The 49,463-nt window shown below is 47.2% G+C and carries 48 protein-coding genes and 1 rRNA gene; 42 read left to right on the forward strand and 7 right to left on the reverse strand.

All coding sequences use genetic code 11. The annotated features are described in order from the left end of the window. From rrf to hisC, 9 genes are all read left to right on the forward strand, one after another. Window positions 1–108 (forward strand): 5S ribosomal RNA (gene rrf, locus FTU55_RS09680); the annotation flags it as partial. A gap of 226 nt (window positions 109–334) precedes the next feature. After that, window positions 335–1,585 carry an esterase-like activity of phytase family protein gene (locus FTU55_RS09685; RefSeq protein ID WP_180046926.1) on the forward strand — a complete coding sequence of 417 codons (1,251 nt, stop codon included), beginning with the start codon at window positions 335–337 and terminating at the stop codon, window positions 1,583–1,585. Between the two features lie 145 nt (window positions 1,586–1,730). Further along, window positions 1,731–3,182: an RNA polymerase factor sigma-54 gene (locus FTU55_RS09690; protein ID WP_104473743.1), complete on the forward strand. Its 1,452-nt coding sequence runs from the start codon at window positions 1,731–1,733 to the stop codon at window positions 3,180–3,182. Window positions 3,183–3,357: 175 nt separating this feature from the next. Continuing rightward, window positions 3,358–3,690 carry a ribosome hibernation-promoting factor, HPF/YfiA family gene (hpf, locus tag FTU55_RS09695; protein ID WP_005179935.1) on the forward strand — a complete coding sequence of 111 codons (333 nt, stop codon included), beginning with the start codon at window positions 3,358–3,360 and terminating at the stop codon, window positions 3,688–3,690. A gap of 136 nt (window positions 3,691–3,826) precedes the next feature. Beyond that, on the forward strand, window positions 3,827–4,078 hold the full coding sequence (ibaG, locus tag FTU55_RS09700) for a BolA family iron metabolism protein IbaG (RefSeq protein WP_005179933.1): 252 nt from the start codon (window positions 3,827–3,829) through the stop codon (window positions 4,076–4,078). Window positions 4,079–4,085: 7 nt separating this feature from the next. Continuing rightward, entirely contained in the window at window positions 4,086–5,342 is a 1,257-nt protein-coding gene (gene murA, locus FTU55_RS09705; RefSeq protein ID WP_180046928.1) for a UDP-N-acetylglucosamine 1-carboxyvinyltransferase, read from the forward strand. Next, on the forward strand, window positions 5,342–6,043 hold the full coding sequence (gene hisG, locus FTU55_RS09710; RefSeq protein WP_005179926.1) for an ATP phosphoribosyltransferase: 702 nt from the start codon (window positions 5,342–5,344) through the stop codon (window positions 6,041–6,043). The genes murA and hisG overlap by 1 nt, the downstream gene beginning before the upstream one ends. A 184-nt stretch (window positions 6,044–6,227) precedes the next feature. Further along, entirely contained in the window at window positions 6,228–7,529 is a 1,302-nt protein-coding gene (hisD, locus tag FTU55_RS09715; protein WP_163170368.1) for a histidinol dehydrogenase, read from the forward strand. A 99-nt stretch (window positions 7,530–7,628) separates the two neighbouring features. Next, on the forward strand, window positions 7,629–8,717 hold the full coding sequence (gene hisC / locus FTU55_RS09720; protein WP_180046930.1) for a histidinol-phosphate transaminase: 1,089 nt from the start codon (window positions 7,629–7,631) through the stop codon (window positions 8,715–8,717). A 121-nt stretch (window positions 8,718–8,838) separates the two neighbouring features. On the opposite strand, the gene FTU55_RS09725 is transcribed toward hisC, so the two are convergent. After that, window positions 8,839–10,176, reverse strand: coding sequence for an anthranilate synthase component I family protein (locus tag FTU55_RS09725; protein ID WP_180046931.1), 1,338 nt, complete (start codon window positions 10,174–10,176; stop codon window positions 8,839–8,841). A 249-nt stretch (window positions 10,177–10,425) separates the two neighbouring features. Between FTU55_RS09725 and FTU55_RS09730 the strand changes: the two genes are divergently transcribed. From FTU55_RS09730 to FTU55_RS09755, 6 genes are all read left to right on the forward strand, one after another. Continuing rightward, window positions 10,426–11,394, forward strand: coding sequence for a DUF6160 family protein (locus FTU55_RS09730; protein ID WP_180046933.1), 969 nt, complete (start codon window positions 10,426–10,428; stop codon window positions 11,392–11,394). A 195-nt stretch (window positions 11,395–11,589) separates the two neighbouring features. Next, window positions 11,590–12,423: a C39 family peptidase gene (locus FTU55_RS09735; protein ID WP_180046935.1), complete on the forward strand. Its 834-nt coding sequence runs from the start codon at window positions 11,590–11,592 to the stop codon at window positions 12,421–12,423. Between the two features lie 48 nt (window positions 12,424–12,471). Beyond that, window positions 12,472–13,641, forward strand: coding sequence for a hypothetical protein (locus FTU55_RS09740; protein ID WP_180046936.1), 1,170 nt, complete (start codon window positions 12,472–12,474; stop codon window positions 13,639–13,641). Window positions 13,642–13,653: 12 nt separating this feature from the next. Then, the gene (locus tag FTU55_RS09745) at window positions 13,654–15,318 is read left to right on the forward strand and encodes an OmpP1/FadL family transporter (RefSeq protein WP_016659496.1); all 1,665 of its coding nucleotides are present in this window, start codon (window positions 13,654–13,656) and stop codon (window positions 15,316–15,318) included. Continuing rightward, window positions 15,312–16,559, forward strand: coding sequence for a putative pilus assembly protein FilE (filE, locus tag FTU55_RS09750; RefSeq protein WP_180046938.1), 1,248 nt, complete (start codon window positions 15,312–15,314; stop codon window positions 16,557–16,559). Before FTU55_RS09745 ends, filE begins: the two co-directional genes overlap by 7 nt. A gap of 18 nt (window positions 16,560–16,577) precedes the next feature. Next, window positions 16,578–18,506 carry a flagellar protein FilF gene (locus FTU55_RS09755; RefSeq protein ID WP_180046940.1) on the forward strand — a complete coding sequence of 643 codons (1,929 nt, stop codon included), beginning with the start codon at window positions 16,578–16,580 and terminating at the stop codon, window positions 18,504–18,506. Between the two features lie 70 nt (window positions 18,507–18,576). Here the strand turns inward: FTU55_RS09755 and FTU55_RS09760 are convergent, their stop codons facing one another. After that, window positions 18,577–19,125, reverse strand: a complete 549-nt coding sequence (locus tag FTU55_RS09760) for an NUDIX hydrolase (protein WP_104470910.1) — start codon at window positions 19,123–19,125, stop codon at window positions 18,577–18,579. 122 nt (window positions 19,126–19,247) lie between these two features. On the opposite strand from FTU55_RS09760, the gene FTU55_RS09765 reads away from it, so the two are divergent. From FTU55_RS09765 to FTU55_RS09805, 9 genes are all read left to right on the forward strand, one after another. Beyond that, a complete protein-coding gene (locus tag FTU55_RS09765; protein WP_005179902.1) occupies window positions 19,248–19,856 on the forward strand; it encodes a CoA pyrophosphatase in 609 nt (202 codons plus the stop codon). Window positions 19,857–19,868: 12 nt separating this feature from the next. Further along, window positions 19,869–20,396 carry a gamma carbonic anhydrase family protein gene (locus FTU55_RS09770; protein WP_163143421.1) on the forward strand — a complete coding sequence of 176 codons (528 nt, stop codon included), beginning with the start codon at window positions 19,869–19,871 and terminating at the stop codon, window positions 20,394–20,396. Between the two features lie 124 nt (window positions 20,397–20,520). Continuing rightward, window positions 20,521–21,186 carry a tRNA (adenosine(37)-N6)-threonylcarbamoyltransferase complex dimerization subunit type 1 TsaB gene (tsaB, locus tag FTU55_RS09775; protein WP_127801888.1) on the forward strand — a complete coding sequence of 222 codons (666 nt, stop codon included), beginning with the start codon at window positions 20,521–20,523 and terminating at the stop codon, window positions 21,184–21,186. A gap of 12 nt (window positions 21,187–21,198) precedes the next feature. Then, window positions 21,199–22,023 carry an undecaprenyl-diphosphate phosphatase gene (locus FTU55_RS09780; protein WP_163141281.1) on the forward strand — a complete coding sequence of 275 codons (825 nt, stop codon included), beginning with the start codon at window positions 21,199–21,201 and terminating at the stop codon, window positions 22,021–22,023. Next, window positions 22,017–22,844 (forward strand): class I SAM-dependent methyltransferase, encoded by an 828-nt coding sequence (locus FTU55_RS09785; protein WP_180046941.1) that lies wholly within the window; start codon window positions 22,017–22,019, stop codon window positions 22,842–22,844. The genes FTU55_RS09780 and FTU55_RS09785 overlap by 7 nt, the downstream gene beginning before the upstream one ends. Window positions 22,845–22,957: 113 nt before the next feature. Beyond that, complete coding sequence (locus FTU55_RS09790) at window positions 22,958–24,364, forward strand: C13 family peptidase (RefSeq protein WP_180006995.1); 1,407 nt, start codon at window positions 22,958–22,960, stop codon at window positions 24,362–24,364. Window positions 24,365–24,378: 14 nt separating this feature from the next. Further along, complete coding sequence (gene fghA, locus FTU55_RS09795) at window positions 24,379–25,215, forward strand: S-formylglutathione hydrolase (protein ID WP_005179891.1); 837 nt, start codon at window positions 24,379–24,381, stop codon at window positions 25,213–25,215. A gap of 119 nt (window positions 25,216–25,334) precedes the next feature. After that, window positions 25,335–26,438 carry a YjgN family protein gene (locus tag FTU55_RS09800; protein WP_180046943.1) on the forward strand — a complete coding sequence of 368 codons (1,104 nt, stop codon included), beginning with the start codon at window positions 25,335–25,337 and terminating at the stop codon, window positions 26,436–26,438. Between the two features lie 11 nt (window positions 26,439–26,449). Then, complete coding sequence (locus FTU55_RS09805; protein ID WP_104503993.1) at window positions 26,450–27,487, forward strand: M48 family metallopeptidase; 1,038 nt, start codon at window positions 26,450–26,452, stop codon at window positions 27,485–27,487. A 16-nt stretch (window positions 27,488–27,503) separates the two neighbouring features. On the opposite strand, the gene FTU55_RS09810 is transcribed toward FTU55_RS09805, so the two are convergent. Then, window positions 27,504–27,788 carry a DUF2218 domain-containing protein gene (locus FTU55_RS09810; RefSeq protein WP_104472524.1) on the reverse strand — a complete coding sequence of 95 codons (285 nt, stop codon included), beginning with the start codon at window positions 27,786–27,788 and terminating at the stop codon, window positions 27,504–27,506. A gap of 178 nt (window positions 27,789–27,966) precedes the next feature. On the opposite strand from FTU55_RS09810, the gene rpe reads away from it, so the two are divergent. The 8 genes from rpe (at window position 27,967) to FTU55_RS09850 (ending at window position 35,610) form a co-directional block, all read left to right on the forward strand. Next, window positions 27,967–28,653: a ribulose-phosphate 3-epimerase gene (gene rpe / locus FTU55_RS09815; RefSeq protein ID WP_075175405.1), complete on the forward strand. Its 687-nt coding sequence runs from the start codon at window positions 27,967–27,969 to the stop codon at window positions 28,651–28,653. A gap of 479 nt (window positions 28,654–29,132) precedes the next feature. Then, a complete protein-coding gene (locus FTU55_RS09820) occupies window positions 29,133–29,528 on the forward strand; it encodes a hypothetical protein (RefSeq protein ID WP_160241790.1) in 396 nt (131 codons plus the stop codon). 41 nt (window positions 29,529–29,569) lie between these two features. Further along, window positions 29,570–31,384 carry a copper resistance system multicopper oxidase gene (locus tag FTU55_RS09825; protein ID WP_180046945.1) on the forward strand — a complete coding sequence of 605 codons (1,815 nt, stop codon included), beginning with the start codon at window positions 29,570–29,572 and terminating at the stop codon, window positions 31,382–31,384. A 247-nt stretch (window positions 31,385–31,631) separates the two neighbouring features. After that, window positions 31,632–32,336: a copper resistance protein B gene (locus FTU55_RS09830; RefSeq protein WP_168384745.1), complete on the forward strand. Its 705-nt coding sequence runs from the start codon at window positions 31,632–31,634 to the stop codon at window positions 32,334–32,336. A 303-nt stretch (window positions 32,337–32,639) separates the two neighbouring features. Next, a complete protein-coding gene (gene sugE / locus FTU55_RS09835) occupies window positions 32,640–32,957 on the forward strand; it encodes a quaternary ammonium compound efflux SMR transporter SugE (RefSeq protein ID WP_005179881.1) in 318 nt (105 codons plus the stop codon). A 33-nt stretch (window positions 32,958–32,990) separates the two neighbouring features. Next, entirely contained in the window at window positions 32,991–33,476 is a 486-nt protein-coding gene (locus FTU55_RS09840) for a methylated-DNA--[protein]-cysteine S-methyltransferase (protein WP_168383797.1), read from the forward strand. Window positions 33,477–33,705: 229 nt separating this feature from the next. Next, window positions 33,706–34,362 carry a nuclease-related domain-containing protein gene (locus FTU55_RS09845; protein WP_180046949.1) on the forward strand — a complete coding sequence of 219 codons (657 nt, stop codon included), beginning with the start codon at window positions 33,706–33,708 and terminating at the stop codon, window positions 34,360–34,362. Window positions 34,363–34,515: 153 nt separating this feature from the next. Beyond that, window positions 34,516–35,610, forward strand: coding sequence for a catalase family protein (locus tag FTU55_RS09850; protein WP_005179873.1), 1,095 nt, complete (start codon window positions 34,516–34,518; stop codon window positions 35,608–35,610). 62 nt (window positions 35,611–35,672) lie between these two features. Here FTU55_RS09850 and FTU55_RS09855 read toward each other — a convergent pair whose 3' ends face one another. Beyond that, window positions 35,673–36,440 (reverse strand): hydroxymethylpyrimidine/phosphomethylpyrimidine kinase, encoded by a 768-nt coding sequence (locus tag FTU55_RS09855; protein ID WP_016659477.1) that lies wholly within the window; start codon window positions 36,438–36,440, stop codon window positions 35,673–35,675. 92 nt (window positions 36,441–36,532) lie between these two features. Between FTU55_RS09855 and FTU55_RS09860 the strand changes: the two genes are divergently transcribed. Then, a complete protein-coding gene (locus FTU55_RS09860) occupies window positions 36,533–37,213 on the forward strand; it encodes an HAD-IA family hydrolase (RefSeq protein WP_045795528.1) in 681 nt (226 codons plus the stop codon). A gap of 99 nt (window positions 37,214–37,312) precedes the next feature. Here the strand turns inward: FTU55_RS09860 and FTU55_RS09865 are convergent, their stop codons facing one another. Beyond that, window positions 37,313–37,780 (reverse strand): Lrp/AsnC ligand binding domain-containing protein, encoded by a 468-nt coding sequence (locus tag FTU55_RS09865; RefSeq protein WP_005179867.1) that lies wholly within the window; start codon window positions 37,778–37,780, stop codon window positions 37,313–37,315. Between the two features lie 139 nt (window positions 37,781–37,919). Here FTU55_RS09865 and FTU55_RS09870 point away from each other — a divergent pair, with 139 nt between their 5' ends. The 4 genes from FTU55_RS09870 (at window position 37,920) to FTU55_RS09885 (ending at window position 42,307) form a co-directional block, all read left to right on the forward strand. Beyond that, window positions 37,920–39,173, forward strand: a complete 1,254-nt coding sequence (locus FTU55_RS09870; RefSeq protein WP_180046951.1) for a D-amino acid dehydrogenase — start codon at window positions 37,920–37,922, stop codon at window positions 39,171–39,173. Between the two features lie 22 nt (window positions 39,174–39,195). Continuing rightward, window positions 39,196–40,308: an alanine racemase gene (gene alr, locus FTU55_RS09875; RefSeq protein WP_180046953.1), complete on the forward strand. Its 1,113-nt coding sequence runs from the start codon at window positions 39,196–39,198 to the stop codon at window positions 40,306–40,308. A 24-nt stretch (window positions 40,309–40,332) separates the two neighbouring features. Continuing rightward, window positions 40,333–40,695: a RidA family protein gene (locus FTU55_RS09880; protein ID WP_005179861.1), complete on the forward strand. Its 363-nt coding sequence runs from the start codon at window positions 40,333–40,335 to the stop codon at window positions 40,693–40,695. Window positions 40,696–40,843: 148 nt separating this feature from the next. Further along, window positions 40,844–42,307: an amino acid permease gene (locus FTU55_RS09885; RefSeq protein ID WP_045795523.1), complete on the forward strand. Its 1,464-nt coding sequence runs from the start codon at window positions 40,844–40,846 to the stop codon at window positions 42,305–42,307. A 55-nt stretch (window positions 42,308–42,362) separates the two neighbouring features. On the opposite strand, the gene FTU55_RS09890 is transcribed toward FTU55_RS09885, so the two are convergent. Beyond that, window positions 42,363–42,815: a CopD family protein gene (locus FTU55_RS09890; protein ID WP_005179856.1), complete on the reverse strand. Its 453-nt coding sequence runs from the start codon at window positions 42,813–42,815 to the stop codon at window positions 42,363–42,365. A gap of 19 nt (window positions 42,816–42,834) precedes the next feature. Beyond that, window positions 42,835–44,064, reverse strand: a complete 1,230-nt coding sequence (locus tag FTU55_RS09895) for a beta-ketoacyl synthase N-terminal-like domain-containing protein (protein WP_005179853.1) — start codon at window positions 44,062–44,064, stop codon at window positions 42,835–42,837. 276 nt (window positions 44,065–44,340) lie between these two features. On the opposite strand from FTU55_RS09895, the gene FTU55_RS09900 reads away from it, so the two are divergent. The 5 genes from FTU55_RS09900 to FTU55_RS09920 form a co-directional block, all read left to right on the forward strand. Beyond that, window positions 44,341–45,789, forward strand: a complete 1,449-nt coding sequence (locus FTU55_RS09900) for an EcsC family protein (protein WP_180046955.1) — start codon at window positions 44,341–44,343, stop codon at window positions 45,787–45,789. Window positions 45,790–45,952: 163 nt separating this feature from the next. Next, window positions 45,953–46,327: a 30S ribosomal protein S12 gene (gene rpsL, locus FTU55_RS09905; RefSeq protein WP_002050319.1), complete on the forward strand. Its 375-nt coding sequence runs from the start codon at window positions 45,953–45,955 to the stop codon at window positions 46,325–46,327. A gap of 179 nt (window positions 46,328–46,506) precedes the next feature. Continuing rightward, entirely contained in the window at window positions 46,507–46,977 is a 471-nt protein-coding gene (rpsG, locus tag FTU55_RS09910) for a 30S ribosomal protein S7 (RefSeq protein ID WP_005179845.1), read from the forward strand. 132 nt (window positions 46,978–47,109) lie between these two features. Further along, window positions 47,110–49,245 (forward strand): elongation factor G, encoded by a 2,136-nt coding sequence (gene fusA / locus FTU55_RS09915; protein WP_104490194.1) that lies wholly within the window; start codon window positions 47,110–47,112, stop codon window positions 49,243–49,245. A gap of 94 nt (window positions 49,246–49,339) precedes the next feature. Beyond that, a partial coding sequence (locus tag FTU55_RS09920; RefSeq protein WP_228151030.1) for a GTP-binding protein occupies window positions 49,340–49,463 on the forward strand: 124 nt, incomplete at its 3' end.

Here is a 49,463-nt window from a genome sequence, read left to right on the forward strand (position 1 = left end):
ACAATAGCAAGAGTGAACCACCTGATCCCTTCCCGAACTCAGAAGTGAAACCTCTTAGCGCTGATGGTAGTGTGGGGTTACCCATGTGAGAGTAAGTCATCGCCAGCTCATTAATTCAAAATCCCCCGAGCTTAAACAGCAGGGGGATTTTTTTATGCTTTTAATAAAGCTAAAGAATTATAAGTCCCAGAAAAGTATCTAAGCATCATGATCAAATAAATAGAAAGACAAGTATTCGGTCGCAAAAACCGGTCTTTAAATTGTCACTGAATCATCCCAACACTGTCATTTTTTCTTGTTTGAATGGTTTTCCCAATTGCTATTTTTAAACTTTATGAAAAAAAGATCTCTTGGCCTTGTTATGGCCGCTGTGTTGGGTTTGAACGGATGTAATGATTCTGATGAAAAGGCGCAGGTGACGCTTACACCCTTGATCAATGAGCCAACTTTGGTGGCTTTTGCAAAACTGGATGTGGCCACCTATGCAGAAGGACCAGATTCCGGTGCATATGTGACCGGTGCAAACGGAATTTTGCCGCCATTTTCTGGGCAGCCTGTGCAAGGTTTTTCGGCTGCTTTAAAAAATAATGATGGGACTTATCTGGTGATGTCTGACAATGGTTTTGGCACGCAAGATAACTCGGCTGACTATCTGCTGCGTTTGCATGTGATTCAACCGACCTTTAGAACAAAAATAGCAACTAACACTGAAGTGAAGCATTTAAGTTATGTGCAGCTGCGTGATCCGAATAAACTCATTCCCTTTTCTATTGTTCATCAAGATACTGCCGAACGTTTGTTAACCGGGGCGGATTTTGACCCGGAATCGATGCAGCGTGCACCGAATGGCAAGATCTGGATTGGGGATGAGTTTGGACCCTATTTACTGCATTTTTCTGCCGACGGTATATTGCTGAGTCCACCAATTCCATTACCGAATCCACTGAATCCGGCGCAAGAGCTGCGTTCACCTCAGAATCAGTTCAATAAAGAACAGCTGAATTTTGTTGAACCACTGGTACAGCGTAGCGGTGGTTTTGAAGGCATGGCGATCTCTCAAGATGGAAAATATCTGTATCCGCTGTTGGAAAAGCCATTACTGAACGATAGTTCTAATCGTTTAATCGTGTCTGAATTTGATTTGGCAAAAAAAGCCTATACAGGCAAATATTATTATTTTCCATTGCATACTAGCGCCACCGCGATTGGTGATTTTCAGCTGTATAGCCCGACTGAAGGAATTATTATTGAACGGGATGATAGTGAAAACGATCTGCTGGGCTATAAAAAGCTGATTAAAGTCACGCTCAGCGCCGCTGGTCAGAATATGCAGAGAGAAGATCTGGTCAATTTGATGGATATTGCCAATCCGGATTTACTTTATGGCACTGCGCGAGCGGGCGATATTGCGACCGGCGAGCGCTTTGGTTTTCCGTTTCAGACCATTGAAGATATTGTCATTGAAGGTCCAGACCTGATTACTGTGCTGAATGATAATAACTTCCCGAGTTCAAGTGGGCGAAATGCCAATCTGGCCGATGATAATGAAATTATTCAGATCCGTTTGCCAAAAGTATTGTTCTAAATTTATCAGCAATTACAGAAGGTCACCTCGGGTGGCCTTTCTTTATGAAAATTTTTTTGTATATTTTTTAATAAAAGCATGCTATAAAAATTAAAACAGGCATAAAAATTGCTTATAAAATGCGGTATTAAAAAAGGTGGGTAGTATGAAGTTATCAGTGGGATTAAAAGTTGCCAACTCCCTGTCATTGACACCCCAGTTGCAACAGGCCATTCGTTTACTTCAATTATCAAGTTTAGAACTTGAGCAAGAAATTCAATTACAGCTCGATAGTAATCCATTATTAGAGAAAGTTGAAGAACAGGCCGATGTTGAGAGTCTGTCAGTGGCAGATACAGATCGTGATCAAAAAGACTTAACCAATGAATTAAATGCCGATCATCTGCCAGATGATTTACCGGTCGATACCGACTGGGATGATGTCTATACCCATCAGCCGACCAGTTTGGGTACGCCAGAATATGAAGAGCGTGAAGATAACCGTCAGGGTGTACTGGGTTTAAAAGAACATATGCTGGAGCAGATTAACCTGCTGCATTTTTCTAAAATTGACCAGCTGATTGCTTACTGCATTATTGATTCTCTGGATGATAAGGGCTTTCTGGAAAGCGATATCAGCGAGATTACTGCTTCAGTCCAGCATCTGCTCGATTCGATGGAGTATGAAGATAACATCGAAGACGATGAAGTGCTGGTGGTATTGAAACATATTCAACGGCTGGAGCCGGTGGGGGTTGGTTCGCGTCATCTGGCGGAATGTCTGTTGATCCAGCTGGAAAGTCTGCCGGCGAATACTCCATGCCGTCAGGATGCCATGCAGCTGATGACCCATTATGAGTTATTAATCAGCAATGAAATTCCAAAACTACTCAAGCAGACCGGTTTAAACACCGATCAGCTGAAATGTGCGGTCGAGTTGCTGAAAACCCTGAAACCACATCCGGGTATGGAATTTGAAGATAAAGAGTCGGATTATCAGATTCCAGATGTGGTGGTGATGAAGAAAAATGACAGCTGGCAGGTACAGCTGAATCCGGATGTTATGCCAAAACTCCGGGTTAACTCGTTTTATGCCAATATGATTCGTCGTGCCGATCAGAGTGATGACAATCAGTATTTACGTAACCAGATGCTGGAAGCCAAAAACTTTATCAAGAGTATTGATGAGCGGCATAAAACCTTACTCAAAGTCGCCACCTGTATTGTTGAACATCAACGTACTTTTCTGGAAATTGGCGCAGAAGGCATGAAACCCTTGGTGCTACGCGATATTGCTGAAGAGGTGGAGCTGCATGAATCTACGGTATCCCGTGTGACCACCAACAAATATATGCTGACCCCACGTGGCCTGTTTGAATTGAAATATTTCTTTTCAAGTCATGTTGGCACTACATCGGGTGGTGAAGCATCGTCAACTGCGATTCGTGCCAAGATCAAAAAACTGATTGCTGAAGAGAACTTACGTAAGCCTTTGTCTGATAACGCAATTGCTAATATTTTAAAAGAAGAGGGGATTGATGTGGCGCGCAGAACGGTGGCAAAATATCGCGAATCTTTACATATTCCATCTTCTTCTGAAAGAAAAGTCTTGATCTAGTTTTGAAAATCTGCCTATTCTAGAGATTCATTATGACAACATAATGAATCTTTTTTTCTATGAGGATGAGTCAAAATGATTGCATGAAGGTATCACTGAGCAGCAGTTCTGGTCCTGTACGTGAATCATTTTGATGATGACTCGTCTAATCCTAACGAAGGTGAGGGATAGAATTATGCAAATAACAATTCGTGGCCATCATTTATCAATTACACCTGCAATTGAAGAAAATATAAAAGCAAAGTTCGCGCAAATGACCAAACATCTGGATCAGGTCAATAGTATGCAGGTGAAGCTCAGTAAAGATCATCAGATCGATAAGCATTCTAAAAAAGGCAGTGCCAACCATATCGCAGAAGCGATTATCCGTTTACCTGGAACGGAGCTGTTTGCCCAGGCCTGTGCTGATGATATGTATACATCGATTAAGAAAATGTCAGAAAAATTAAAACGCCAATTAGACAAGCATCGCAAAATGCAGCTGGTTTATCAGCCTGTCGCGATTTAGCTGAAACAATCGGCAAAAAGAGGTTTTTAAAAAACCTCTTTTTTTATATATATAATGTATGTGACTAATGAATTATTTTTTTCATTTATAGTAAAATGACCGGTTTTACACCGTTGGTCCTATAAGAGGTCTTGTGATGAATAATGAACAGCTCGCTGAAATTTTAAAAGCTGCTTTTCCAGAGGCAGATGTAGTCGTTAGTGGGCAGGGTGGTAAATTTGATCTTCGTATTGTCGATGATCAGTTTGAAGGCAAACGTCTTGTTGCACGCCAACAGGCAGTGTATGCGCCGATTAATGCCTTGATCGCCAGCGGTGAAGTTCATGCGGTAACAATTAAAGCAATGACCAAAGAAGAATGGCGTAAAGCAAGCTTATTCGGAGCTTAATAAATTAATGGATAAATTTTTAATTCAGGGCGGTATTAAGCTCGAAGGTGAAGTGCGCATTTCTGGTGCAAAGAATGCAGCATTGCCATTACTGGCTGCCATGCTTCTGGCCGACTCACCTATTACCCTGACCAATGTGCCTAATCTGAAAGATGTAAACACACTGGTTAAACTCATTGCGGGCCTCGGTATCACCATGTCTTATGAAGGCGATACTGTGGTGGCCGATACCTCAACCCTGAACAACCAGTTTGCACCGTATGAGCTCGTTAAAACCATGCGTGCGTCTATTTTGGTGCTTGGACCGCTATTGGCGCGCTATGGCAGTGCACAAGTATCACTCCCGGGCGGCTGTGCGATTGGTTCGCGTCCGGTCGATCAGCATTTAAAAGCTTTAGAAGCTTTAGGTGCAGAAATCCAGGTCGAAAATGGCTATGTACATGCCAAAGTCGATGGCCGCTTAAAAGGCGGCGAAGTGGTTTTTGATATGGTAACCGTAGGCGGCACTGAAAATATCTTGATGGCTGCCGTGCTGGCGGATGGTGTCACCACCATCCGGAATGCTGCGCGTGAACCGGAAATCACCGATCTGGCACAAATGCTGATTAAGATGGGTGCCAAAATCGAAGGCCTGGATACCGATACTTTGGTGGTAACTGGTGTAGAAAGTCTGCACGGCTGTGAATATGCGGTAGTGGCGGACCGGATTGAAACCGGTTCCTATCTGGCGGCGGCAGCCATTACTGGTGGCAAGATTAAAACCACGCATACCGATCCGGCCCTGCTGGAATCGGTGCTAGACAAATTTGAAGAGATGGGCGCAGAAGTCACCCGTGGGGATGACTGGATTGAACTGGATATGATGGGTAAACGTCCGAAAGCGGTCAGCTTCCGTACTTTGCCACATCCAGATTTCCCGACCGATATGCAGGCCCAGTTGATGGCAGTGAATGCCGTTGGTCGTGGTTTTGCCACCATCTCTGAAACGATTTTTGAAAACCGTTTTATGCATGTTCCTGAATTGGCACGTATGGGCGCCAATATTCAGGTTGAAGGCAATGATGCTGTGGTAACCGGTGTAGAAAAATTATCTGCAGCACCTGTCATGGCTACAGATTTACGTGCTTCGTTCTCTTTAGTGTTAGCAGCTCTGGCGGCTGAAGGGGAAACACTGATTGACCGTATTTATCATATTGATCGCGGTTATGAAAATGTCGAAGCGAAGTTACAAGGTTTAGGTGCCCAAATTAAGCGAGTAAGTTAATGAGCGATATGAGAAACGATGATCCAAACTTTGACGTAATGGGCAATTTTGATCATGGTTTAACTTTAGCATTAAGTAAGGGACGTATTTTAAAAGAGACACTGCCGCTGCTGGAAACAGCGGGCATTAACTTGCTGGAAGATCCTGAAAAATCCCGTAAGTTAATTTTTCCAACCACCCATAAACAGGTGCGTATTCTGATTTTACGTGCTTCTGATGTGCCGACCTATGTGGAAAATGGCGCAGCAGATTTAGGTGTGGCAGGTAAAGATGTCTTGATGGAACATGGCGCACAAAATGTCTATGAACCATTAGATTTAAAAATTGCCAACTGTAAACTGATGACAGCGGGTAAAGTCGGTATGGTTCGTCCAAAAGGCCGCTTAAAAATTGCGACCAAATATGTGAACCTGACCCGTCAATACTATGCCAGCTTGGGTGAACAGGTTGATGTGATCAAGCTTTACGGTTCGATGGAACTGGCACCGCTGGTCGGCCTGGGTGATTACATTGTCGATGTGGTCGATACCGGAAATACGTTACGTGCCAATGGTTTAGAACCACTGGAAGAAATCTGTAAAGTATCTTCCCGTTTAATCGTCAATAAAGCCAGTTTTAAACGTAAACAGGCGTTGTTAAATCCGATTATTGCCCAGCTAGAACAGGCTGTGGCTGATCGTGAACAGGCCAAACAGGCGTAAGTTGTTCAAATAAAAGACCGCTCTTGAGAGCGGTTTTTTATGGCGGTCTATGAGAACAGTCCTGTTAATACTTTTCTTCAATTTGAGCAAAAGTAATTTTCCATAAAAGTCCGTGGCCCAATACGCGATTGATACCCACAAAAGCCTTGAAAACAGGTAAACTAATCTTTTCCATATCAACCTTGTGGGTAAATTGATGCGACGTTTATCGACTCAAGATCAGAACTTCAAGCAGGTGTTTGCTGACTTGTTGGCTTTTGAAACAGTGAGTGATCCAGAACTGTTAAAAACCGTAGACCAAATCATTGCTGATGTCCGTCAGCATGGTGATGCTCATGTTCTTAAATTAACTCAGCAGTTCGATCGACATCCCGCGCATCAATTTTCAGATCTAGAACTGACCCAGGAACAGCTTAAAGCCGCTTTTGATGGATTGAATCGTGAGGTGCGTGAGGCACTGGAGCTGGCTGCAGCACGTATCCGTGAATTCCACCAGGCGCAAAAGCAGGATGGCTGGACCTATGTCGATGCCTTGGGCAATACCTTGGGTCAGAAAGTCACGCCACTGGACCGCGTGGGCATTTACGTGCCGGGTGGTCTGGCGTCTTATCCATCTTCGGTGCTGATGAATGCAGTGCCTGCGCATGTGGCGGGTGTGCCTGAAATTATCATGGTGGTTCCGGCGCCGAATGGTGAGTTGAATCCACTGGTGCTGGCGGCGGCCTATTTAGCGGGCGTGACACGTCTGTTTACCATTGGTGGTGCACAAGCGGTCGCGGCGCTGGCCTATGGAACAGAAACCATTCCATCGGTCGACAAAATTACCGGTCCAGGTAACCGTTTTGTCGCAGCAGCAAAACGTGCGGTATTTGGTCAAGTCGGTATTGATATGATTGCCGGCCCATCGGAAATTTTAGTTTATGCCGAAGGTGAGAATAATGCAGAGTGGCTGGCGATGGATTTATTGTCGCAAGCCGAGCACGACACCGTCGCGCAAGCAGTATTCATTACACCAGATGAAGAATTATTGAATGCTGTTGATGGCTGGATTGAAAAGCACCTAGAAGCATTGCCAAAAGCAGAGATCGCCCGTACCTCGATTGAAAACCGTGGTGCATTGGTATTGGTGAAGGATCGTCAGGAAGCGATTGAGTTAATTAATCAGGTGGCACCTGAACACCTGGAATTATGCATGGATGATCCGCAAGTGATGGCAGAAGATATTCGTCATGCCGGGGCAATCTTTATGGGGCGTTATACCCCTGAAGCGATTGGGGATTACTGTGCCGGTCCAAACCACGTATTGCCAACTTCAGGCACTGCGCGTTTCTCATCACCGCTGGGTGTATATGATTTCCAGAAACGTTCTAGCCTGATCATGTGTTCGCAAGAAGGGGTGAAAACTCTGGCCAAAACTGCGGATGTACTGGCACAGCAAGAGAACCTGGATGCACATGCGAGATCAGCACGTTATCGTTATCAGTAATTAAAGAAATAGAAAACCTCTCCCTAGCCCTCACTTGCGCTTCATTTTAAAGCTGTGCTTTAAAACTTGCTCAGGAGAGAGAACTTTGAGAATTTAAAAATGAATATCACCACCGAACAAATGCGTTTCTGGAGTCCGGCAGTACGTGAATTAGAACCGTACGTACCGGGCGAACAACCGAAAATCCAGAATTTACTTAAACTGAATACCAATGAAAACCCGTATCCGCCATCGCCAAAAGTGGTGGAAGCAGTGCAGAAGGTACTGGCAAACTCGGCGGATGCGTTACGTTTGTATCCAGACCCGGATGCCTCTGAGTTAAAACAGGCCATTGCCAAACAGCAGCAGGTGCCGGTTGAGCAGGTTTTTGTCGGCAATGGTTCTGATGAAGTGCTGGCGCATATTTTTAAAGCCTTCTTTGTTCAGGATCTGCCGCTGTTGTATCCGGATATTACCTATAGTTTCTACCCGGTCTATAGCCAGTTTTTTGGGGTCAATACCCAGGTCATCCCTCTAAATGACAATTTTGAAATTGTGGTGGATGATTATAAGCAGCCAAATGGCGGCATTATTATCACCAATCCGAATGCACCAACCAGTATTGATATGGGCCTGGCTGCCATTGAGGAAGTGCTTCAAGCCAATCCAAACTCAGTTGTGGTGATTGATGAGGCCTATGTAGACTTTGGTGCCGAATCTGCGGTCAGCCTGGTGGAAAAATACGAGAATTTAGTGGTATGTCAAACCACATCTAAATCGCGTTCTTTGGCTGGTTTACGGGTCGGTTTTGCCATCGCCCAGCCGCATTTAATTGCTGCGCTGGAAGCGGTAAAAAACAGTTTTAACTCTTATCCAATAGATCGTTTCGCAATCGCCGCAGCGGTGGCGTCCTTTGAAGATCAGGAATACTTTGAAGCGCAGAACCAGAAAGTGATTGCGAGTCGCGAAACACTGGTAGCTCAGCTGGCTGAGCTGGGTTTTAAGGTATTGCCATCGAGTGCCAACTTTATTTTTGCTTCACTGCCAAGTAAAGACGCGGGTGAATTGGCAGCTGAATTGCGTGAACGTGGCATCATTGTGCGTTATTTTAACAAACCACGGATTAACCAATTCCTTCGGATCACCGTCGGTACCGATGAACAAAACCAGCGTTTAGTGGATACTTTGAAAAACGAGATTTTGGCTTAAGTAAATCCACCCTAACCCTTTTGATAAAGGAGGGAACTCTTCCCTCTAGAAAAGGTGAGAAACAATGGTTCTCAAGGGGGAGGGATTCATAAAAAAGCGACTCAATTGAGTCGCTTTTTATTTATTCAGGTGTGTACCAGGTATTGAGTAAATCCAGCATCGCCGAAACCTTATCAAAACATTCCTGATATTCTGCATCACAATCAGAGGCAATGGTAATACCACCACCGGCCCATAACGAAACTTCGTGTTGATATTTTTGAATCGAGCGAATCAGAATATTCCAGGAACCAGTACCATCAAAATTAAAATAACCCATTGAACCGCAATACGCGCCACGCGGTGCACCTTCCAGCTCTTCAATAATCTGCATGGCACGAATTTTAGGGGCGCCAGTAATCGAGCCGCCCGGAAGTGCAGACAGCAATACATCTAGTGGATTGATCTCTGCTTTTAACGTCGCGGTGATTTCACTCACCATATGATGTACTTGTTTAAATGATTCAATATTGAATAACTTCGGCGTTTTTACTGAACCGGTTTCGGCATAGACACTCAGATCATTACGCAGTAAATCGACGATCATCACATTTTCAGCTTGATCTTTTTCAGAATTTTTTAAGGTCTGTTTAGATTGTTCATCTAATCGTGGATCTGTATAGCGTGGCATGGTGCCTTTAATCGGTTTGGTGAGGAGTTGCCGATGAGGCAGAAAATCAATAAATAATTCAGGTGAACAGCTAAGTAATTCAAAGTCATTTATTTTTAAATAACCAGCATAAGGAGCATGGGTTAGCGCCCAAAAATCTGCAGCGGTATTTAATAATAATCCTTCCGCAGAACCTTTAAATTCCTGGGTTAAATTAATCTGATAACAATCACCTGCAACAATATAATCCTGGACTTGATTAAAGGCCTGTTGATATTCAGTTTTATTCCAGCGTGCGGTACAGGCCTGAGTTAATTTAAATGAATTCTCCTGTTTTTGAGCCAACAAATTTTGAATATAAGTCAATAAAAATTCGGCTTGCTGCTCATCGCTGGTGAAATACCAGTGCCCATTTTCCAGAGTTAGAAAACTGTGAAATTGTCCTAGAAATAAACACGGTTGAGCTTTGCTTTGAGTATGAATGTGCTGTTGGGCGGCATAATCGTAGCTGATAAAACCGATCAGCCCACCTTTAAAATAACTGTCGCCAATACAACCAGTTGCCTGCAAAAAGTCATCTAAAGAAGGCGCTGCTGTTTCTTCAAGATAATGATTAAAACTGTGTTGCTTAAAATACTGCCATTTATTTTGTTGAATAAGGTAGTAATGTTTTGCCGATAAGCCAATAATCGGTTGGCCATTATTTTCTAAATAAACAAGATGTGAGAGTGAACCCAGCGCCTTTAAAATTTCTGCTGGGGTATAGGAGGATTCACAAAGTACTTGTTTGTAGAAAGATGAGGTGGCCATAAATTTGGAGAAAATCAACAATAAATATCTATTTTACCTGATTCTGCGCCAAGAAAATGCTTATGACCGTTTATCGGCAAGCTGAAAAATATGATCAATAGCAGTTGAACAAAAATTGACAGGGGGATAACTTTGTTAGTGCTATCCAGCCGCTCAAGGAAATACGTAGCAGGTTGCTAAAAACAAATAATCAACCCGCTGCACAAGAGTGGTAACAATCAAAAAAATAATACTCTTGGGAGAGTAAATATGAAAACATTTACTAAACTAGCTTTAGTATCTTCAATGGCATTAAGTGCAAATGCATTTGCAATGCAGGCAATGGATGATTCAGCACTTAGCGCAACCACAGGTCAAGATGGTTTATCGATTGGTATCGGTATTTCAAAAATTGAAATTGAAAAGCTCTTTATCCATGATAATGATGGTTTAAATGGTACCATTGATAATGCTGGTGCGATTGTTATTCAAGGGAATGGCATTGCTGGTGATGCGAATGAAAACTTTGGTATCGTCGTTGGTGCTAACTATGATGATGGAGGTGTTTATCTACTTGACTCTCGTAACTTGGCAGATTTAAAAATTGACTCTGATGCCGGTGCAGGTGGTGGTAACACAGCCTTTATTAACATCGCAGCTGATGTGTCTGGTCTGGATATTAAAATTGGTGAGATTGGTGTAACTGCTTCGGGTGTGCAAGGCAGCGCAAGCTCAACCTCAGCACTTCGCCGTGGTGGTGACGACAATAACTACAATGCGATTATTTCAGGTTTATCGCTTAAGACAGGCCCAATGACAGCCAATATCCAGTTAGGTGCTGCGCCACAAGGGGCGATGATTAAACTGAATACTACGATGAAGGGTGGTCTTGAAATTAATAATTTGGGTATTCTGGATAACTCAACGGCAAGTGCTGAGCGTGCAGCAGGTGAGATCTTTATTGAAAGTATTAAAATTGCCGATGCAGATAAGAATGACTTAACCATTACACAAGATGTGCGTGTTATGGGTGCAAGTGTCAGCAACCCGGATGACAAAGGTTATATCCAGATGATTAGCCATGGTGGTGCTAAAGATCACTATGTACAAGGTGTTCATTTAGGTAGCCGAGATGCTGCATCTATCGGTGATGTTGAAATTCAAGGTATGCAAACCTATTTCAGCCCAGCGGCTGGTCAATATCTTCCGGGGGCGGTTATCACTATTCGTGGTCACTAAGTCTTCTATTGAAAAAGCGCGTGTTTTCACGCGCTTTTTTTTACACAAAAACTGTAAAAGTTGGCAAAAATATAAAAAAATACTGTTTTTTTTCTAAAAAAAAGGTATCTTGCTAAATACATGGAAGTAGAGTTCTTACTCTAAAAATAAAAAATGAACTGGCAGAGCTGCCTGGAACTTGAAAAGTAAAAAATTATGTTAGAGATCGCATTAGGCTCGGCATTGATGTATTACGCTGCCACACAAGCCTTCGACTTAAAGGAACAACATCCGGAAACCGTACGCTATACGGAGACACTGGATTCCCGCAATTCTTCTTTTACCCGTATGCATCGTGAGCCTGTACGTATTCAACCTGCTTTACAAGATCAATTCCGGGGCATTGTACGTCAGGCTTATGACTATAGCTGTGGATCGGCCGCTTTAACCACGCTGTTAAATGGTTATGTCGGAACCCGATTGACAGAGCAGCAGACCATGAGTGGTTTGCTACGTTATGGGGAATATGAGCGCATTATTGAACGGCGTAGTTTCTCTTTGCTGGATATGAAACGTTTTGTTGCTGCATTGGGCATGGAAAGTGGCGGCTATCGTGGGGAATTTTCAGATCTGGTCAAGCAGGGCCAGCCCGCAATTGTGCCGATTTCCTATGCCGGTTTTAAGCATTTTGTGGTGTATAAGGCCTATAAGGATGGCCGGGTCTATGTGGCCGACCCGGCACTGGGGAATATCAGTTTTGATGAGCAGCGTTTTAAAGAGGTGTGGGAAAACAATACCTTGTTCCTGATTAATGTGGCGCCTGAATATCGTAAAGACTTCTTGGCTTTACAGGATAGTGATATGCGCCATGTTGAAGATGCCACTGTTAACCATCATGCCTTTGTCAATATTCAATATCCACAATTCTATATGGACAAAATTGCCGATAAAGCCTCGACCATTCGTTTAGAACGAAACATAAATCCTGAGTCAGAGAATTTCGGCGAACATCAGTACAACTTTTTAAGACTCTATTATAAAAGTAAGTAAATATTTACTTTAAAAACGAAAAAAAATTAAAAATTGGAAGGGAAGAAGATGAAATCTAAATGGATGAATAAAACCGTATTGGCCATCAGTATCCAAATGGTCTGGGGCGCAGCTGCTTATGCTGCAGAAGAGCCACAATTAGGACAATATGAAGCAGTAGAAGAGCAGCAGCTTGCGTCAGAAGCCACAGCTCCAGCAGAAAACTCAAGCCCTGAAGAAGTTAGCACTGAAGCAGTTGCTGAGGCCAATATTGAAACAGCAACAGCGACTGCACCGAGTGCTGAGCAGGCTGCATCAACTGCGTTACAGCGGCAGGAAGGGGATGCTACCAAAGAAGCCAATCTGGAAGAAGTCTTTACCTCCAATGAACGCCAATATTCCTTAATCAAAAAAGGCAATATCTCATCTTATTACGATATTGATTATACCTATTATCGTGATACGCAGATTGATATGGAAATGGCGCAAGGCCAAATCTATCAGTTACGTGTTCAGGAAAATGCATCGCATGCATTGACCAATACTTTCACCGTTCAATATGGATTATTGGATAACCTGACCTTAACCGCCTCTTTACCTTTGGTGGCCAAGACCGATCAATTAAAAGATGCGAATACCGCGGGTCTGGGAGATATTTCTTTAGGCGCACGCTGGGAACCTTTCCCTTTAAAAGCCGGCCGTTTGCCACTAATTTTATTCGGAAATCTTTCGACCAAAACCGGTGATAGCCCGTATGAAATTAATAGCACTACCGAACTTGCGACCGGTAAGGGCTATTATTCTGCAGGGATTGGAGCCAGTACGCGTAAATATATCGACCCAGTGGTGTTATTCGCTTCGGTCTCCGCCAATTATGGTTTTAAAGAGTCGGGCTTAAACCAAGTTCGTGGCCCACGTATTATTGAGGAATTTGAGCCGGGCATTAGTGGTGGTTTCGCCTTTGGTTTTGCCTATTCCTTTAACTACGATGTTTCAATGACCATGTCGTATCAGCAGAGTTTTAATACTGGTGCTGAATTTATGTATGATGGAGGAGAGTCTTATTCTCCGGCCGATCAGACCAGTTCTACCCTGGCCATTTCTTTAGGGGTGCGCGTTTCTCCTGAAACGATTGTCAATGGTACTGTTGGTATTGGTTTGACAGAAGATGCACCGGATGTGTCTTTAGGTCTGTCTTTCCCACTCGATATTCTGGGCTTTGGTAAGAAACTTCGCTAAGAGGCTGGTCGTATGAAAATAATTCGACTTCGCCCGTTAGTGTCTGCGCTGATCTTATCGGGCTGTTCGAGTGCTGCTTTTGCACAATTGGGACAAAACCTGTCTGTCGATATCCGTTCCTTGACCATGGGCAACGCGGTCACGGCAGATCCACCGGGCATTAGTGCCATTCATTTTAACCCGGCAGCCTTAACTAAAATTGAAGGCTTGCAAACCGATGTACAAGGGGTGCTGGCGCACTTTGATGTACAGCGTGAGTTTTCTGCGCCAGCCGACTATAACGTATTTGGTTATTCCGATGATCCACTGGTCTGTCATGATGGACCGGAAATTCTGGCTGACTTTTGTACCGACTTTAAAGGTGAAGTATCGGGTGATGTGGAATATGCATCGCTGTATGTGCCGGTACTGAAAAAGTTTGTTGATCTGGGTGAAGGCATGCCACTGGCCGCACCAACAGCAGGGATTGCCTACAATCCGCCGGGGTCTAAAACCACCTTTGCTACTGCGATGTATGCGCCGTTAATTGCCGGTTTTGGTGCTGAAGATGGCAACCCAGGTAACTTCATGGGGCAGCAGGTGGCACTGGAACGGATTACCTATCTATCACCGTCAATTGCCTATCAGGTCAATGATGAGCTATCGGTCGGGGCATCGGTGGGGATGTCCTACCAGGCCATTGCCATGAATACCGACTTGCGTTTCCCGAATGACCTGATCGGGATGCTGCGGATGATTGATGAAGTCGTCTGTACCCCGTTTAAAGAAAACTCCGATATTATTACCGATATTCTGTTGCTGGGGATTTGTAACGCACAGGAAGGCATGAATCCGTTTGGTCGTTTTGGACAAATGGATCTGGCCGTCGAGCAAAGTCTGAGCCCAAGCTATAACCTCGGGGTGTTATGGGAGCCACGTGAAGATTTCAGCTTTGGTATGGTCTATCAAAGCTCCGCCAAAATGCGGCTCAAAGGTAAATATCATATTGATAATGCCAAGGCGCCGAGTGAGCTGATTAAAGGCTTGATGTCTTCCCCAACCGGGCAAATTTTGGCGGCAATTTTAGGCTTCCCGAACTATATTCCGGCCAGTGAGTCAGGGCTGGTGGCGATGGATTTTGAATATCCAGCGCATTTCCAGGCCGGGATTAAATACAAGGTAATGCCAGATTTACAGGTGAACTTTGATGTCGGCTGGACCGATTATGCTGCTTGGGACAAGTTCAAGTTTGAATTTGACCGCCAGATTTCTGCCCTGAAAATTGCCAAATTATTGTCTGAACATGTCTCTGACAGCTCGCTGGCCTTGCCGATGGGCTTCCAGTCACCATGGAGTTGGGGCATCGGGATTGAATATTCTGCTACCGACCGTTTAAAGCTGCGTGCCGGTTATGAACCACGAACCAGTGCGATTCCAGATGACAAGCGTAATACCATGGTACCCATTAATAATGCACGTCTGTTTGGTTTAGGTGTGGGCTATCGTTTTGATGCCGATACTGACCTGGATTTATCGATCGGCTTTCTGCAAAGCCGGGACAAAATTCCAGCCAATACCAGTAGCCTAGCCAACAAAGAAGGGGTGAATAACTTATTACTCAACCCGTATGCGGGACTGAATGTCAAAACCGCTAGCAACATTACAATTTTAGGTCTGAGCTATAGAACACGATGGTAAAAGTGACAAAGCGTTTATCTGGCTTGATTTGCCTGTCTTCACTCTTGGCGCTGTCTTTGGGCTCGGCCAGTGTAAGTTATGCCAATGAGTTTTATACCATTATTGGCCCGGATGGCCGGCCGATGGTGGTACAGCGTAAGGCCGAAACCCGGCCGGCCGCGAAAAAAGAAGCTGTGCCGGTAAACAAAACGCAGGCACAAAGTAGAGCATCGTCTGCTTTGAATCCGGCGCAGCCGCAAGCGCAAATTCCCGTTTCTGAACCTGTCAGAGCTCCTGCTGTTGCAGTCGTACCCACAGTTAGTACTGTACCGACTCAACCAGTCACTACGGTAAAACTCACAGAAAGTATCCCACAAAAAACACCAGATACAGCAGTTGTGGAACAGCCTGTCGTCACACCAGTTGTATCGGCAACCACAAAACCGGTATCAGCTTCATCATCTCCAACGATTACATCTGTCATCCCGCAAACTGAATCTCAGAAAGTATTGAAGACTGTGCAAGCTGATCAACCAGACCGTACTTCATCTTCCGGTTTTACCGAAATGGAAGGGGAGCAGTACGTCAATAATGAATACCTGGAACACAGTGAATTTAACCTGGAGGGGAAAAAGCGTTTTTATATGATGCCGGAAGGCGTAGTTGACAGTAAATTGGGCGGTGGTGCGACCCGGGTGCAGGTGGTAGAACGTGAAAAAGGAGTCGGACAATCGGTGCTGGATCGCCTGTTCAAGAAACGCCAGCCAGAAAGTGTCAAGCCAATGGTGCTGTCATCGACTTATTATCGTATTGCACAGGCCGATGCCATCAGCAGTTTAGGCCAGTCCTGTTTTAACAATAAAAAAATTAAACATGCCAAGACCCTGGCCGTACAGAAAGACGTCAATCTCTGGCCACGTGCACCATTAACAGATGAATTTGATTATGAGGTGGTGAAGCTGGAGGGAGATTTACGCCATCTTCAGGTGAATTCATACGCTTCTAAAACCCGGCAACCTACATTTTACTGGCCTTTTGCCGTTTTTCTGGATGCGCAAGGCTGTGTGATTGAAGGTGCAGGCGGCTACAAGAGCCAGGATACTCAATCCACCTTATTGCAACATGAGCAGGTGGAAGGGGTGATTCAATTGCCGGCTCAAACCCGTTATCTTCTTTTAACCCCGCTGGCATCGGCAATCGATATGGAAAACCGCCAGTTAAGTAATCAGGGCCAATTGAAAATTATTGCCTTAGATCAATAAAAAACATGAGACATCAGGATGAAGAAATCAAATATTTTAGCCTTGGGCAGTACCGCCTTGATGATGGCATTCAGTGGCTGTGGTGGTGAAAGTGCCAATGTCATTCCAGAGCCGAATATTGTGTCGGAAATTAATGGCAGTTGTGTTAGCGGGCAAAACTGTGTGGAGTTTGCCCTGGATTATCCGGTGGATGGCCTGAATTTCACCTGTAGCAGTGATCCAAGCAAAACCTATATTACCCTGATTGCGCCAACCACCAATGCCGCCACAGGTAAATGTAGTGCCGGTGATAAAGTCCATTTCTTTATTCAGGAAAAAACAGAAAAATCAATTAATCTGGGGACAGTAAGCCTAGCTGATATTGGTCTGGCCAATTCGGTCAGTGCCAGCTTGCCGCGTTTAACCCTGCTGGATATTGCCCGTGGCTTAACCGGACAGGCCGCAACCGAACTGACCCCATCGGATTCAACTGTTCAAGTGGCACAGGCAATTACACGTATTTTACAGGCTTTATCAATTGAAAGTTCCAAGAACCAGGAGCGGCCAACCATTGCCGGTGATGTGCAGCCACTTTATATTTCTGCGCTAAAAAAAGAACAGCTGGATGATATTTTGGGTTCGGTGACGCTGGAGGATTACCGTTCCGGTGCCTATGTCAGCAAGTTAAGTCCTTGGGTTGACTTGAGCACCGTCAGTGATGCGCAGGCCTTTGACGCGCTGAAAACCCTGGTTTATATGACCAACTCTGCCTCTTATCAGGCCAATTATCCGGTACTGGCTGTGGAGGGTTCGACCTTACCACAAGGTTTATATGGCTGTAATCAGGATGATTGCAAACAGAACTCGAATACCTTAAGACACCTGATTGGCCAGTTCCAGTTGATGACCGATCGCTCGGGTTATACTTTTGGTTATGGTATGCAGTGGCGCGGAACCATGTCGACCAGCAATGAAAACCCGTTATTGACCATTACGGCCGATTTCTTAAAACGTGTCCGCCCGGAACTGATGACCGCAGCGGCGCAAAATAACTGGATTAATCCACTGAATGAAACGATCCAGGGGCCTTATCGTTTTAGCATCAACAGTAACCGGACTGAAGATTTTACCGTGACCCAAGGGAAACTGTATAACGATTATATGATTGCCGGCACCGAAGGTATTTATAAAACCCTGACCAAGTTCCCGACAGGAAAACCGGAAGAATATGGCCGCTGGACCCAGACCATTGGTACGGATCAGTTCAAGGGCTCACTGGATATCTATAAATATTTCCAGGTGAACTTCCTGGATAACCGGATCTTTACTTCGGCGAAAAATGTGGCCTTGGGTGAGCGTTATATTTTCCCGTTATATGCCACCCTGAATTTCAATTTTGCCAATAATGCCGCGCCAGCAATGAAACTCGGGATTGTGCTGGATGAGCAGGGCAATATCCGTACCGATATTAGCCCAAATCCGACCGCAACCGATCTGTCGGGAAGCTGTGCAGTCGCTACAGATAGCAGTACGCCAGAGATTGTGGATAGTAATAATGTCACGCAATATCGTATTGGTGTGCTGGGAGCAACTGATCTGAGCAATCAGGCGATTACCCTGCGGATGATTCTGGCGAATCCGGTTTTTAATCAGCTGAATGGTGCGGTAATTGGCCTGAATACCCGGGTTGACAATACCCAGGGCGAGCAGGCCATGGTGGTGGGTGGTGCGCGACTGAATATGGGCAATCTGGTCAATCATACCTCGACCCGGATTAGCCTGAGTGACTTCTCCGGCAACAACACGGTGTCATGGAGTAACCTGTATACCTTGCAGCTCAAGACTTTTACCAATCAGGATAGCAACAATGCTACGGATGCCGATAAAGAACTGGCTAAACTCACCGGTGGAACCGTGAGCATCGAAGTGGCGGACTGTTATAACCCGGAACAGGTGCGTATCCAGTAACAGCAATATATTCATTAAAATACAAAAGCCCATCTACGGATGGGCTTTTTCTTGGCGGGGATATTTATTGTTAACCAGTATGATCCAAACGCGTACCCAAGGTTTCCAGATGAGTCGGGAAATGCTGGTTTTTGCGATCTTCAAAATAATGTCTTAAGGTGTGTTCCACGCTTGGGAAGGCCAGTTCTGCCCATGGAATTTCATCTTCGCTAAACAGGCGCGATTCAATGGTTTCTTCACCCGCCCCAAATTGACCTTCAATCAGCTGCGCTTTAAACAGCACATAAATCTGGCCAATCCGTGGAATGTTGTACATACAGTACAGCTGCTCAATTTCGATTTCCGCTTCTGCTTCTTCACGGGTTTCACGTGCCGCGCCTTGTTCCATGGTTTCAAACAGTTCCATATAACCGGCAGGTAGGGTCCAGAGTCCATAACGCGGTTCAATGGCACGGCGGCATAATAACACCTGATCTTCCCACAGCACCAAAGCACCGCAAATCACTTTCGGATTCACATAATGAATACTACCACAATGGCTGCAAACACGGCGTAACTGATGATCGCCTAAAGGAATTTTTTCCGTTGTTTTATGTCCACACGTTCCGCAAAAGTTCATATTCAGCATCAACGATAAAGTTGCTGATCAGCATAACTGAAAAAATGAACTTTGGCATCATTTCTATCCTTTTGCCCAGAATTTCAGCTATGATGAAAGTCAGGCAATCAGGATAATAAAAGATGGTAGAGCATTCATTGACACAGGAATTGCAACAGCGCTTACGCTTCTCGCGAAGTATGCGTGAGGCGCATGCGGCCGTGTTGATTGCCATTACCGATGAAGCTCAGCCGAAAGTCCTGCTGACCCGCCGCTCGGCCTATTTAAACAGCCATGCCGGTGAGGTGTCTTTCCCGGGCGGCAAGCGCGATCCGCAGGATACCAGTAATATTGTGGTGGCACTGCGCGAAGCACAGGAAGAAACCGCGCTGAATCCTTTTGATGTGGAACTGATTGGCGATTTGCCAATGCAAAAATCGCGTAATGGCATGCTGGTCAAACCCATTGTCGGCCTGATTCCACCGGAGGTGCAGCTGTCAGCGCAACCGACCGAAATTGACCGTATTTTTTTCGCCTCTTTAAAAAATCTGATGGAAGCGCCGCCGGTGCCATATGAGGTGCGCTATGCCCATCAGTCCTTATATTTTCCCAGCATGCGCGTTGAAAATGAGATTGTCTGGGGATTAACTGCACGGATGCTGGTGGCTTTATTTCAGTATGGGCTGGATTATCAAAAAGAATGGCCATTTTTACTGAATTCACCGACGTTTCGATTTAAATCATCTAAATAGGGAATTTTAATGTTGTATAAATTTCAGGGCATTGCCCCAAAAGCATTACATCAACCATGGGATGGTTGGGTCGCCGAAACCGCAACGGTCATTGGTCAGGTCGAGCTGGGCCGGCAGGTGAGTATCTGGTTTGGCGCGGTGGTGCGTGGCGATAACAGCCTGATTCGTCTTGGAGATTTTAGTAATGTCCAGGAAAATGCGGTGCTGCATACCGATGCGGGTATTGAGATGCAGATTGGTAACTATGTCACTATCGGTCATCAGGCCATGTTGCATGGCTGTACCATCGGCGATAACAGCCTGATTGGTATTAACGCGGTGGTGCTGAATCATGCCGTGATTGGGAAAAACTGTATTATTGGCGCCAATGCGCTGATTCCGGAAGGCAAAGTCATCCCGGATAATTCGGTGGTGATGGGTTCTCCCGGCAAGATTGTAAAAACCCTGGATGAAGCAGGGGCAGCCCGCCTGAAACTGAGTGCCTTACATTATGCCGAGCACTTCAAGCATTTCCAGCAACTGGAAAAAGTCGAACTTTAAGATACCTAAAGGCCAGTTTGAAACTGGCTTTTTTTCTGTGTGAAAGCCGGTGAAGTTCTCGCCTAGTGTCTAGGAGTGGAGTATGATAGCGGCCAGTTTTTAAAATTTAATTTTAAGGTTGTGCATGAAGTTACTGGCATTGGAAACTGCCAATGAGCAGTGTTCCGTTTCGATTGTAAATGACACGCAGGAACTGTTTTTTCAGTTGGATGAGCGCGCCAAGGCACAAACCCAAACCATTCTCCCGATGATTGAGCAAGGTTTTGCTCAGACCGAAACGGCCACTGCCGATTTAACCGCAGTGGCCTTTAGCCGTGGCCCGGGCTCGTTCAGTGGCGTGCGGATTAATGCCGCGGTGGCACAGGCACTGGCCTGGTCACATGATCTTCCGGTCATTCCGGTATCGACCTTGCAGGCACTGGCACAAGCGGCTTATCGGCTAGCAGGTTTAAGCGCGGTAACAGCAGTGCTGGATGCGCGGATGAATGAAGTCTATATCGCCAGTTTCCAGTTAGATGCAGAAGGCATTATGCAGCCGGTGAGCGAAGAACAGTTATTGGGCTATAGTAATGCGGCGGCCGTAGCGCAGTACCCATTGGTAGGCTCAGGTTCAACCTTATTGCAACAAGAACAAACACAATACAAAGACTTAAGTGCAACGGCGCAAGATATTGCTACCATTGCACGCGTATTGGCCCAACGTGAAGCATGGGTCAGTGCGGAATACGCATTACCGGTGTATTTGCGGGATAATGCTTGGAAAAAAATTCCAGAACAAGGCAAATCATAACTAGGATTTTCTATGGATTTTTTACTGCTGCTGAAAGCGGCAATTATGGGAATTGTTGAAGGAATCACAGAATTCTTACCAATTTCCAGTACCGGCCATTTAATTTTGGCTTCAGAACTGATGAACTTCTGGACCAAAGAAAAAAGTGATGTTTTTGTAATTGCCATTCAAATGGGGGCAATTGCAGCAGTGATTTATGAATACTGGACCCGGCTTTGGGGCGCAGCCACCGGCATGTTCACCGGCGAAGAAACCGGACGCCGTCTGGGCTTTGGCCTGATTCTGGCCTCGCTGCCGATTATTCTGATTGGTTTGGCTTTCGGGCAAACCGTGAAAGCGATGTTGTTTAATGATATCGCCGTGGCCATTGGTCTGATTATTGGTGGTCTGATCATTATCTGGATTGAGAAGCATCCACCTCAAGTACGGGCACAGGAAGTTGAAGACCTGACCTATAAAGATGCAATCTGGATTGGTCTGATTCAGGTACTGTCTTTAATTCCGGGCACTTCACGTTCGGGTGCGACCATTATTGGGGCGATGTTCCTGGGCGTATCACGTAAAGCGGCGACAGAATTCTCGTTCTTTCTGGGAATTCCGGTGATTATTGGCGCAGGCTTGCTGGATTTATATCAAAGTTATGATGTCTTCCAGACCACGCAGGACTGGACCGTACTGAGCGTCGGGATTATTGTTTCCTTTATCTCCGCATTAATCTTAATTCGCGCGCTGGTGGCGTATGTGGCCAAACGCGACTTTATGATTTTTGCCTGGTATCGTATTGTGTCAGGCCTTCTGATTTTACTCTTTGCATATACAGGCTGGACCTTATGGTAAGCGAACTTCGCTGCTATACCGAACCCGCATTTTTTGAGAAAGCACAGCACTATCAGGCTGTGCTTTCTTCACGTGGGGTTACCCTTCAAATTGATGTCATCGACAAACTGAATGCACGTTTTTTAAGACTGCATCCAGACATGGCGCTGTGCGTTGATGCCGATGGCCTGTGGCTATGTGCGCTGGGCATGAAAATGCAGCCAGACTGGCAGGCTGAAATTCCGCGTTTAAAACGCGCGTCATTAAAGTCAGAAATGCTGGCCCGTGCCTGTAACCTGGCGGAAAAACCGCAGCTGATTGATGCAACTGCAGGTCTGGGCCATGACAGTTTGCTGATGGCGCATCTGGGTGCTGAGGTGACGCTGGTGGAACGGCATCCGATTCTGTTTAGTTTATTGGAAGATAGCTACCAGCGCGCCCTACAGGACCCGTTTTTAAGCAAGGTTGCCGCACGCATCCAGCTGGTTTTTTCCGATTCGGCTGATTACTTAAAAGCGCAGGCAGAAGCAGGGCAGGCTGTTGATGTGGTGTATCTGGACCCGATGTTTCCACAGCGTGACCAGAACCAGCAGGCGGTAAAAAAACAGGCGCAGGTCAAAAAGCAGATGCAGCTGCTGCATTTGTTATTGCCGGAACATGGCGAAATGGATTTGGGCGATGCCTTGCTACCGCTGGCGCAAAAAATCGCCAAACGTGTGGTGGTCAAGCGACCACGTCTGGCGGTGTATCTGGCCGGGCAAACACCGGATCATCAATGGACCGGAGATGCCTGCCGCTTCGATGCCTACTTCCAGCAGGACGCGACCAAAGTAAACAGGTAATCGCTTCAAAACTGGGCAAAGATTTGTTATATAGTTAAAAAAGAGCATTGATAATTATGACATCAGGCATAAACTAAGTCTGCACAAAGCGAGCCACTGCTAACGACAATCTTATGATCGACTTTAAACCCTCCATCAATTTTTGGCATGATTTTAAAAGCAACCAAACAGCGGGGATGTGGTTATTTTTTGGTTCGCGCCGATCTTTACAGATTGTCCGTCCTTCCATTCTGCAACTGATTTTCTGGGGCATTTTAGGTGGTCTGGCCAATACTTTATTTAGCTGGCTCAGCGCCGGTGAAACCGGTGATTTTAACCCGCAAGGTCTGGTCAGTTATGCCTTGTGGCCGTTTATTGCCTTAATTGTCGGGATTTTCCTGTCCCAGCGCGTTAATAATCCACGCCTCATGCTGGTACCGGCTTTACTGTGGCTGGTGTTAGACACCCACATCGCCTTATTGCAAAGCCTGATCCAATATCTGGGCATGATTGATGTGTTGCCTTATGTGTTCTATGACTATCTGCCACTGATTTTCATGGTGCTGTTTGTCTGGCAGAGTCTGGCGGTGGTCTGGGTATTTTCCCGTGAGCTGAAATGGCCGTGGTGGGAACGTGCGCTGATTGTTCTGGCCACGCTGTTTACCCTAGTGGTGTGGCAGATGTCGGTCAAGAGCCAGCCAATCTGGAAAGTGGAAGAGGTCCCGCCGACGTTTAGTGAAGAAGCCTTTTATGCACAAAGCAAGGTACTGAATCAGGCGCTGGAGAAGATTCAGTATGGTGAATTTGCGCAATCACACTGGTATTTTCTGGGGGTGGCCGGAGCCAGTTATCAGGATGTGTTTATGTCCGAAGTCGAGCGGATTCGGGAACAGTTCGATACCCGCTTTGGCACTTTTGGCCGCTCGATGATTCTGGTCAATAACCCGATGACGCGCAATGTCACCCCGATTGCCTCACGCACCAGTATGGAACTGGCGCTACGCCGTATAGGTAAGCAGATGAATCCGGAAAGCGATGTGCTGTTTTTATACATGACTTCACATGGCTTGCCGAACCAGTTTGAAATGGAAAATGCCCCGCTGGAACTGCAACAGGTTGATCCAAAATGGCTGCGCGATGCGCTGGATAAATCCGGTATCCGCTGGCGCGTAATTGTGATCTCGGCCTGTTATTCGGGCAGTTTTGTTTCGGCCCTGCAAAATGACAATACTTTGGTAATTACCGCATCGGCCGCAGATCGCGCTTCATTCGGCTGTTCCAACGAAGCCGATTATACCTATTTTGGCCGGGCTTTCTTTGATCAGGCCATGCGTGAAAATAACAGCTTTGCCGAGGCTTTTGCACAGGCCAAGCTGACCGTGGCAAAATGGGAGCAGGCACAAGGTTTTGAACCATCTGAACCGCAATGGTCGATGGGCAAGAACATGCAGCTGATGTTGCCGCAACTGGAGCAGCGTTTATTCCCACAAGCCGTGGTCGCGCAGCCAAATGAAATGCCTTTAACTTTAGACAGCCCTTAAAACAGGATAAGACGATGGAATTAATACAGAACAATCGATGCTTTGATGGCGAACAGCGAATTTACCGTTTTAATTCCAGCAGCTTAAACGGGGAAAGCCGTTTTGGTATTTTTCTGCCGGCACAAGCCTTGGCCGGTCAGGACTGTCCGGCGCTTTTTTACCTGGCGGGTTTAACCTGTACCGAAGAAACTTTTGCAATTAAAGCGCATGCCCAGCGTCTGGCGGCACAGTTGGGCTTTATCCTGATTAGCCCGGACACTTCACCTCGCGGTGAGCAGGTGGCGCAGGGCGATCACTGGGATATCGGGCAGGGTGCAGGTTTTTATATTAATGCAACCCAGGCACCCTGGGCAGCGCATTACCAGATGGAACAGTTTGTTGCAGAAGAGCTGTATAAGCTGGTGTGTGAACAGTTTGCGGTGCAAACCGACAGCATTGGTATTTTTGGCCACAGTATGGGCGGCCATGGTGCGTTAACGCTAGCTTTTAAATATCCGGAAAAATTTAAATCAGTTTCTGCCTTTGCGCCGATTTGTGCGCCAAGCCAATGCCCGTGGGGCGAGAAAGCCTTTAGTGCCTATTTAGGTGAGGATCGTCAAGGCTGGCAAGCACATGATGCCACCGCACTGGTCCAGCAAAAAGGCAAGCAATTTGCCGATATTTTAATTGATCAGGGCTTGCAGGATCAGTTCTATAGCCAGTTGAATCCGGCGCTGTTCCAGGCCGCTTGTGCGCAGGCCGGACAGCCGCTGAGCTTACGTGAACATGCCGGCTATGATCATGGTTATTACTTTATTCAAAGTTTTATCGATGATCATCTGCAATTTCATGCAGTCCAATTACAATCCTAATATAATCCATCACGCAGAACACCGCTTTTGACCTGTTGCAGGGTGAAGGCGGTCTGTGATTTTTTGTTTTTTAATTTTTAACCGTGTCTTTATTTTAAAAAATAATTATAAGGCCTGATATGCAAAACCAAGATATACATCCGACTTTTACCGCAGAGGAACAGACCCAGCTGCCGCCAGCGCTTGTCGTTGATTCACCTGAACCGCAGCTGCTTGGACAGCGCCACCCTTTTCATTTTTATGGCACTGCCATGGAATATTTCGGCATCTGGATTGTCAATATTCTATTGATTATTGTCACGCTGGGACTGTATGCGCCGTGGGCCAAAGTACGCCGCTTGCGCTATTTTTATGGCAATACCGAATTTATCCAGCGCCGTTTTGACTTTACCGGTGTGCCGAGCAAGATTTTAATCGGGCGGCTGATTGCGATTGGCCTCTATCTGGCCATTTCGCTGTTATCCAACTACTCGGTGCGTGCTACCCTGATTGGGGTGCTGATTCTGTATCTGGCGGTACCCTGGCTGATTCGGGCTACCATCCGCTTTAATGCACGTAACAGTAAATTTGGTAACAGCCGCTTTTTCTTTTCTGGCACCAGCAAAAAAGCCTATATCGAATTTTTGAAAGGGATTCTGGTGTATATCTTGACCCTGGGCATATTTTTCCCGGTGCTGATCTGGCTGTATAAGCGTTATTGCCTCGATCATCTTTATGCGGGACAGCTACAGTTTAAATTACAGGCCGACTGGCCGGCCTATATGCGCGCCATGTATGTGCCGCTGTTTCTGTTTATCGGCATGTTGGGAGCGGCAGCACTAGTACTGGCCTTGCTGGCCGATTTTTCCAGTCTGAGTGCGGTGCAGTATGTCTGGATTTTTATGGGCATCTATTTGCTGGCGGCTTTATTCATCTGGCCATTAATGCTGGCGCGGATTTTTATGACCAGCTGGAACAATACCACCATCAGTCGTAGCCAGTTTCAGACCAGTTGCAACCAGTGGCGCTATGCCTGGATTGTGCTCAGCAACTGGATGGTGAAAATTTTAACCCTCGGCCTTATGACGCCGTGGGCGGCAATCCGTTTATATCGCTATCAGGTGGAGTCTTTAAGCCTGCATTTAAACAATGATCCGGACCTGCTGATGAACCAGTTACAGGGTGATCCAAGCGCGATTGCGGAAGAAATTAGCGATATCTTTGATATTGATGTGTCTTTATAAGGAAAGCACTGATGCAACAGATGACGGTTGAAGCCGTGTTTTATGATGGTCAGAGTGCCAAGCCTTATACTGCTCAGGTGTTGGCAGCCGATGCAGACAGTATCTGGGTTCAGTATGGTGAAAACTTTGCCTTGCAGCGCCGTTATCGTTATCAGGACATGCTGCTGATAGGCGCATTGGGCCGTATCCAGCCGGTAATTGAACTCCAGGATGATGCACGTCTGGAGTTTCAGCAGCCTTTACCGGACTGGTTTCAGCTGCAGCAAAAGAATATTTATCAGTCGATCTGGAAGCTGGAGCGTACCCCCAGCCTGATTCTGTTTAGCACCATTTTTATTGTGGCGCTGGCCTTTGCCACGGTGAAGTGGGGCATTCCGTGGGCCTCGCATGTGGTGGCCAATCAGTTACCGGAAACCACCCTGAACAGTGTCGGCAATGAAGCAGAACACTATGTGCTGGAGATGACGGGTCCAAGCCGTTTAAGTGCGGCGCGCCAGCAGGCAATTTTACAGCAGTATCAGGCATTGGTGGCAGAAGACCGGCCGGCGAAACTGCTGTTTCGAGAAGGGAATCGGTTGGGTGCCAATGCGGTGGCGATTCCCAACAATACTATTATTCTGACCGATGAACTGGTTGAGCTGGCACAGGATGACCGGGAAATTCTGGGGGTGCTGGCACATGAGCAGGGTCATCTGGTCGAGCGGCATAGTCTGCAACAGGCGCTGGCCAGTTTAGGTTTTGGGGTCATCCTGATTGCGATTACCGGTGATGGCTCCGATTTAATGACCAGCCTGCCTCTGGCTTTGGTGGGTGCCAGTTATTCGCGTAATTTTGAAGCCGAAGCCGATCATTATGCCTTAACCACCATGCAGCACAAGCAGGTGCCAACCATCCATTATGCCAACCTGTTACAACGGCTGGCAGATGAAAGCGGCGAAAGCGAGCAGGGTAAGTCGGTCTGGGATTTTCTGCAAAGCCATCCGGCCACGCAGGAGCGTATTGAAGCAGTCAAGGCCTTTGAAGCCAAGCAATCTGCCGAAGTAAAATGAGCAGATCTAAGTAGGTTTAATCGGCCTGCTGCCAGTCAGCACTTAACTGTTCCTGTCCCATGCGTTGCAGATGATCCAGCACCACCTGTTCCAGCCGGTTCAGGTCGGTGTGTTCATCTAAAGCAATAATTTCGGTATAGAGCGCATCAGATTGTGGCTGTAACACAATGGTCGCGCTTGGCATCAAAATACGCAGTTCCTGTGCTGTTTCCTGTACTTCAAATTTGTGTTTCCAGTGGTTACCCAGGCGTTTGGCCAGACGGGCCGCTTGTGTGGTGGCAATATGACTATAACGTTTCATGAAAAATCCTGTTCAGTAAGCCTTAAGCCTAAGAGAAAAGAGCGCCCAGACAAAGCCGCGTGTTGCAACACAGCGTTGTAGATTTGCAATCTTGCCGCAGGTGGCCATCTGCCGCCCCAGAGCCGGGGACAATTTGTTATAATGGCGCAGTCACTCAAATACTTAGCCAGGGTCTCCCATGTCCAAGCCATATTTAATTGCGCCTTCTATTCTTTCTGCAGACTTTGCCCGTTTAGGGGAAGAGGTAGAAAAAGTGCTTGAAGCCGGTGCTGATGTTGTCCACTTTGATGTCATGGACAATCACTATGTACCCAACCTCACCTTTGGTGCAGGCGTATGTAAGGCCCTGAAAAATTATGGGATTCAGGCGCCAATTGATGTGCATTTAATGGTCTCTCCGGTGGATCGCATGATTGGCGACTTCTTGGAAGCCGGTGCCGATATTATTACCTTCCACCCGGAAGCTTCGGACCATATTGACCGTTCGCTGCAACTGATCAAATCGGGCGGTGCCAAGGCGGGTCTAGTTTTTAACCCGGCAACGCCGCTGCATTATCTGGATTATGTGCTGGATAAAGTCGACCAGATTTTATTGATGAGTGTGAACCCGGGCTTTGGTGGCCAGAAATTTATTCCTATGACCCTGGAAAAATTACGTCAGGCGCGTCAGATCATTGATGCCTCAGGCCGTGATATTCGCCTTGAGGTTGATGGTGGTGTTGGCCCGGCCAATATCCGTGAAATTGCCGAAGCCGGTGCCGATATGTTTGTGGCTGGTTCAGCGATTTTTGGCAAACCGGATTATAAAGCTGTGATTGATGAGATGCGTGCCGAGCTGGCCAAAGTCGGTGCAGTGAATACCTAATAAAACTGGATAAGTTATCTGCATCCTGTGGATAACTTTGTGATTAACTCTATGGATATCTATGTTGATAACAGTATGGATAACCGGATTAATTTATAAACAGTTGTGCATCAATCGTTTGCCAATTAGACATAAAATGTATAAAAAGTACTCAAATGAGTCCTTTTTATTTGAGCAAAAGCCCTAAAATTCCTGCCTTTTTATTCAGCTCTGCTTAAGAGTTATACTGCACAATAAATAACTTTATTATTTTATTGATATGCAAAACAATCTTCCCGGCAGCAGCAATTTAAAATTTAAAGTATTGTGTATAACTGTGAATTTCTCTATGCTGGTTTGCACAGGCGTTCAGCTGTTTTAAGCAGCTTCAACGCTGGGGTTTGGTCTTATGGGGGGAGGAAATCCTGTTGCATACACAGTGCAGACAACCGGTGTGGTTCAGCTATCTGATGGCATTTGTCATGGGATGGAGCAGTCTTGTGCTAGCGGTTGTACAACCAGCGCATGCGGCCATGCAACTGTCTAACTCTGCCGCGATCACCAGTGCGAAATCATCCCTTTCATCACCTACACCTTGTCATGCTGAAAAGGCAGATTCTCCTGTAGAACAACATCACCCAAGCCATCATAGCACCAGTCCATCTGCACAGTTACCCGACTGCGAGCAGGTACATCATCCAGAGCAGCATTTAAACTGTCAGGATTGTCCACCCCTACATTGCCAGCCGGGTCTGAGCTATCTCAAGATTGCGCTCCCTGTGCTGGAACAGGCAAGCCCGACCTTTGAGTCTGAGCCGCACTTTCATCTCTATCATGCCCAGCATTTACCCGGCTACTGGCAGGAAATCCTGCGTCCACCGAAAACCTTATCCTGACTTTAAAAACTTTTCTTTTTTTATTGTTTTAAGGATAAATCATGTCAATTCAATTGCGTCAGGCCATCGTGCTTGGCTTATGTCTGTGCGCATCGTCCTGGGCGATGGCCGCAGTCCGGGAATATCATCTGTATATTGATGAGCAGCCGGTCAAGCTGACCGGAAAAACTGTCAAAAAAATAAGTGTGAATGGCCAATTCACAGCCCCCTTGCTTGAATTTGAGGAAGGTGATGAAGCGGTGATTCATGTGCATAACCAGCTTCAAAATCGCGATTCTTCCATTCACTGGCATGGTCTGTTATTGCCGGGTGTAATGGATGGCGTGCCGGGCTTTAACGGCTTTCAGGGCATTGCGCCGAAGGGACATTTTACTTATCGCTTTCAGCTACGGCAGCAGGGCACCTACTGGTATCACGCGCATTCCAAAGGTCAGGAACAGGATGGGCTGTATGGCCCGCTAGTCATTTACCCCAAAGGCAAACAGCCTGTGGCTGCGCATGAGCAGGCCGAGCGGGATTATGTGGTGATGCTGTCCGATTTTCACGCATCTTCCAGCGACACGATTTTAAATAATCTGAAAAAGTCGGCCGAGTATTATCAGAACCAGCGTGAAACCCTGGCCGATGTGTTGCAGCAGGTGAAACAGCAGGGCCTGAAACAGACCTGGCAGCAACGTTCCATGTGGAACCAGATGCGTATGCTTAGAACCGATTTGTCGGATGTCACCGGTTATCAGTTTTTAATCAATGGCAAAACACCGGAACAGGCCTGGACCGGGCTGTTCCGACCGAATGAAAAAGTGCGTTTACGTTTTATTAATGCCTCGGCCATGTCGTTTTTTGATGTACGCATTCCGCAGCTCAAAATGACCGTCATCAGCGCTGATGGCCAGCCGGTCCAGCCGGTGCCTGTAGATGAGTTCCGAATCGGGACGGCTGAAACCTATGATGTACTGGTGGAACCAAAAGCCGGCCATTACCAGATTGAAGCAGAATCAATTGACCGTTCAGGCTTTGCCATTGGTAGTTTATTGCAACAGGGCATGCAACCACCGCCACTGCACATGCCAACCGCACGACCACGTGCGGTATTGACCATGGAAGATATGGGACATGCTGCTCATGGTGCAGAAAGTACTGCGCCACATGCGGTACATAGTGCGTCATCCACATCTTCGACCCTGCAGCATCCATCGATGACGCATGCTGCCATTAAAGAGACTGAATTTTTAACGGTAGCCGAAGATCATCCTGCAGTGCATTCATCGCATGCAACGCAGGCGCAGTCAAAATCTTCGGCCAGTTCGGTCCCTCAAGGTTGGGCCAATGCCTCAACACCCGCCGGACATAAAGCACTTCGCTATGCGGACTTAAAAGCCTTAAAGCCGCAGCCGGATACGCGCGCGCCGGTGCAAGAGCTGGTGATTCGTTTGGGCGGCACGATGGAACGTTATATCTGGACCATCAATGGCAAGAAATTTAGCGAGGCTGAACCGTTGCAGGTGGCCTATGGCGAACGGATTCGGCTGAAATTTATCAATGACAGCATGATGGCGCATCCGATGCATTTGCATGGCATGTTTATGCAGCTGGAAAATGGCCAGGCCGCTGCCGACCTGCCAAATAAACATACCCTGATTGTACCGCCTGGAAAAACCGTGAGCGCGTTATTGACCGCCGATGAGCTGGGGGAATGGGCAATCCATTGTCATCTGCTGTATCACATGAGTTCGGGCATGATGAATAAGTTAGTGGTGGCACAGGTGATGCCAGAGCAGACGGCTTCATTACCCGCAGCTCCATCTGCGCTGCCAGCTGCTGTTCAGTCTTCGGGAGATGCACATGCACATCACTAATTTTGCCCGTTTCAATTTGTTGGGAGCCATGCTGTTTGCGACACCGATGTTATCGGCGCAGACACAGCACCCATCTTCTCACGCTGCAGAACATGAAGTTGTACCGCAGACGTCAGTAAAATCTGTCGATATGCATGCACAACACGAGCAGATGATGCAGGCTGAACATCAGCAACATCAGCAACATCAGCAACATCAGCAACATCAGCAACATCAGCAACATCAGCAACATCAGCAACATCAGCCCATGAACATGCTTCATCCGGTGGAGAAGGCTGCAACGGCAACAACGCATGATCACCGGCAGGAGCATGGCGGGCAGTGGTATCAGTCCAGTATGCTGGAATCGAAATGGATGCAGCATGCGGGTGGACGCGGAGTATGGCAGTCCGAGCTGGAAAGCCGGATCGGAACTGATGAGAACAAGCTGTTTTTCAAACTGCATACCGAGCAGGCCGAGTCGCAACAAGCTGAATATGAGGCACAGGTTTTATATAGCCGGATGATTTCTGATTTTTGGGATATCCAGGCTGGTGTAGCCTACCAGCAGGAGGATCAGACTTCGGCACAGCAATGGCGTGGTGTGGTTGGCCTGCATGGGCTGGCGCCGTATTTCTTTGAAACCGAGGCCTATCTGTCCCTTGCCGAAGATCAGCAGGTGCAGCTGAGTCTGGATACTGAGCGGGATTTTTTGCTGACCCAGAAACTGATTCTGGCGCCTTATTTGCAGGCCAAGCTGGTACTTTCAGATGAATCGGAACAGGCGCAGAAAACTGGTTTAAACCAGCTGCAGACCGGGCTTCAGATGCGTTATGAAATCAGCAAAAAAGTCATGCCGTTTGTAGATGTGGCCTATGGCTATCATAAAGGGCTGGCCCAGACAGCTGAGCGGGATGCGACGGAGTCGGAACAGGGCTGGCAATATGGTGCCGGATTACGGTTGAAGTTTTAAAGCATTTATCCATACACTGGATGGGCTTTGGTTCATCCTTTTGCTTGCTGGAGAAACGACCTATGCTCCAGTAAGCAATTTATTCACTCAAGTGAATAAGTTTGAATCGCCTTATCTGGGTTGTGATTTTCAGTCCCTCTTGAGCTGAAGCTTATTCCCCTCCAACGGTGTTCTACTGGCAGGCGGTGGATTTTTGCTATACTGATACCGTAATTCTGGAGGAACGACCTCCCTTAAAGACGTTGTCTTTAAGAAAAATCGTCAGGACGGCCTGACTCTATCTGAATAATGGAGGAGGGCGTGATGGCCTGGATCGTATTAATTTTTGCCGGTATTTTTGAAATTGTCTGGGCTTATTTTATGAAGCTTTCAGATGGTTTTACCAAACTTACCCCGAGCATTCTGACCATTTTCTTTATGGTGCTCAGTTTTGGCCTGCTGGCCTATGCCATGCGCAGTCTGCCGCTGGGCACGGCCTATACCATCTGGACCGGGATTGGCGCGGTCGGTTCTTTTCTGGTGGGTATTTTTGTACTGGGCGAGCCGGCATCGGCCATGCGTATGCTGGCGGCAGTGTTAATTATTTCTGGTCTTGTGCTGATGAAACTTTCATCGGCATAATCAAGCTAGACTAAAACTGAACAGGAGAAGGAGATGAAACTTGCATTTATGTATATGCCTTCTCCGGTCGGGCGTTTAAAACTGGTGGCTACAGACAGCGCGCTGGTCGCCGTGATCTGGGACAATGAAAATCCCAAACGGGTCCGGCAGGCCGAGCTGGTAGAGCAACTGGATCATCCGATTTTGCTGGATGCGCAACAACAGCTGAATGAATATTTTCAAGGCCAGCGTCAAAGCTTTGAACTGCCTTTAGATTTTGAAGGCACAGAGTTTCAGAAAAAAGTCTGGCAGGCACTGCTGAATATTCCTTTTGGCGAAACCCGCAGTTATCGGCAAATTGCTGAGCAGGTCGGCAGTCCCAAAGCGGTACGGGCTGTCGGTGCGGCCAATGGCCAAAATCCAATTTCAATTATTGCACCCTGTCATCGGGTGATTGGCAGCGGCGGTAAACTGGTTGGTTTTGCCGGTGGACTAGACAATAAAGAGATTCTGTTAAAACTGGAACAACAGCAAAAATAAATACGGATAATCTGTGGTGTTGCATCGCCCACAGCAGGCCAATAAACAGCTTAAATCAGTAAGCATCCGTTGATTAAAAAATAGATCACCAGATTGAACATCTTCAGGTAGATAGAATCTTTCTGTATCCACCTGATAACGAAAATTAAACCAGCATTATCATTCCTGAATGAAACACCGTTTTATGCTAGAGTCGGGTCAAGATCATCACCATTAAAATAAAACCGCAATGCATGATGTAAATATTTTGCGTATGTTGATTTCACAGCTGTGGTGGCTGTTGCTGGTTCTGCTGGGCTTGAGCCTGCTGCGGGTGTTCCTGCCGGACTTAAAAGGCAAAATCGGGGAGTGGGCTGTTCAGCGACAGGCCAAGCAACATCTGGATGAGCGTTATATTTTACTTAATGATTTGACCTTGCCCGATCAGGATGGTGGCACCACACAAATTGATCATGTGCTATTAAGTCCTTTTGGCGTCTTTGTGATAGAAAGCAAAAACTATAAGGGCTGGATTTTTGGCAGTGCGCGGCAAAAAATGTGGACCCAGAAAATTTATAAAAAGAGTTATAAATTCCAGAATCCCTTGCATCAGAATTACAAACATACTCAGGTGTTGAGTCATCTGCTGGCTGATCTGCTGGAGCCGGAGCATTTACATTCGCTAGTGGTATTTATGCCGGGCTGCGAATTTAAAACAGAGATGCCAAAGCAGGTATTTCAAGGGGCAGGCTGGGTAAATTACGTACAGGAGTTCCAGACCGAAGTCATCTCCGCCATGCGCTTAAAACGTTTGCAATTACGACTGGAAAAAGAAGTACTGGACCCGTCCTGGCAAACCCGGCGCGCGCATGTGGCGCAGCTTAAATCCAGACATCATCAAGACTGAACCCAAGTATCATGTTGAGCTGAGTCGTCTACGCTTACCAAACTCTCCTGAACTGTTGAATAAGCACTATATTTTTCTGGCTCTGAGCTTGCTAGATTGGTGGATATTAGCCAATTTTTGCCAGATGTTCAGGCCGGAACAGGAGCGTTCACGATGTCAGAGCCGTATCTACTGTATACCCCGCAGGTTGAACAGGAACAGCCGAATGAAAGCCGCTTGATTGAAGATATTATCGAGCATATGGCTCAAGCCCGACAACAGGTGTTTGACAAGCATCGCCATGCAGTCCGCGATGCGCATGCCAAATCACATGCATTTCTGAAAGGTATTTTGACCGTGCCGGTGTTGCCGCCGCATTTGGCGCAGGGAATTTTTGCCGAGCCAGGACATTATGATGTGATGGTGCGTTTATCGGCTGCGCCGGGAGATTTACGCAGTGACCAGGTGCCAGTACCGCATGGCTTTGCCTTAAAAATCCTGAATGTGCCGGGCGCACGCTTACTGGCCGATGATCCGAGTGATGGTAAAAACCAGGATATTCTGATGGTGAATATTCCGGTGCTGGCCTTTGGCACGCTGCGTAAATACCAGCAGATGCTGCCCCTGGTGACACGCGCGGAACAGGCGCCCGATCCGATGTTAAAAGGCATGCGCAGTATGGCGCGCAGTTTAAATGCACTGGTAGATAAAGCCGGTTTAGAAGTGCCGGTGACTTTAAAAGGCTGGGCGCGCAGTCAGAACCATATTCTGGGCGAGACCTATCACACCATGGCCGCGCTGCGTTATGGCGACTATATGGCAAAACTCAGTGTGGCGCCGGAATCGACCTCGGTACGCCAGCTGACCAATATTCCAATGCAGATTAGCCATGACTCCAGCATCCGCGATCTGGTCCGCGATTTCTTTAAGCACCATAGCGCCGATTATGTATTGCGTGCGCAATTGTGTACCAGCCTGGAGCGTATGCCCATTGAAGATGCCTCGGTGTTATGGCCGGAAGAAGAATCTGCGCATCAGACCATTGGTACCTTACATTTTCCCAAACAGGACAGCTATAGTCCGGAGCGGCGGGTTTATGCCGATGATGTGTTGTCGTTTAACCCATGGCATGGCGTGCAGGCGCATCAACCTTTGGGTTCAATTATGCGGGTACGTAAACAGGCTTATGAACGTTCCGCCTCGTTCCGGCACCGGATGAATACCCAGCCGCGAGCCGAACCGCAGCAGCTGGATGATATGCCGGATTAAAGGGCTTCAGATTCAGGTCGAAAAAATACCTGCCATGGGGCAGGTGTTTTTTATATTAAGGATTAAAAGCGTTTTGGAATCTTCTGACCATTCGGTACCGGACTTTCTGCCTGTTTTAGTACCCCAAACAGCCAGGTTTCAGCATAATTCACAGCGGCTTGCAGTTCATCACCTAGTGCTAAACGGCCGGCAATAAAGCTGGCCAGCGAGCAGCCCGAACCGTGGTATTCGCCTTCTAAACGCGGGCAACGGGTTTCTGAAATCAGTTCACCATCTATATATAAAGCATTGCGGATGTGATCTGGGGTATCTTCATGGCCGCCTTTAACCAAAACCGCCTTGGCACCCATCGCAAACAGTTTCTGGGTGGCCAGTTCCAGATCATCTTCACCGGTCAGGGCACGCAGTTCTACCGTATTCGGGGTCAGTAAGGTTGCCAGTGGAATCAGCTCGACAAAGGCCTTGACCAAAGTCGCCTGATCACCCAGAGAGCCACCGCTGTTGGCGACCAGAACCGGGTCCAGCACATAGTAATAGTCCGGATGTTCTCTCAAGAAATCTGCCAGCGCTGCAATATTGTCGGTGGTGCCGAGCATTCCCGATTTAACACAGCGAATTGGCAGATCGTTCACCACGGCATTGGCCTGGGCCAGTAGCAATGCTTTGGAAGTGGCTTCAAAGCCAAACACCTGCTGCGAGTTTTGCACCGTGAGGGCGGTACAGGCAATGGCCGCATGTGCGCCACTTTGACCAATCGCTTCAATATCAGCCTGTAAGCCCGCGCCCCCAGAGGGATCTAAACCAGAAAAGCAAAGTACCGTTGGACGCACATCCATATCCTTCAATCATGAATTTACGTTAGTATAGGCAACTTTGAATCAAGTCTCGAGTGTATTTCACGGTCGAAGGGGGAGAAAAATTCATGATTAAACATCTGCTGATTGATTTGGATGGCACCCTGACCGATCCAAAAGTGGGTATTACCACCTCGGCGCGTTATGGACTGGCAAAAATTGGTCATCCACTACCAGAATCTGAAAATATTGACTGGATTATTGGTCCGCCACTGAAAGCTTCACTGGCAAAAATTTTACAGGTCGAACCGAATGATGTGCTGGCGGAACAGGCGCTGATGGGTTATCGCGAGCGTTTTGCCGTGACCGGTTTATATGAAAACAAGGTTTATCCAACTGTGGCGGAAACCTTGCAAACCTTGAAACTCCAGGGCTATCAGCTATTTTTGGCGACTGCTAAACCGACTATTTATGCACGGCAGATTCTGGAGCATTTTGAGCTGGAACAGTATTTTACCGGCATTTATGGCAGCGAGCTGAATGGTGATCGGACCCATAAAGATGAATTAATTGCCTATATTCTGGAGCAGGAACAGCTGCAGGCCAGCCAATGTCTTATGGTCGGCGACCGGGAATATGATGTGCTGGGGGCGCGACATAACGGGATTGAAGCGGTCGCGGTCGAATATGGTTATGGCACGATGCAAGAGCTGGATCATGCTGCACCAAAAGCCCGTATTCAGCAGTTTTCCCAGTTGCCGAATGTGGTGGCTGACTTAAATAGTGCATTGGCATCCTGTCAGGCTTAACATAAAAAATCCATTCGGCTGATGCTGTATTCATCAGTCGGTGGATGAATTTCCCGTGTGCCTGATCACATCGATGGGTTCGGGTAATTCACGAAAACATCAGCCTTCAATATTTAAATACAGGCTTTCTTTGACTTCTTCCATCACCACATAACTGTGCGAAGAGGCTGAGGCTGGCAGTTTTTTCAGTAAATCGCCAAGTAAACGCCGGTAGGCGCTCATTTCTTTGAGCCGTGCTTTAACCAGATAATCAAACTCGCCGGAAATCAGATGACACTCGAGCACTTCCGGAATATCCACCAGATCTCGCGCCACCTGATCAAACACATCGCCCGATTTGGCCGACAGTTTAATCTCCAGAAATACCAGCAGTTTCTTGTCCACCAGTTCAGGATTCAGGCGGGCATAATAGCCCATAATAATGCCATCGCGTTCCAGCCGTTTAACCCGTTCCGAGCAGGGCGTGGTGGATAAATTGACCTTGGCCGCCAGCTCACTAATCGCAATCCGGCCATTGTTTTGCAGGATGTCCAAAATCATGCGATCAATCCGGTCTAATTTACGCATCTAAAAATTCCTTTATTCCAAAAAATATCCTGAAAAAATGGGCGGATTATCTGAAAATACCCACTAAAAATAGCAAAATTCACTATTGATTCGAAAATATACTAGTTAAATAAACTGGAATGTATTTGAGGTCAAGTCTATGCGTGTAATTGTGTTGGGAAGCGGTGTCATTGGGGTGACCAGCGCATATTATCTGGCGCAGCAGGGTGCAAGTGTGACGGTGCTTGATCGTCAAACCGGGCCGGCGGAAGAAACCAGCTTCGGGAATGCCGGACAGGTTTCACCGGGCTATTCAACGCCGTGGGCAGCGCCGGGGATTCCATTTAAAGCCGTGAAGTGGATGTTCCAGCATCATGCACCTTTGGCCGTGAATTTGGATGGCAGTATGTGGCAGTTACAGTGGATGGCGCAAATGCTGAAAAACTGTAATGCGCAGCACTATGCTATTAATAAAGAGCGGATGGTGCGGGTAGCCGAATATAGCCGCGATTGCCTGAGAGAGTTACGCCAAGACACCGGAATCAGCTATGAAAACCGCTCTAAAGGCACGCTGCAGCTGTTCCGTAAAGATGCCCAGCTCGATGCCGTACAGCGTGACATTGAAGTATTAAAAGAAAGCGGTGTGGAATATGAGCTGTTAGACCGTGATGGTCTGGCCCGGGTTGAACCGGCTTTGGCTGCGGCCAAAGATAAACTGGTTGGTGGCTTGCACTTGCCTAATGATGAAACCGGTGATTGCTATCTGTTTACCAATGCGCTGGCCAAACTGGCACAGGAGATGGGTGTCGATTTCCAGTTTAACCAGAATGTAGAAAAACTGCTGGTTGAAGGCGACGAGATTAAAGGCGTGCTGGTCAATGGCAAAGTGCTGACCGCAGACCGTTATGTATTAGCCTTTGGCAGTTATTCACGTGAATTCCTGAAACCGCTGCATCTGGACCTGCCGGTCTATCCGGTGAAAGGTTACTCGCTGACTGTGCCAATTGTCGATCCAGCCATGGCGCCACAATCAACAGTTCTGGATGAAACTTACAAGATTGCGATTACCCGTTTTGACCAGCGGATTCGTGTCGGTGGTATGGCTGAATTAAGCGGCTTTAACCTCGGTCTGAATCAGGATCGTCGTGCCACGCTGGAAATGGTCACCAAAGATTTATTCCCGGGTGGTGATTTACCGCAGGCCAGCTTCTGGACCGGTTTACGTCCAATGACGCCAGACAGCACCCCGATTATTGGTGGCACCCGCTATAAAAACCTGTTCCTGAATACCGGTCACGGGACTTTAGGCTGGACCATGGCCTGTGGTTCGGGCAAGTTAATCAGTGATCTGGTGATGCAGCAGCAACCGGAAATTAGCACTGAAGGCTTGTCGTTACAACGTTACGCTGCTTAAGGTATTGATTCAAGGGAGAACGATGTCCAGACCAATTCAGGCGGTGGTGCATCTCGATGCACTGCGCCATAACCTGCAGATTGCCCGGCAGTATGCTGGGGATAGTCAAGTTTATGCCGTGGTCAAGGCTAATGCCTATGGTCATGGCATCGAGCGGGTCTATCCGGCTTTTCAGTCCGCCGATGGCTTTGCCTTGCTGGATCTGGCCGAGGCACTGAGATTACGCCAGCTGGGCTGGCAGGGTGATATTCTGTTGCTAGAAGGCATTTTTTGTCTGGAAGATTTATCAGTCTGTCAGCAACATCACTTAAGCTTTAGCATTCACAGTGCCCATCAAATTGACTGGTTACAGCAGTTCCAGCGTCAGCAGCCAGAGGCTCGTTTTCATGTCTATCTGAAAATGAACAGTGGCATGAACCGTCTGGGTTTTGCCCCCGCCGCTTACCGGGACGCCTTTGCCCAGTTACAGGCATTGGAAATTGTCGCCTCTATTACCCACATGATGCATTTCTCCGATGCCGACGGCGAACGTTTTGGCGCGCCGGGCATTGACTATCAGCAGCAGTGTTTTGAACAGACCATTGCCGGCCTGCCTGGCAAGCGTTCGCTCTGTAATAGCGCGGCGCTGCTGCGTCATGCGCCGGCCCTGCATAGTGATGTGATGCGTAGCGGCATCATGTTGTATGGCAGTTCGCCCGATTTTCCACAGCATACGATTCAGGACTGGAACCTGAAACCGAGCATGAGCCTGCGCAGTGAAATTATTGCTGTCCAGCAGCTGAAGGCTGGAGAAAGTATTGGCTATGGCTCCAGCTTTGTTGCCGAACAAGCCATGCGGATTGGCGTAGTGGCTTGTGGCTATGCCGATGGCTATCAGCGAATTTCTCCAAGCGGTACGCCAGTGCTGGTCAATTCGCAGTGCAGCCAGACGCTGGGCCGGGTCAGTATGGATATGCTGGCGGTCGATCTCAGTCATCTTCCTGACGCCGATATTGGCGCTGAAGTGGTGCTATGGGGCTATTCCAGCAGTGGCGCCATTTTGCCAGTCGATGAGGTCAGTCAGGTAGCCGGTACCGTCGGCTATGAGCTGATGTGCGCCATCACCGCCCGGGTGCCGTTTGTGGTGCAGGCATAAAATTTTATTCAACAGGATCACAACATGAGTTCTCAAGATATTCAACGTATTCACAGCACTGAAGTGATGAGTGCGGCAACGGTATTTAATCAGGTGGTCTATCTGTCGGGTCAGATTCCGAAAACCACTGCCGGGCAGGACATCACTGCGCAAACGCAAGAAGTGCTGCAGACCATTGATACGCTGCTGGCCGAAACCAATAGCGATAAAAGCCGGATTTTATCTGCGCAACTCTTTTTAAAGAATCTGTCCGATTTCCAGACCGTGAATGCGCTCTGGATTGAATGGTTGCAGGGCCATGCCACACCGGCACGCGCCACCATTCAGGCGGAACTGGTCAACCCGGACTGGCTGATTGAAATTGCAGTGACCGCTGCACAGAAATAAGCCATCTGGTTTGGTTTTCTCTCCCAGCCACTGACGCTGCGTACAGCCCAAGATAGGATTTGTTGGGATGTACAGGACCATCATTGCAGGATGACGTATGCACAGCCTGCGCTGATGGCAGGGTCAGGGCACAATAAGGATATTGAACATGACTTCCTCTCGTCACGATGACGTTCATTCGTCGCCACATGAATTACAACGCAAACTCTCCAACCGGCATCTGCAGTTAATTGCCATTGGTGGCGCCATCGGCACCGGACTGTTTATGGGCTCCGGCAAAACCATTGCCTTGGCCGGCCCGTCCATCCTGTTTATTTATATGATTATTGGCCTGATGTTTTTCTTCCTGATGCGTGCATTGGGGGAAATCCTGCTGTCCAATCTGCACTATAAATCCTTTATTGATATGGCGCATGACCTGATCGGGCCGGGTGCGGGCTACTATATTGGCTGGTCCTACTGGCTGGGCTGGATTCTGGTTGGAATTGCCGATCTGGCAGCCATCATCAATTATCTCGGTTTCTGGCTGCCACCAGATACCACGTTTACTCCCATGGGGCAGGCGCTGATCAGTGTTGGTTGTGTGCTGTTTGTACTGGGACTGAATTTACTGACGGTCAAGCTGTTTGGTGAAATCGAGTTCTGGTTTGCCCTGATCAAGATTCTGGCCATCTTAGGCCTGATTGGTATTGGTGGCTATATGGTCTTTAACCAGTTTGCCGCGCCAGATGGCACCACTGCCAGTTTTCAGCATGTCTGGTCACATGGTGGTATGTTTCCACAAGGCGGTAACGGTTTTCTGGCCGGTTTCCAGATTGCGCTGTTTGCCTTTGTCGGGGTGGAGCTGCTGGGCACCATGGCGGCTGAAACCAAAGATCCGGAAAAGAATTTACCCAAAGCAGTCAATGCAATTCCGACCCGGATTATCCTGTTTTATGTGCTGTCTTTATTTGTGGTGATGTCGGTGACGCCGTGGAACCAGATTCCGGCAGACCGTAGTCCGTTTGTGTCGTTGTTTTTACATGCCGGTATTCCCACCTCTGCGATTATTATGAATCTGGTGGTGTTATCTTCGGTGATGTCTTCCATGAACAGCGGTGTGTTTTCGACCAGCCGCATGCTGTTTGGCCTGGCGCGTGGCCGGCAGGCGCCACAGGCGTTGGCGACCTTGTCAAAACGGGCAGTACCGGCCAAAGGTCTGCTGTTCTCCTGTCTGTTTATTATGGCCGGTGCAGCCTTGCAGTATTTTGTGCCGAATACCGTTGAAGCCTTTACCTTGGCCAGCTCGCTGTGCGTGATTCTGTTTATTAGCATCTGGGGCATTATTATGGTGTGTTACCTGCGCTATCGTAAACTGCAGCCGCAGTTACACGCTGCTTCACGCTTTAAAATGCCGGGCGGGGTGCTGATGAGCTATGTGGTGTTGGCCTTCCTGCTGTTTGCACTGGTGATTCTCAGTCTGGAGCCGGATACGCTGAAAGCACTGCTGGTCAGTCCGTTGTGGCTGGTGATTTTAACCGTGACTTACTATGGTCTATATAAACCGCGGCTGCGTAAATACCAGCAATATGCCCAGACCGAGCAATATGCCAAGTCAGAAACCCTTCGCTAGCCCACAAAAAAGCCTCGTATCAAACGAGGCTTTTTTTATCTGTTCTTCGATGGAGCTAGAACACAGGTTTCACCACCACCAGAATCACAATTGCAAATAACAGCACTGTCGGCATTTCATTGAAAAAGCGCCAGAACTTGTGTGACTTGTAATGGGCATTGCCAATCAGTTTCAGACGGTAATAACCGCAAACCAGATGGTAAATCACCAATAATCCGACCAGTGCCACTTTCAGGTAAAACCACAAGGCATCGTGGTAGTTCCGGGTGGCATCACCCCAATCTACCAGAAAGTGGGCGGTAATTAGGGTGGCAATCATGGAAGGCCACATAATTCCACGGTACAACTTGCGTTCCATGACTTCAAAACGCTGATGACTGACCGCATCTTCACTCATGGCATGGTAAACATATAACCGTGGCAGATAGAACAGTGCAGCGAACCAGCACACCACGGCAATAATATGTAATGCTTTTACCCATAAAAAAGCATCAGAAGGTGCATCCATCGAAAATCCTATTTAGGGATTATGCATCCCATTTCTTGAAAATCAGACAAGCGTTTACGCCGCCAAAACCAAAACTGTTACTCATCACAGTATTCAATTTTGCGTCACGTTTTTCAAGTACGATATCAAAGCCTTTCGCGCCTTCATCCAGCTCGGTCACGTTGATGTTTGGCGCAATAAAGTCGTTTTGCATCATCAGGACAGAGTAGATCGCTTCCTGTACACCGGCAGCACCCAGGCTGTGACCGGTCATAGATTTGGTCGAGCTCAGGGCTGGTACCTGGCCTTCACCAAAGGCACGTTCCATGGCTTTCAGTTCAGTCACGTCACCTGCAGGGGTAGATGTACCGTGTGTGTTCACATAGTCAATCGATTCAACACCATGCTGTTTGGCTTCATCCAGCGCCATCAGGATACAGCGTGTTGCACCTTCACCGCTTGGCGCAACCATGTCAGCACCATCCGAGTTGGCTGCATACGCGACCACTTCTGCCAGAATGTTGGCACCACGTGCTTGTGCATGTTCCAGCGATTCCAGTACCAGGAAGCCACCGCCGCCGGCAATCACGAAACCATCACGGTCTGCTGAATATGGACGAGAAGCAGTTTCTGGGGTGTCATTGTATTTGGCACACAGCGCACCCATCGCATCAAACAGCAGGCTTTGTGACCAGTGATCTTCTTCACCACCGCCAGCCAGCATAAGATCCTGTTTACCCAGTTGAATCAGGTTGTAGGCATAACCAATCGCATCGGCAGAAGTTGCACATGCGCTGGTAATCGAGTGCGCAACGCCTTGCAGTTTAAAGGCAACGCCCAGGTTGGCCGTAATGGTGTTTGACATGTTACGTGGTACAAAGAATGGGCCAATTTTACGCGCGCCTTTTTCTTCCAGTAATTCCACCATTTCAACCACAGATGCAGTCGAGTTGCCGCCTGAACCACCGGCAATACCGTAACGCGGGTTACCAGCTAAATCTTCAACTTTCAGGCCGGCATGTTCAATGGCTGCTGCCGCTGCGTTATAGGCATACATTGCACACACGCCCATGAAGCGTTTTAAACGACGGTCGATATTGTCAAAATTCTGTTCTGCAGCTGCACTGACATGGCTCTTAAAATTCAGTTCAGCATAAGTCTGGTTAAAACGTGTGCCTGAAATACCATTTTGCAAAGAGTGGGTTACATCTTCTAATGTATTACCAATGCACGAATTAATGCCCATGCCAGTGATTACAACACGTTTCATCTACAGTTCCCTTATGGTGATATTATCGGGTCCAACCCTGGAGACTGTCGGCGCAAATGCCGGTGTCCAGTGCATTTCCCAAGTTTTTCAATTGGATTCATAATAACAGAAAGAATTTTGAATTCTTATGGCAAATCCTATGCCTCTTTGGGAATGACCAGATTTGGGGAGCAGACTACGTGAACATAACCAAAAGAAACACAATAAGGTTGAGATAAACGCAGACTATACCTAGTATTTAGCAATAAATCTTAAGAAAGAAAATGAGGAGCAAGAATGACAGATTCTAATAATAAGCAATCAGGCGGATTCCTCTCGAGTGCGTTTGGAGTGGCTAAAAAGCTCAGTCATACCGGCATTGACCTGGTTCAGCATGTGGCGCCCGGTTCGACCAGTAAAGAAGAGGCGGGTAGCAGTCAGGGGCGGGTGGTGGAAGGCAGTGCCAGCCCGGTATTCGGCCGCCATTCATCGCGTTATGACAATCCGCAGCAGGTACTGAAGGCACATTTGCCGCAGGTCTCACGTCAATTGCTAGGTCGTCATTATAATAAGGTCAATAATCTTGCCCATTTTGTGGCGCCTCAGTTTTCTGACAAGGTGTCGGATTACTTCTTTCACCAGCTAAATACCTTCACCTCCAATATCAGTTCGGTCGATGCAGTTTTAGATGAAGCCGGAGTACGTGACTTAGAGGAACTGACCCAGGATGTGAACCGTTCCAAACGCATCAGCCAGGCGCTGGCAGAGCAGAATAAATGGCTGGCCTCGATTCAGGGCGCGATCACCGGGGCTACCGGCGTGATTGGAACCGCGGTAGATGTGCCGGTTTCGATGATCATGTCGTTACGTACCATCTATCAGGTTGGGCGTTCGTATGGCTTTGAGCTGAATAAAGAAGAAGGCCAGGCCATTGTGCAATATATTTTCAAACAGGTCGATCTGGGCCTGATTGCCGAAAAGCAGGCGGTCTTGCTGGGCATTAAAAGCGTGCTGAACATGCTGCAAACCCATGATGTGCATCAGCTGCAGCAGCTGGTTGGTTCCAGCAATGACATGGAAGCGCTACGCAAATATCTGGTCAATGAGCAGGGCGAAATGAAGTGGCAATGGATGAACTCAATGCCGAAGTTCTCGCTGTTAAGCAAATTAACCCCGGTAGCGACAGCCTCGGTCAGTGCCGCCTACAGCTGGAAGCTGGTCGAGCATGTGCACCAGAAAGCGCAGGAAGTGTTCTCGCATGCCCGTGAATATCTCATCCAGCATAAGGGCAGTCAGCTGTCCCCGGTCGATGCCTATGAAAAAGCCGCAGCCTTACTGGCACAGGCCGCACCAAAATTACTGGAACAGCCAGCTGCGGCTACACCGGCCGTCGATGAGCTGAAGCTGGATCAGGATATTGAGCTGCAGCAAAACAGCACCATCTCCAAGGTGAAAATCCAGAAAAAATCGGCAGAGGAAAAGCCGGAGCCGGAACAGATCGATCAGGATATCCAGCAGGGCCTAGAGCAGCTGGCCGATAAAATGGTTGAGCCGAATGCTGCGGTAGAGCCGCAAAAACCGGCAATTCCACCGGAATCGATTGAGCCGGAACCTGAAGAGAATGAAGACTTTGACGACACACCACCGGTAGTGGAAGAGCCGCCAGAAACAGATGCAGAACCGCAAAAAGCAGACGCTGAGAAGCCGGTAGTGAAGAAGGTTACAAAAAAGCAAAAAGCGCAATAAGGTCCTAATACCTTAAAAAGCAGTAAAATTAGCCTTTAATGCGGGAATGGTCAATATTTGCCGGTCTGTCGAATATTGACCATTTTAGTATCTTGACTTACAATTGCATGCCCTCAAAAAGTAGTATGTTTTTGGGGCTTTTTATTAACGGGAGAATTGCCACATGGCAACAACAAATCAGTTGATCCGTAAGGGTCGTACGACTTTAGTTGAAAAATCTAAAGTTCCTGCGTTGAAGGCTTGTCCACAACGTCGTGGTGTTTGTACACGTGTTTACACAACTACACCTAAAAAACCTAACTCAGCAATGCGTAAAGTTTGCCGTGTTCGCTTAACTTCAGGTTTCGAAGTTTCTAGCTATATCGGTGGTGAAGGCCATAACCTGCAAGAGCACAGTGTTGTTCTGATCCGTGGTGGTCGTGTTAAAGACTTACCAGGTGTACGTTACCATACCGTTCGTGGTTCTTTAGACTGTGCTGGCGTGAAAGATCGTAACCAGTCACGTTCTAAATACGGTACTAAACGTCCTAAGAAATAATCTTTCGAGATTAAGCTCTTAGTTCGTTAGAACTGCAATCCTTTATCGTCTCGCTTGTCTGATTTCTGCATTTATTTTGTGAATATTCAAGCGACGTATAGTAAGGCCAGCGAATGCATACGACACTTTATGCTACTGCTGGATTAACCTGAAGTGTCATATTTATAGGTAGTTTTAAAATGCCAAGACGTCGCGTAGTCGCTGCTCGTGAAATCCTTCCGGATCCTAAGTTCAGCAGCCAAACAATCGCTAAATTCATGAACCACGTAATGCAAGATGGTAAAAAATCTATTGCTGAAAGTATCGTTTACGGTGCTTTAGACCGCGTTCAAGAAAAAAACAAAGTAGACCCAGTTGAATTTTTTGAAGCTACGCTTGAAAAAGTTCGTCCTATGGTTGAAGTAAAAGCACGCCGTGTTGGTGGTGCTACTTATCAAGTTCCTATGGAAGTGCGCCCATCCCGTCGTACTGCTCTAGCGATGCGTTGGTTAGTAGATGCTGCTGCTAAGCGTTCTGAAAAAACTATGGCTTTACGTCTTGCTGGTGAGTTGCTTGATGCAGCTGAAGGTAAAGGCGCAGCGGTTAAAAAACGTGAAGATGTGCACCGTATGGCTGAAGCCAACAAAGCCTTCTCTCACTACCGTTTCTAAGCGGATAAAACAGGACCTAATCAGGAGGGTGATGAATTTAGTTGTCACTAGTTTGTCATCAAAGCGCTTTAAGTTGCTATGCAGCTTAAAGCGTCCTGTTTTAAACAACAAAATTTAGGAATGCTAGAAATCATGGCACGTCAAACCCCAATTTCTCGTTACCGTAACATTGGTATCTCTGCGCACATTGACGCAGGTAAAACAACCACTTCTGAACGTATTTTGTTCTACACAGGTGAGAGCCACAAACTAGGTGAAACTCACGAAGGTTCAGCAACAACTGACTGGATGGAACAAGAGCAGGAACGTGGTATTACCATTACTTCAGCAGCTGTAACATGCTTCTGGAAAGGTATGGCTAACCAGTTCGACCAACACCGTATTAACGTAATTGACACCCCAGGACACGTTGACTTCACAATTGAAGTTGAGCGTTCTATGCGTGTTCTTGACGGTGCATGTATGGTTTACTGTGCTGTAGGTGGTGTACAACCTCAGTCTGAAACTGTATGGCGTCAAGCAAACAAATATAAAGTACCTCGTTTAGCGTTCGTTAACAAAATGGACCGTACTGGTGCAAACTTCTTCCGCGTAGTTGAACAAATGAAGACACGTTTGGGTGCTAACCCAGTGCCTATCGTTGTTCCAGTGGGCGCAGAAGACACATTCACAGGTGTTGTTGACTTAATCGAAATGAAGTCAATCATCTGGGACGAAGCGTCTCAAGGTATGAAGTTTGAATACGGCGACATTCCTGCTGATCTGCAAGATACAGCTGAAGAATGGCGTACAAACATGGTTGAAGCTGCTGCTGAAGCATCAGAAGAACTCATGGACAAATACCTGGAAGAAGGCGACCTTTCTAAAGAAGAAATCGTAGCTGGTTTACGTCAACGTACATTAGCGGGTGAAATTCAACCTGCAATGTGTGGTTCTGCATTCAAAAACAAAGGTGTTCAACGTATGTTGGACGCAGTGATTGAATTCCTTCCAGCGCCTACAGACGTAGAAGCGATCAAAGGTATCCTAGACGACAAAGACGAAACCGAAGGTTCTCGTGAAGCGTCTGACGATGCTCCGTTCTCTGCGCTTGCGTTCAAAATCATGAACGACAAATTCGTAGGTAACTTAACGTTCGTACGTGTTTACTCAGGTGTTCTGAAAGCAGGTAGCCCTGTTTACAACCCAGTGAAAATGAAACGTGAACGTATTGGCCGTATCGTACAGATGCACGCAAACGACCGTCACGACATCGAAGAAATTCGTGCGGGTGACATCGCGGCGTGTGTAGGTCTTAAAGACACGACTACGGGTGATACACTGTGTGACGAAAACAACGTAATCACACTTGAGCGTATGGAATTCCCAGAGCCAGTAATTCAATTGGCTGTTGAACCTAAGACCAAAGCTGACCAAGAAAAAATGTCAGTTGCGCTTGGCCGTTTAGCGAAAGAAGATCCATCGTTCCGCGTATTCACAGACGAAGAATCTGGTCAGACTATCATCGCTGGTATGGGTGAGCTTCACCTTGACATCATCGTTGACCGTATGAAGCGTGAATTCAACGTTGAAGCGAACATTGGTAAACCAATGGTTGCTTACCGTGAAACGATCAAGAAATCAATCGAACAAGAAGGTAAATTCGTTCGTCAAACTGGTGGTAAAGGTAAATTCGGTCACGTATACGTACGTTTAGAACCGCTTGATCCTGAAACTGGTAAAGACTACGAGTTCGCTGAAGAAGTTGTTGGTGGTGTAGTACCTAAAGAATTCTTCGGTGCGGTTGACAAAGGTATCCAAGAACGTATGAAGAATGGTGTCCTTGCTGGTTATCCAGTCGTTGGCATCAAAGCGACATTGTTCGACGGTTCTTACCACGATGTCGACTCTGACGAATTATCGTTCAAAATGGCGGGTTCTTACGCATTCCGTGACGGTTTCATGAAAGCAGATCCTGTTCTTCTTGAACCAATCATGAAAGTTGAAGTAGAAACTCCAGAAGACTACATGGGCGATATCATGGGTGACTTAAACCGTCGTCGTGGTATGGTTCAAGGTATGGACGATTTACCTGGCGGTACTAAAGCAATCCGTGCTGAAGTTCCACTGGCTGAGATGTTCGGTTACGCGACTCAAATGCGTTCTATGTCTCAAGGTCGTGCGACTTACTCTATGGAATTTGCTAAATACGCTGAAACTCCACGTAACGTGGCGGAAGGCATCATCGCTAAATTCCAGTCTGGCGGTAAAAAAGGTGACGACGAGTAATCTTTCGATTACTATATTGCCTAACTAATTTTATAGTTAAAATCTAATGCTCATGCAGTGATCCTGCATGAGTAATCTACAAAGGAAGATGAACATGGCTAAGGCTAAGTTTGAACGTAATAAGCCACACGTTAACGTGGGCACAATCGGTCACGTTGACCATGGTAAAACAACTTTAACAGCTGCAATTGCAACTGTATGTGCGAAGAAATTCGGTG

The organism is Acinetobacter sp. YH12117, assembly GCF_013418865.1.
GTDB lineage: Bacteria > Pseudomonadota > Gammaproteobacteria > Pseudomonadales > Moraxellaceae > Acinetobacter > Acinetobacter indicus.

Excerpts from the sequence above, each read along its gene's own strand:
- FTU55_RS09685 (WP_180046926.1), top strand. The coding sequence starts at position 335 with ATGAAAAAAAGATCTCTTGGCCTTGTTATGGCCGCTGTGTTGGGTTTG.
- FTU55_RS09690 (WP_104473743.1), top strand. The coding sequence starts at position 1,731 with ATGAAGTTATCAGTGGGATTAAAAGTTGCCAACTCCCTGTCATTGACA.
- hpf (WP_005179935.1), top strand. The coding sequence starts at position 3,358 with ATGCAAATAACAATTCGTGGCCATCATTTATCAATTACACCTGCAATT.
- ibaG (WP_005179933.1), top strand. The coding sequence starts at position 3,827 with ATGAATAATGAACAGCTCGCTGAAATTTTAAAAGCTGCTTTTCCAGAG.
- murA (WP_180046928.1), top strand. The coding sequence starts at position 4,086 with ATGGATAAATTTTTAATTCAGGGCGGTATTAAGCTCGAAGGTGAAGTG.
- hisG (WP_005179926.1), top strand. The coding sequence starts at position 5,342 with ATGAGCGATATGAGAAACGATGATCCAAACTTTGACGTAATGGGCAAT.
- hisC (WP_180046930.1), top strand. The coding sequence starts at position 7,629 with ATGAATATCACCACCGAACAAATGCGTTTCTGGAGTCCGGCAGTACGT.
- FTU55_RS09725 (WP_180046931.1), bottom strand. The coding sequence starts at position 10,176 with ATGGCCACCTCATCTTTCTACAAACAAGTACTTTGTGAATCCTCCTAT.
- FTU55_RS09730 (WP_180046933.1), top strand. The coding sequence starts at position 10,426 with ATGAAAACATTTACTAAACTAGCTTTAGTATCTTCAATGGCATTAAGT.
- FTU55_RS09735 (WP_180046935.1), top strand. The coding sequence starts at position 11,590 with ATGTTAGAGATCGCATTAGGCTCGGCATTGATGTATTACGCTGCCACA.
- FTU55_RS09740 (WP_180046936.1), top strand. The coding sequence starts at position 12,472 with ATGAAATCTAAATGGATGAATAAAACCGTATTGGCCATCAGTATCCAA.
- FTU55_RS09745 (WP_016659496.1), top strand. The coding sequence starts at position 13,654 with ATGAAAATAATTCGACTTCGCCCGTTAGTGTCTGCGCTGATCTTATCG.
- filE (WP_180046938.1), top strand. The coding sequence starts at position 15,312 with ATGGTAAAAGTGACAAAGCGTTTATCTGGCTTGATTTGCCTGTCTTCA.
- FTU55_RS09755 (WP_180046940.1), top strand. The coding sequence starts at position 16,578 with ATGAAGAAATCAAATATTTTAGCCTTGGGCAGTACCGCCTTGATGATG.
- FTU55_RS09760 (WP_104470910.1), bottom strand. The coding sequence starts at position 19,125 with ATGAACTTTTGCGGAACGTGTGGACATAAAACAACGGAAAAAATTCCT.
- FTU55_RS09765 (WP_005179902.1), top strand. The coding sequence starts at position 19,248 with ATGGTAGAGCATTCATTGACACAGGAATTGCAACAGCGCTTACGCTTC.
- tsaB (WP_127801888.1), top strand. The coding sequence starts at position 20,521 with ATGAAGTTACTGGCATTGGAAACTGCCAATGAGCAGTGTTCCGTTTCG.
- FTU55_RS09780 (WP_163141281.1), top strand. The coding sequence starts at position 21,199 with ATGGATTTTTTACTGCTGCTGAAAGCGGCAATTATGGGAATTGTTGAA.
- FTU55_RS09785 (WP_180046941.1), top strand. The coding sequence starts at position 22,017 with ATGGTAAGCGAACTTCGCTGCTATACCGAACCCGCATTTTTTGAGAAA.
- FTU55_RS09790 (WP_180006995.1), top strand. The coding sequence starts at position 22,958 with ATGATCGACTTTAAACCCTCCATCAATTTTTGGCATGATTTTAAAAGC.
- fghA (WP_005179891.1), top strand. The coding sequence starts at position 24,379 with ATGGAATTAATACAGAACAATCGATGCTTTGATGGCGAACAGCGAATT.
- FTU55_RS09800 (WP_180046943.1), top strand. The coding sequence starts at position 25,335 with ATGCAAAACCAAGATATACATCCGACTTTTACCGCAGAGGAACAGACC.
- FTU55_RS09805 (WP_104503993.1), top strand. The coding sequence starts at position 26,450 with ATGCAACAGATGACGGTTGAAGCCGTGTTTTATGATGGTCAGAGTGCC.
- FTU55_RS09810 (WP_104472524.1), bottom strand. The coding sequence starts at position 27,788 with ATGAAACGTTATAGTCATATTGCCACCACACAAGCGGCCCGTCTGGCC.
- rpe (WP_075175405.1), top strand. The coding sequence starts at position 27,967 with ATGTCCAAGCCATATTTAATTGCGCCTTCTATTCTTTCTGCAGACTTT.
- FTU55_RS09825 (WP_180046945.1), top strand. The coding sequence starts at position 29,570 with ATGTCAATTCAATTGCGTCAGGCCATCGTGCTTGGCTTATGTCTGTGC.
- FTU55_RS09830 (WP_168384745.1), top strand. The coding sequence starts at position 31,632 with ATGAACATGCTTCATCCGGTGGAGAAGGCTGCAACGGCAACAACGCAT.
- sugE (WP_005179881.1), top strand. The coding sequence starts at position 32,640 with ATGGCCTGGATCGTATTAATTTTTGCCGGTATTTTTGAAATTGTCTGG.
- FTU55_RS09840 (WP_168383797.1), top strand. The coding sequence starts at position 32,991 with ATGAAACTTGCATTTATGTATATGCCTTCTCCGGTCGGGCGTTTAAAA.
- FTU55_RS09845 (WP_180046949.1), top strand. The coding sequence starts at position 33,706 with ATGCATGATGTAAATATTTTGCGTATGTTGATTTCACAGCTGTGGTGG.
- FTU55_RS09850 (WP_005179873.1), top strand. The coding sequence starts at position 34,516 with ATGTCAGAGCCGTATCTACTGTATACCCCGCAGGTTGAACAGGAACAG.
- FTU55_RS09860 (WP_045795528.1), top strand. The coding sequence starts at position 36,533 with ATGATTAAACATCTGCTGATTGATTTGGATGGCACCCTGACCGATCCA.
- FTU55_RS09865 (WP_005179867.1), bottom strand. The coding sequence starts at position 37,780 with ATGCGTAAATTAGACCGGATTGATCGCATGATTTTGGACATCCTGCAA.
- FTU55_RS09870 (WP_180046951.1), top strand. The coding sequence starts at position 37,920 with ATGCGTGTAATTGTGTTGGGAAGCGGTGTCATTGGGGTGACCAGCGCA.
- alr (WP_180046953.1), top strand. The coding sequence starts at position 39,196 with ATGTCCAGACCAATTCAGGCGGTGGTGCATCTCGATGCACTGCGCCAT.
- FTU55_RS09880 (WP_005179861.1), top strand. The coding sequence starts at position 40,333 with ATGAGTTCTCAAGATATTCAACGTATTCACAGCACTGAAGTGATGAGT.
- FTU55_RS09885 (WP_045795523.1), top strand. The coding sequence starts at position 40,844 with ATGACTTCCTCTCGTCACGATGACGTTCATTCGTCGCCACATGAATTA.
- FTU55_RS09890 (WP_005179856.1), bottom strand. The coding sequence starts at position 42,815 with ATGGATGCACCTTCTGATGCTTTTTTATGGGTAAAAGCATTACATATT.
- FTU55_RS09895 (WP_005179853.1), bottom strand. The coding sequence starts at position 44,064 with ATGAAACGTGTTGTAATCACTGGCATGGGCATTAATTCGTGCATTGGT.
- FTU55_RS09900 (WP_180046955.1), top strand. The coding sequence starts at position 44,341 with ATGACAGATTCTAATAATAAGCAATCAGGCGGATTCCTCTCGAGTGCG.
- rpsL (WP_002050319.1), top strand. The coding sequence starts at position 45,953 with ATGGCAACAACAAATCAGTTGATCCGTAAGGGTCGTACGACTTTAGTT.
- rpsG (WP_005179845.1), top strand. The coding sequence starts at position 46,507 with ATGCCAAGACGTCGCGTAGTCGCTGCTCGTGAAATCCTTCCGGATCCT.
- fusA (WP_104490194.1), top strand. The coding sequence starts at position 47,110 with ATGGCACGTCAAACCCCAATTTCTCGTTACCGTAACATTGGTATCTCT.